The 54,624-nt window shown below is 72.5% G+C and carries 56 protein-coding genes and 2 tRNA genes (1 of these 58 cut by a window edge); 26 read left to right on the plus strand and 32 right to left on the minus strand.

The features are described from left to right. Positions 1-101 precede the first annotated feature (101 nt). From ACIBCT_RS05970 to ACIBCT_RS05980, 3 genes are all read right to left on the minus strand, one after another. The gene (locus ACIBCT_RS05970; RefSeq protein ID WP_399186270.1) at positions 102-1,097 is read right to left on the minus strand and encodes a hydroxyacid dehydrogenase; all 996 of its coding nucleotides are present in this window, start codon (positions 1,095-1,097) and stop codon (positions 102-104) included. Positions 1,098-1,194: 97 nt separating this feature from the next. After that, complete coding sequence (locus ACIBCT_RS05975; protein ID WP_399186271.1) at positions 1,195-2,229, minus strand: LacI family DNA-binding transcriptional regulator; 1,035 nt, start codon at positions 2,227-2,229, stop codon at positions 1,195-1,197. Continuing rightward, positions 2,226-4,130 carry a DUF2264 domain-containing protein gene (locus ACIBCT_RS05980; protein ID WP_399186272.1) on the minus strand — a complete coding sequence of 635 codons (1,905 nt, stop codon included), beginning with the start codon at positions 4,128-4,130 and terminating at the stop codon, positions 2,226-2,228. Before ACIBCT_RS05980 ends, ACIBCT_RS05975 begins: the two co-directional genes overlap by 4 nt. 293 nt (positions 4,131-4,423) lie before the next feature. Here ACIBCT_RS05980 and ACIBCT_RS05985 point away from each other — a divergent pair, with 293 nt between their 5' ends. From ACIBCT_RS05985 to ACIBCT_RS06005, 5 genes are all read left to right on the plus strand, one after another. Next, positions 4,424-5,710, plus strand: coding sequence for an ABC transporter substrate-binding protein (locus ACIBCT_RS05985; protein ID WP_399186273.1), 1,287 nt, complete (start codon positions 4,424-4,426; stop codon positions 5,708-5,710). Further along, a complete protein-coding gene (locus tag ACIBCT_RS05990) occupies positions 5,707-6,747 on the plus strand; it encodes a carbohydrate ABC transporter permease (protein ID WP_399186274.1) in 1,041 nt (346 codons plus the stop codon). The genes ACIBCT_RS05985 and ACIBCT_RS05990 overlap by 4 nt, the downstream gene beginning before the upstream one ends. Further along, complete coding sequence (locus ACIBCT_RS05995) at positions 6,744-7,709, plus strand: carbohydrate ABC transporter permease (RefSeq protein WP_399186275.1); 966 nt, start codon at positions 6,744-6,746, stop codon at positions 7,707-7,709. The genes ACIBCT_RS05990 and ACIBCT_RS05995 overlap by 4 nt, the downstream gene beginning before the upstream one ends. A 25-nt stretch (positions 7,710-7,734) precedes the next feature. Continuing rightward, complete coding sequence (locus tag ACIBCT_RS06000) at positions 7,735-9,270, plus strand: RICIN domain-containing protein (protein WP_399186276.1); 1,536 nt, start codon at positions 7,735-7,737, stop codon at positions 9,268-9,270. A 177-nt stretch (positions 9,271-9,447) separates the two neighbouring features. Beyond that, complete coding sequence (locus ACIBCT_RS06005; protein ID WP_399186277.1) at positions 9,448-10,263, plus strand: hypothetical protein; 816 nt, start codon at positions 9,448-9,450, stop codon at positions 10,261-10,263. 83 nt (positions 10,264-10,346) lie between these two features. Here ACIBCT_RS06005 and ACIBCT_RS06010 read toward each other — a convergent pair. Together ACIBCT_RS06010 and ACIBCT_RS06015 are read right to left on the minus strand one after the other, a co-directional pair. After that, positions 10,347-10,423 (minus strand) — tRNA-Lys (locus ACIBCT_RS06010). Positions 10,424-10,695: 272 nt separating this feature from the next. Next, complete coding sequence (locus tag ACIBCT_RS06015; protein ID WP_399186278.1) at positions 10,696-11,280, minus strand: hypothetical protein; 585 nt, start codon at positions 11,278-11,280, stop codon at positions 10,696-10,698. Between the two features lie 414 nt (positions 11,281-11,694). Between ACIBCT_RS06015 and ACIBCT_RS06020 the strand changes: the two genes are divergently transcribed. Beyond that, positions 11,695-12,066, plus strand: coding sequence for a PRC-barrel domain containing protein (locus ACIBCT_RS06020; RefSeq protein WP_399186279.1), 372 nt, complete (start codon positions 11,695-11,697; stop codon positions 12,064-12,066). A gap of 365 nt (positions 12,067-12,431) precedes the next feature. Here the strand turns inward: ACIBCT_RS06020 and ACIBCT_RS06025 are convergent, their stop codons facing one another. Further along, positions 12,432-13,025 (minus strand): nucleotidyltransferase family protein, encoded by a 594-nt coding sequence (locus ACIBCT_RS06025; RefSeq protein WP_399186280.1) that lies wholly within the window; start codon positions 13,023-13,025, stop codon positions 12,432-12,434. A 67-nt stretch (positions 13,026-13,092) separates the two neighbouring features. On the opposite strand from ACIBCT_RS06025, the gene ACIBCT_RS06030 reads away from it, so the two are divergent. Both ACIBCT_RS06030 and ACIBCT_RS06035 read left to right on the plus strand, forming a co-directional pair. Further along, entirely contained in the window at positions 13,093-13,605 is a 513-nt protein-coding gene (locus ACIBCT_RS06030) for a DUF6328 family protein (RefSeq protein WP_399186281.1), read from the plus strand. 22 nt (positions 13,606-13,627) lie between these two features. Next, positions 13,628-13,777, plus strand: coding sequence for a GPGG-motif small membrane protein (locus ACIBCT_RS06035; RefSeq protein WP_184719841.1), 150 nt, complete (start codon positions 13,628-13,630; stop codon positions 13,775-13,777). A 236-nt stretch (positions 13,778-14,013) separates the two neighbouring features. Here the strand turns inward: ACIBCT_RS06035 and ACIBCT_RS06040 are convergent, their stop codons facing one another. Together ACIBCT_RS06040 and ACIBCT_RS06045 are read right to left on the minus strand one after the other, a co-directional pair. After that, a complete protein-coding gene (locus tag ACIBCT_RS06040) occupies positions 14,014-14,727 on the minus strand; it encodes a metallophosphoesterase (protein ID WP_399186282.1) in 714 nt (237 codons plus the stop codon). Continuing rightward, positions 14,724-14,969, minus strand: a complete 246-nt coding sequence (locus tag ACIBCT_RS06045; protein WP_344894681.1) for a BON domain-containing protein — start codon at positions 14,967-14,969, stop codon at positions 14,724-14,726. The genes ACIBCT_RS06040 and ACIBCT_RS06045 overlap by 4 nt, the downstream gene beginning before the upstream one ends. Before the next feature lie 145 nt (positions 14,970-15,114). Here ACIBCT_RS06045 and ACIBCT_RS06050 point away from each other — a divergent pair, with 145 nt between their 5' ends. Beyond that, positions 15,115-16,386 carry a glycosyltransferase gene (locus ACIBCT_RS06050; RefSeq protein ID WP_399186283.1) on the plus strand — a complete coding sequence of 424 codons (1,272 nt, stop codon included), beginning with the start codon at positions 15,115-15,117 and terminating at the stop codon, positions 16,384-16,386. 252 nt (positions 16,387-16,638) lie between these two features. On the opposite strand, the gene ACIBCT_RS06055 is transcribed toward ACIBCT_RS06050, so the two are convergent. From ACIBCT_RS06055 to ACIBCT_RS06095, 9 genes are all read right to left on the minus strand, one after another. Beyond that, entirely contained in the window at positions 16,639-16,890 is a 252-nt protein-coding gene (locus ACIBCT_RS06055) for a DUF4235 domain-containing protein (protein ID WP_399186284.1), read from the minus strand. Between the two features lie 121 nt (positions 16,891-17,011). Beyond that, positions 17,012-17,278, minus strand: a complete 267-nt coding sequence (locus tag ACIBCT_RS06060) for a DUF6458 family protein (protein WP_399186285.1) — start codon at positions 17,276-17,278, stop codon at positions 17,012-17,014. A 154-nt stretch (positions 17,279-17,432) separates the two neighbouring features. After that, a complete protein-coding gene (locus tag ACIBCT_RS06065) occupies positions 17,433-18,206 on the minus strand; it encodes a DUF305 domain-containing protein (protein WP_399186286.1) in 774 nt (257 codons plus the stop codon). Positions 18,207-18,296: 90 nt separating this feature from the next. Beyond that, the gene (locus ACIBCT_RS06070; protein ID WP_399186287.1) at positions 18,297-19,166 is read right to left on the minus strand and encodes a lytic polysaccharide monooxygenase; all 870 of its coding nucleotides are present in this window, start codon (positions 19,164-19,166) and stop codon (positions 18,297-18,299) included. Positions 19,167-19,470: 304 nt separating this feature from the next. Then, the gene (locus ACIBCT_RS06075; protein ID WP_399186288.1) at positions 19,471-20,328 is read right to left on the minus strand and encodes a 3-methyladenine DNA glycosylase; all 858 of its coding nucleotides are present in this window, start codon (positions 20,326-20,328) and stop codon (positions 19,471-19,473) included. Positions 20,329-20,448: 120 nt separating this feature from the next. Further along, positions 20,449-20,525: transfer RNA gene (locus ACIBCT_RS06080), tRNA-Lys, on the minus strand. 655 nt (positions 20,526-21,180) lie between these two features. Then, the gene (locus tag ACIBCT_RS06085; RefSeq protein ID WP_399186289.1) at positions 21,181-21,576 is read right to left on the minus strand and encodes an OsmC family protein; all 396 of its coding nucleotides are present in this window, start codon (positions 21,574-21,576) and stop codon (positions 21,181-21,183) included. A 98-nt stretch (positions 21,577-21,674) separates the two neighbouring features. Then, positions 21,675-21,959, minus strand: a complete 285-nt coding sequence (locus ACIBCT_RS06090) for a hypothetical protein (RefSeq protein ID WP_399186290.1) — start codon at positions 21,957-21,959, stop codon at positions 21,675-21,677. 35 nt (positions 21,960-21,994) lie between these two features. After that, positions 21,995-23,056, minus strand: coding sequence for an NADP-dependent oxidoreductase (locus tag ACIBCT_RS06095; RefSeq protein WP_399186291.1), 1,062 nt, complete (start codon positions 23,054-23,056; stop codon positions 21,995-21,997). A gap of 322 nt (positions 23,057-23,378) precedes the next feature. On the opposite strand from ACIBCT_RS06095, the gene ACIBCT_RS06100 reads away from it, so the two are divergent. Together ACIBCT_RS06100 and ACIBCT_RS06105 are read left to right on the plus strand one after the other, a co-directional pair. Then, complete coding sequence (locus tag ACIBCT_RS06100) at positions 23,379-23,747, plus strand: phage holin family protein (protein WP_399186292.1); 369 nt, start codon at positions 23,379-23,381, stop codon at positions 23,745-23,747. A gap of 49 nt (positions 23,748-23,796) precedes the next feature. Continuing rightward, complete coding sequence (locus ACIBCT_RS06105; protein ID WP_399186293.1) at positions 23,797-25,203, plus strand: aromatic amino acid lyase; 1,407 nt, start codon at positions 23,797-23,799, stop codon at positions 25,201-25,203. Positions 25,204-25,282: 79 nt separating this feature from the next. On the opposite strand, the gene ACIBCT_RS06110 is transcribed toward ACIBCT_RS06105, so the two are convergent. After that, positions 25,283-26,236: a LacI family DNA-binding transcriptional regulator gene (locus ACIBCT_RS06110; protein ID WP_344894644.1), complete on the minus strand. Its 954-nt coding sequence runs from the start codon at positions 26,234-26,236 to the stop codon at positions 25,283-25,285. A 239-nt stretch (positions 26,237-26,475) separates the two neighbouring features. Between ACIBCT_RS06110 and ACIBCT_RS06115 the strand changes: the two genes are divergently transcribed. From ACIBCT_RS06115 to ACIBCT_RS06125, 3 genes are all read left to right on the plus strand, one after another. After that, complete coding sequence (locus ACIBCT_RS06115) at positions 26,476-27,465, plus strand: amidohydrolase (protein WP_399186294.1); 990 nt, start codon at positions 26,476-26,478, stop codon at positions 27,463-27,465. A gap of 145 nt (positions 27,466-27,610) precedes the next feature. Further along, positions 27,611-28,129, plus strand: coding sequence for a cysteine dioxygenase family protein (locus ACIBCT_RS06120; protein WP_344894638.1), 519 nt, complete (start codon positions 27,611-27,613; stop codon positions 28,127-28,129). A gap of 121 nt (positions 28,130-28,250) precedes the next feature. Then, complete coding sequence (locus ACIBCT_RS06125) at positions 28,251-28,673, plus strand: nuclear transport factor 2 family protein (protein ID WP_399186295.1); 423 nt, start codon at positions 28,251-28,253, stop codon at positions 28,671-28,673. Positions 28,674-28,713: 40 nt separating this feature from the next. Here the strand turns inward: ACIBCT_RS06125 and ACIBCT_RS06130 are convergent, their stop codons facing one another. Further along, the gene (locus ACIBCT_RS06130; RefSeq protein ID WP_399186296.1) at positions 28,714-29,124 is read right to left on the minus strand and encodes a MerR family transcriptional regulator; all 411 of its coding nucleotides are present in this window, start codon (positions 29,122-29,124) and stop codon (positions 28,714-28,716) included. Between the two features lie 50 nt (positions 29,125-29,174). Between ACIBCT_RS06130 and ACIBCT_RS06135 the strand changes: the two genes are divergently transcribed. Together ACIBCT_RS06135 and ACIBCT_RS06140 are read left to right on the plus strand one after the other, a co-directional pair. Beyond that, entirely contained in the window at positions 29,175-30,107 is a 933-nt protein-coding gene (locus ACIBCT_RS06135) for an NAD(P)-dependent oxidoreductase (RefSeq protein WP_399186297.1), read from the plus strand. Between the two features lie 181 nt (positions 30,108-30,288). Further along, positions 30,289-30,720, plus strand: coding sequence for a PPOX class F420-dependent oxidoreductase (locus ACIBCT_RS06140; protein WP_399186298.1), 432 nt, complete (start codon positions 30,289-30,291; stop codon positions 30,718-30,720). 124 nt (positions 30,721-30,844) lie between these two features. Here ACIBCT_RS06140 and ACIBCT_RS06145 read toward each other — a convergent pair whose 3' ends face one another. Next, a complete protein-coding gene (locus tag ACIBCT_RS06145; protein WP_399186299.1) occupies positions 30,845-31,510 on the minus strand; it encodes a response regulator in 666 nt (221 codons plus the stop codon). Then, on the minus strand, positions 31,507-32,658 hold the full coding sequence (locus ACIBCT_RS06150; protein ID WP_399186300.1) for a sensor histidine kinase: 1,152 nt from the start codon (positions 32,656-32,658) through the stop codon (positions 31,507-31,509). The genes ACIBCT_RS06145 and ACIBCT_RS06150 overlap by 4 nt, the downstream gene beginning before the upstream one ends. A 124-nt stretch (positions 32,659-32,782) precedes the next feature. Here ACIBCT_RS06150 and ACIBCT_RS06155 point away from each other — a divergent pair, with 124 nt between their 5' ends. Continuing rightward, the gene (locus ACIBCT_RS06155) at positions 32,783-33,589 is read left to right on the plus strand and encodes a lysostaphin resistance A-like protein (RefSeq protein ID WP_399186301.1); all 807 of its coding nucleotides are present in this window, start codon (positions 32,783-32,785) and stop codon (positions 33,587-33,589) included. A gap of 145 nt (positions 33,590-33,734) precedes the next feature. Here the strand turns inward: ACIBCT_RS06155 and ACIBCT_RS06160 are convergent, their stop codons facing one another. The 3 genes from ACIBCT_RS06160 to ACIBCT_RS06170 form a co-directional block, all read right to left on the minus strand. Continuing rightward, positions 33,735-34,832 (minus strand): glycerophosphodiester phosphodiesterase, encoded by a 1,098-nt coding sequence (locus ACIBCT_RS06160; RefSeq protein ID WP_399186302.1) that lies wholly within the window; start codon positions 34,830-34,832, stop codon positions 33,735-33,737. Positions 34,833-34,851: 19 nt separating this feature from the next. After that, positions 34,852-36,045: a CynX/NimT family MFS transporter gene (locus tag ACIBCT_RS06165; protein WP_399186661.1), complete on the minus strand. Its 1,194-nt coding sequence runs from the start codon at positions 36,043-36,045 to the stop codon at positions 34,852-34,854. A 212-nt stretch (positions 36,046-36,257) separates the two neighbouring features. Next, positions 36,258-37,364: an epoxide hydrolase family protein gene (locus tag ACIBCT_RS06170; RefSeq protein WP_399186303.1), complete on the minus strand. Its 1,107-nt coding sequence runs from the start codon at positions 37,362-37,364 to the stop codon at positions 36,258-36,260. A gap of 321 nt (positions 37,365-37,685) precedes the next feature. Here ACIBCT_RS06170 and ACIBCT_RS06175 point away from each other — a divergent pair, with 321 nt between their 5' ends. From ACIBCT_RS06175 to ACIBCT_RS06210, 8 genes are all read left to right on the plus strand, one after another. Further along, positions 37,686-38,486, plus strand: coding sequence for a CoA transferase subunit A (locus tag ACIBCT_RS06175; protein WP_399186304.1), 801 nt, complete (start codon positions 37,686-37,688; stop codon positions 38,484-38,486). Positions 38,487-38,521: 35 nt separating this feature from the next. Then, positions 38,522-39,271: a CoA-transferase subunit beta gene (locus ACIBCT_RS06180; RefSeq protein WP_399186662.1), complete on the plus strand. Its 750-nt coding sequence runs from the start codon at positions 38,522-38,524 to the stop codon at positions 39,269-39,271. Beyond that, positions 39,268-40,449: a thiolase family protein gene (locus ACIBCT_RS06185; RefSeq protein ID WP_399186305.1), complete on the plus strand. Its 1,182-nt coding sequence runs from the start codon at positions 39,268-39,270 to the stop codon at positions 40,447-40,449. The genes ACIBCT_RS06180 and ACIBCT_RS06185 overlap by 4 nt, the downstream gene beginning before the upstream one ends. 187 nt (positions 40,450-40,636) lie before the next feature. Then, positions 40,637-42,007, plus strand: a complete 1,371-nt coding sequence (gene pcaB, locus ACIBCT_RS06190) for a 3-carboxy-cis,cis-muconate cycloisomerase (RefSeq protein WP_399186306.1) — start codon at positions 40,637-40,639, stop codon at positions 42,005-42,007. Beyond that, positions 42,004-42,489: a 4-carboxymuconolactone decarboxylase gene (gene pcaC / locus ACIBCT_RS06195; RefSeq protein WP_399186307.1), complete on the plus strand. Its 486-nt coding sequence runs from the start codon at positions 42,004-42,006 to the stop codon at positions 42,487-42,489. The genes pcaB and pcaC overlap by 4 nt, the downstream gene beginning before the upstream one ends. Beyond that, positions 42,473-43,279 (plus strand): IclR family transcriptional regulator C-terminal domain-containing protein, encoded by an 807-nt coding sequence (locus ACIBCT_RS06200; RefSeq protein ID WP_399186308.1) that lies wholly within the window; start codon positions 42,473-42,475, stop codon positions 43,277-43,279. The genes pcaC and ACIBCT_RS06200 overlap by 17 nt, the downstream gene beginning before the upstream one ends. 55 nt (positions 43,280-43,334) lie before the next feature. Then, entirely contained in the window at positions 43,335-44,438 is a 1,104-nt protein-coding gene (locus ACIBCT_RS06205) for a LacI family DNA-binding transcriptional regulator (RefSeq protein WP_399186309.1), read from the plus strand. 183 nt (positions 44,439-44,621) lie between these two features. Further along, positions 44,622-45,257, plus strand: a complete 636-nt coding sequence (locus ACIBCT_RS06210) for an MBL fold metallo-hydrolase (RefSeq protein WP_399186310.1) — start codon at positions 44,622-44,624, stop codon at positions 45,255-45,257. A gap of 87 nt (positions 45,258-45,344) precedes the next feature. Here the strand turns inward: ACIBCT_RS06210 and ACIBCT_RS06215 are convergent, their stop codons facing one another. The 4 genes from ACIBCT_RS06215 to ACIBCT_RS06230 form a co-directional block, all read right to left on the minus strand. Next, positions 45,345-45,977 carry a maleylpyruvate isomerase family mycothiol-dependent enzyme gene (locus ACIBCT_RS06215; protein WP_399186311.1) on the minus strand — a complete coding sequence of 211 codons (633 nt, stop codon included), beginning with the start codon at positions 45,975-45,977 and terminating at the stop codon, positions 45,345-45,347. Between the two features lie 65 nt (positions 45,978-46,042). After that, positions 46,043-47,329, minus strand: coding sequence for an RNA polymerase sigma factor (locus ACIBCT_RS06220; RefSeq protein WP_399186312.1), 1,287 nt, complete (start codon positions 47,327-47,329; stop codon positions 46,043-46,045). A 13-nt stretch (positions 47,330-47,342) separates the two neighbouring features. Continuing rightward, the gene (locus ACIBCT_RS06225; RefSeq protein WP_399186313.1) at positions 47,343-47,693 is read right to left on the minus strand and encodes a YciI family protein; all 351 of its coding nucleotides are present in this window, start codon (positions 47,691-47,693) and stop codon (positions 47,343-47,345) included. A 246-nt stretch (positions 47,694-47,939) separates the two neighbouring features. Beyond that, on the minus strand, positions 47,940-49,337 hold the full coding sequence (locus tag ACIBCT_RS06230) for an MFS transporter (RefSeq protein WP_399186314.1): 1,398 nt from the start codon (positions 49,335-49,337) through the stop codon (positions 47,940-47,942). Positions 49,338-49,402: 65 nt separating this feature from the next. Between ACIBCT_RS06230 and ACIBCT_RS06235 the strand changes: the two genes are divergently transcribed. Beyond that, positions 49,403-50,386: an ArsR/SmtB family transcription factor gene (locus ACIBCT_RS06235; RefSeq protein ID WP_399186315.1), complete on the plus strand. Its 984-nt coding sequence runs from the start codon at positions 49,403-49,405 to the stop codon at positions 50,384-50,386. 27 nt (positions 50,387-50,413) lie between these two features. Here ACIBCT_RS06235 and ACIBCT_RS06240 read toward each other — a convergent pair whose 3' ends face one another. From ACIBCT_RS06240 to ACIBCT_RS06255, 4 genes are all read right to left on the minus strand, one after another. Beyond that, positions 50,414-51,346 carry a carbohydrate ABC transporter permease gene (locus tag ACIBCT_RS06240; RefSeq protein WP_399186316.1) on the minus strand — a complete coding sequence of 311 codons (933 nt, stop codon included), beginning with the start codon at positions 51,344-51,346 and terminating at the stop codon, positions 50,414-50,416. Positions 51,347-51,392: 46 nt separating this feature from the next. Further along, complete coding sequence (locus tag ACIBCT_RS06245) at positions 51,393-52,280, minus strand: carbohydrate ABC transporter permease (protein ID WP_399186663.1); 888 nt, start codon at positions 52,278-52,280, stop codon at positions 51,393-51,395. Positions 52,281-52,423: 143 nt separating this feature from the next. Next, positions 52,424-53,713 (minus strand): ABC transporter substrate-binding protein, encoded by a 1,290-nt coding sequence (locus ACIBCT_RS06250; RefSeq protein WP_399186317.1) that lies wholly within the window; start codon positions 53,711-53,713, stop codon positions 52,424-52,426. Between the two features lie 319 nt (positions 53,714-54,032). Next, positions 54,033-54,624, minus strand: the 3' portion of a protein-coding gene (locus ACIBCT_RS06255; protein ID WP_399186318.1) for an AMP-binding protein. Its footprint extends 185 nt past the window's final position; 592 of the gene's 777 nt are visible here — the last part of the coding sequence; its start codon lies beyond the right edge, outside the window — the gene reads right to left on this strand; it ends in the stop codon at positions 54,033-54,035.

Raw genomic sequence — 54,624 nt, forward strand, 5'->3', positions numbered from 1 at the left:
CGGCCCCCCCCCCCCCCCCCGGGGCCCCCCCCCCCCCCCCCCCCCCCCCCGGGGGGCCCGCGCGGGTGGGCGTCGCGGAGCCGGGGACGCCGGGGCGGCGCTCAGGCGATCCGGCCCAGGTCCGCCGGACGGACGGCGCCGCGCAGCGGGACACCGGCCGCCAGCCGCTCGACCTCGGCGACCGCGAACTCGCCCAGGCGGCGCAGTTCCCTGCCCCTGGCCCCGCTCAGGTGCGGGGTGACCAGGACGTTCGGCAGGCCGAGCAGCGCGTGCCCGGGAGGCAACGGCTCGGGGTCGGTCACGTCGAGGACCGCGCCGATGCGGCCCCCGGCGCAGTGCCGCACCAGGGCCCCGGTGTCGACGATGGAGCCGCGGGCGGTGTTGACCAGTACCGCGCCGTCGCGGAGCAGCGCCAGGCGCCGCTCGTCCAGCAGCCCGCGTGTCTCCGGCAGGGCCGGCGCGTGCACGGTCACCAGGTCGGCCCGGCCGCAGAGCTCGTCGAGCGTCACCGCCTCGGCCCCCAGGGCGGTCGCCTCGGCCGGGCCGACGTAGGGGTCGCTGAGCAGGATGCGCGCGCCGTGACCGCGCAGCCGCTCCATCACCAGCCGCCCCACCCGGGAGGCGCCGATGACGCCGACGACCGCCCCGTTCAGGCCGCCGCCCTCGCCCGGCGTCGCCACGCCGGGCAGCGCGTCGCCCGACCAGCCGTCCGCCGAGTACGCCCGCGCCTTGACGAACACCTGCTTGGCGGCCAGCACCAGCATCGCCAGGGTGAACTCGGCAACCGGCAGCGCGTTGGCCTCGGCCGCCGAGGAGACCGCGACGCCCCGCTCGAACACCGCGGGGGTCACGTGCCCCTTGACGCTCCCGGCCGCGTGCACGATCGCGCGCAACCGGGGGGCGCGCTCCAGCACGTCCTCGCCGATCGGCGGGCAGCCCCAGCCGGTGATCAGGATCTCCACGTCGGGCGGCGGGTCGAAGGAGGAGAGCACCCCCTCGCGTACCCGCGCCACCCGTGACAGCCGGAGCAGCAGGTCGGCGGGGAAGAGTTCGGGCAGCAGGCCGGGCTGCATGGCGAACGCCGCGGACGGGGTCATCGGACGGTGAGGGGTCGAAGCGGCGTCGGGCGGTGAAGGGCCGGGCGGTGAGGGGCCGGGCTGTGAGGGGCTGGAGCGGCGAACGCCGCGGACCCGGTCATCGGACGACGAGGGGTCGGACGGAGTCGCGGACCACGATGTGGGTGCCGAGGACCGTCGGGCCGGTGACGTCTCGGCCCAGCGCCAGCCGTACCGCGGTCCTGCCGAGCTCGTCGTGCGGCAGGTGCACGGTGGTCAGGCCGAGGTCGACCGCGGGCGGCACGTCGTCGTAGCCGACGATCGACATGTCGTCGGGCACCCGCAGCCCGTGCTCGCGCAGCGCCTGGATCGCTCCCGCGGCCACCAGGTCGTTGCACGCGAAGATCGCGGTGAAGTCGGGCGGCCCCAGCGACAGCCGCGCGGTCAGCGCGGCGTACCCGGCCTCCCGGGAGAACTCCCCCTCGACCTCCAGCGCGGGGTCGGCGGGGACCCCGTGGGCGGCCAGCGCGTCGCGGTAGCCCGCGACCCTGCTGTCGGAGGTGGAGTGCCCGGGACGCAGCCCCAGGTAGAGGATCCTGCGGTGACCGGCCGAGAGCAGGTGGGCGGTCACCGCGCGGGCGCCGCCGGCGTTGTCGAACCCGACGACCAGGGCCGGCCCGCCCTCCTCCAGCGGCGGGCGCCCGCACAGCACCAGGCGCGAGCCCGCCGCGGCCAGCGAGCGCGCGTACTCGGTCATCCGCTTGCGGTACTCCTCGTCCACCACGACGCTGCCCACCAGGATGACGGCCTCGGCCCGCTGCTCGCGCAGCAGCTGCACGATCGACAGCTCCCGGCCGGGGTCGCCGCCGGTGGTGCAGATCAGCGAGAGCCTGCCCTCGCGCGCCGCCTGCTCCTCCACCCCCTGGGCGATGTAGGCGTAGTACGGCACCGACACGGTGTTGACCACGATGGCGACGGCCCCGGGCCGGGCCGCGGACAGCGCCCTGGCGTGCGCGTTGGGCACGTAGTCCAGCTCGCGGACCGCCCGCATCACCCGGTTGCGGGTGGCGGCCAGCACCGGGTAGTCACCGGCGAGGACGCGGGAGACCGTGGCCACCGAGACGCCGGCGCGACCGGCCACGTCCCTGATGGTGACGCGCTTCACCGTGCTCACTCCGCCTCCCAGGTGACGACGTCTCCGTCCGGGCCGCGCCGGCGGTAGCGGGGCCGGTCGCCGAGCCCGACCTCCACCAGCTCCCCGCCGGGCAGGGCGATCTCCAGGGCGTCCCCGCGTACCCGCAGGTCCAGCGTAGTGGCCTCGCCGTCGTGCGCGGCCGGGGCGCCGAGGGTCACCAGGGAGGCGAACAGTGCGGTGCCGCCGGGGTGGACCGCCTCCAGGTACGGCGTGCACGCGTCCGGTCCGAAGGCGGTGCCGGCGGGCGAGCGGGACACGCCCCGGCGCCGCCAGCCGTGCAGGGGGACGATCGAGCTCTCCGGCCCGCCGGGGGGCACGGCGTGTCCCCCGTCCCGGACGACGTGGCCTGCCGGCGCGGTGACCCGGTGCACCCTGATCTCGGAGGGGCCGTGCACGACCGAGGCGGTCTCCACGGTGACGGGACCACCGGGCAGCGTGTCGTCGGTGTACCGCGAGGCGGCGAAGCGGTCGGCCACCCCGATCCGCTCGATGCGCCGGCGCCGGCTCGCGGCGCCGTCCGGCGCGACGACGGCCAGGTGGTTGTCGACGACCACGGCGCGGCCGTCCTCGTCGGCGCCTCCGGTGCCGCCGTCTCGAGTGCCGCCGTCCACGGTCCCGCCGTCCACGGTGGGGGCGGGTGCGGCATAGGTGGGCCCGGCGTGCGTGGAGTAGGCGAGCCTGGCGTAGTGCGGGTCGTCGACGGCCCGCGCCGGTGCGGGCGCGTTGTGGTCGCTGCCGTGGTTGAGCAGCCGGACGATCCCGTCGCGCCGGGTGGAGTGCAGCAGCCAGCCGGGCGCGGGCAGCGCCACCACCCGGTCGGCCGTCTCCACCGGGGCGGGCTCCTCGGTCGCCGTCCAGGCCGGATGGCTCGCGGGCAGCAGCAGGCCGATGAAGCCCTTGCTCGCCCAGTACGGCGAGCCGGGACCGGAGTAGGGCTGGGTGACCGGCAGGAACGGACCGTGCCAGCCCAGGCTGAGCAGGCCGTCGTCGCCCACGGCGCCGCGGTCCAGGAAGTGCCGCAGGGTGCCGCCGGCCAGCCGCCGGGTGGTGCCCGGGGAGAGCGGGGTGGCGTCGAAGAGCTCGCCGAGCCACAGCGGCGCCGCCGCCGCGAACCGGTAGGTCAGCGAGCGGCCCTGGTGCACCGGGGCGCCGTCGGCGGCGAAGAAGTGCGCGTACCCCTCCAGGAAGAGCCGGAGCCGGTCGCGGTAGACGTCCGGGGAAGCGCCCGACATGCGCGTCCACCAGAGCGTGTACAGGTGCATGGCCCAGCCGCAGTAGTAGTCGTAGTTCTGGCCGTCGCCGTCGGTGTACCACCCGTCGCCGACGTACCAGCTCTCGACCTGTTCCAGCGCCTCGGCGATCTCCGCGGGCTCGTGCGGGGCGCCGACGTTGGCCAGGAACTGCTGGATGACCACCTTGAACAGCACCCAGTTGCACGGCCAGGTCCGGGTGCCGACGATGCCGCCCAGCCAGGCGGCCAGCCGCTCGCGGACGTCCGGGGCAAGGGTGTCGTACAGGCCGCTCTCGTGCAGCGCCAGGGCGATCGACGCGGCCTCGACGATCTGCTGGGAGTTGTCGGTCAGCTCCGGCCAGGCGTACGGGCAGGACGGGTCGGTGCCGCTCGCCAGCCCCTCGGCGTAGCGCTCCAGCACGGTGGCGTCGCCCCGGAACGCGGCGAGCAGGAAGGTGCGGGCGAACCCCTCCAGGCCGTCCGAGTCCGGGCCGGCCCAGCTCTGCCTGCCGGGCAGCCGGATCTGCGCGAACCCGGGCACCGCGTACGGCACGACGGCCTCCAGCAGGCCGTCGGCCGCGGCGAGCCAGTGCTCGCGGGTGTAGCCGGTGTACGGGGAGAGGATCCGGTCGTCGGGCGGCAGTCTCATGACACTCCCGGGAAGGTAACCGGTTACTAGGCGGTGCCCCGACGCTAGAAGATCCCTCGTGGGGGCGTCAAGGGACTCCCGGGGCCTTTGTAACGAAAAGTTAACAGTCGGCGAATGCGTTCTGACAGAGATCCAGGTCAGCACCTGACAACCGGGTACAGGGCGTTGTGCGGTGTTCGTCCGAACCTTGACGGCACCCGATTCCCGCGTCTAGCGTCCGCCTCATGACGTCGAAGTAACCGGTTACCTGACATCGGCACCGTTCCGTCCCCCCACGCGAGAGGTGACACCCGATGGACAGCCCTCCCACCCGCCGCGGATTCCTGAAGGGGTCCGTGCTCTTCGTCGCCGGCGCCGCCGTCTCCGCCTGTTCCGGCGGCGACCCCATGGCCAAGGCGAGAGGCGCCTCCCCCGCGGGCGCCCCCAAGATCACGTTGAACCACTGGTACCACGAGTACGGTGAGGCGGGCACCCAGCAGGCGGCCATGCGCTACGCCGCCGACTTCACCAAGGCCAACCCGGACATCGCCGTCAAGGTGTCCTGGATCCCCGGCAACTACGCGACCAAGTGGACGGCCGCGGTGCTCACGCCGGGCGGCCCGGACGTCTACGAGGTCAACGACGTCAGCCCGAACATGGTCAAGGCGAACCAGGTCGCCCCGCTCGACGACGTCCTCGGCGCCGAGAAGGCCGACTTCAACCCCACGGTGCTGGAGCCGTACACCTGGGGCGGCAAGGTCTACGCCGTTCCCATGGTCGTCGACCTGATGCTGCTCTTCTACCGTCCGTCCCTGTTCCAGAAGGCCGGGTTGCCCGTCCCGACCACCTTCGACGAGCTGGCCGGGGCGGCGAAGAAGCTCACCGCGGGCAAGCAGAAGGGCCTGTTCGCCGGGAACGACGGGATCGGCCCGCTGGCCACGGTCGTCCCGTGGTCCAACGGCAACCCGCTGGTCCGGGACCGGAAGATCGTCTATGATGACCCGGCGGTGGTCGAGGTGCTGACCGCGCTGAAGGGTCTCTACGACGCCAAGGCCACCCTGCAGGGCTACTCCACCGACTGGTGGGACCCGGGCGCGCTCGTCACCGGCGCCGCCGCCATGCAGTGGGGCGGCCTGTGGGCCGTGCCCGGCATGACCGAGGCGCTCGGCGACGACGTCGGCGCCTTCCCGCTGCCCGCGTTCAAGGCCGGCGGCAAGCCGGTGGTCAACATGGGCGGCTGGGTGCAGGTCGTCAACGGCAAGAGCGCCAACCTGGAGGCCGCCAAGCGCTACGTCCGCTGGCTGTGGGTGGAGAACACGGCCGCGCAGACCGACTGGAACCTCGCCTACGGCTTCCACCTCCCGCCGCGCACCAGCATCGCCGCCCAGGCCGACAAGTTGCGGACCGGGCTCGCCAAGACCGTGATGGACGCCACCGCCGCCAACGGCGTCAAGCAGCCCGCGCTGTGGACGCCCGAGGTGCGCCAGCCGTACACCGACGCGGTGACCGCGATCGTCAAGAAGGACGCCGACCCGGCCAGGACGCTCGCCGAGGCGGCCGAACGCTCCCAGGACATCCTCGACCGGATGCCCGCGCTGTGAGCCCGCCCTCCGCGACCGGGACGCCCTCCGGCGGGGCGGTCACCGGGCCCGCGCCGCGGCGGCCGGGGCGGGCGGGGCGGGCGGGGCCGGACGGACGGGCGGCGGGCCGGGCGGCAGGGGCGCGGCGCTGGCCCGCCTGGCGCGCGTTCCTCCTCCTCACGCTGCCGATGGTGGCCGGGCTGTTCGTGTTCAAGTACGTGGCCATCGGCTGGGGGCTGCTGCTCAGCTTCAACGAGGCGCGCGGCACGATCAGCCTGGGCGCCTGGAACGGCCTGGAGAACTACCGGCGCCTGCTGGCCGATCCCGCGTTCACCAGGTCCCTGGTCACGATCGTGGTGTTCACGCTGCTCATCGTGCCGGTGACGTTCGCGTTCGCGCTGGGCCTGGCCGTGCTGGTGAACCGCCTGCGCGGGGGGCGGGCGTTCTTCCGGACGACCTTCTTCATCCCGGCGGCCGTCTCGTACGTGGTCGGCGCCCTGGTGTGGAAGATGAGCCTGTTCAGCGGCACGCCCTCGGGGGTGGCCAACAGCCTGGCCTACCTGCTGGGGTACGAGGAGTCGATCGGCTGGGTGGCCACCGTGGACCCGCCGCTGTACTGGATCGTGCTGGTCACCGTGCGGCTCTGGCTGCAGACCGGCTTCTACATGATCCTCTTCCTGGCCGGGATCCAGCAGATCCCCGCCCAGCTGTACGAGGCCGCGCGGGTCGACGGGGCCGAGTCGGGGTGGCGGCTGTTCCGCCACATCACCTGGCCCATGCTGCGCAACACCTCGGTCGCGGTCACCCTGCTGCTGATCATCAACGCCTTCCAGGCATTCGACGAGTTCTACAACATCCTCGCCTCCAACCTGTCGGGGCTGGGCGGCGCGGACGGCAGGACCCCGCTGATCTACCTGTTCCAGACCGCGCTCGGCGAGCAGAACTACGGCGCGGGCTCGGCCGGCGCGTTCGTCGTCACCCTGCTCATCGTGGCCTTCACCCTGCTGCAGGGCCGCTTCGCCGGCTTCGGCAGGACGGCCGAGGAGGAGGCCCGATGACGTCCACGACCCCGGCGGGCCCGGCAGGCCCGGCCAGCGCGGCAGGCCCGACGAGCGCAGCGGGCCCGGCGAGGCCCGCGAACAACGCGAGACCCGCGCACGAGACGGGCACGGCGAGCACGGCGAGGCCCGCGAGGCCGGTGAGAAGGCGCAACCTGGGCACCTACCTGGCGGCCGTGGTGCTCGCGGTGCCGTTCCTGCTCCCGTTCTACCTGCTGGTCCGCAACGCGCTGATGAGCAGGCGGGAACTCGGCTCGCTGGACTGGCACTGGTGGCCCGAGACGGTCAGCCTGCAGGGGTTCGCCGACGCCTTCGGCAACGAGGCCGTGCCGCTCGTCCATGCGCTGTGGAACTCCACGCTGATCTCCGCGATCTCCGCCCCGGTCGCGACGCTGCTGGCCTCCATGGCCGGGTACGGTCTGGCCAGGATCCCGGTTCCCGCCTCCCGGCCGGTGTTCTTCTTCATCATCGCCACGATGATGGTGCCGGGCGCCGCGACGTTCATCCCCACGTTCGTCGTGGTGGGCTCGATGGGCGGGGTGAACACGCTGTGGGGGCTCATCGTGCCCGGCCTGTTCAGCGCGTTCGCGGTGCTGCTGTTCCGCGGGTTCTACCTGCGCTTCCCGCGCGAGCTGGAGGACGCGGGCCGGGTGGACGGCCTGGGCCACCTGGGCCTGTACCTGCGGCTGGCGCTGCCCAACTCGGGCGCGCTGTTCGCCTCGCTCGGCATCCTGTCCTTCATCGAGCACTGGAACGCCTTCCTGTGGCCGCTGGTCATCGGCCAGGACCCGGCGTACTGGACCGTGCAGGTGGCGCTCTCCACCAACCTCAACCAGCAGGCGGTCAACCTGCCGGCGCTCTTCGCCGGGGCGCTGGTGGCCATCCTGCCCCTGGTCGCCCTGTTCCTCGTCGCCCAGCGCTACATCGTCAGGGGCGTCCTGCTCAGCGGCATCAAAGGCTGAACCCCCCTTCGAGAGGAGTCCTCTCATGTCCCGTCCCCGCCTCCTGCCCCTGCTGTCCGTGCTGTCCGTGCTCTGCCTCGTCCTGGCCGGCGCGCCGATCGGCGCCGCGCCCGCCCAGGCCGCGACCGTTCAGGACGCATCGCTTCAGGACGCATCGCTTCAGGACGCATCGCTTCAGGCCGCGACCGCGCCGGCCGTGACCGCGTCCGTCCGGGCCGCGCCGGTCACGGTGCCGGTCGGCGCGCCGTTCACCGACACCTCCGGCAACGCGCTGCACGCCCACGGCGGCGGCGTGCTCAAGGTCGGCTCGTACTACTACTGGTTCGGGGAGAACCGCAACGCCAACGGCACGTTCCGCTACGTCTCGGCCTACCGGTCGGCCGACCTGCGGAACTGGGAGTTCCGCAACCACGTGCTGACCCAGTCCAGCGCGGCCGAGCTGCAGGTCGCCAACATCGAGCGGCCGAAGGTCGTCTTCAACGCGAGCACCGGCCAGTACGTCATGTGGATGCACAAGGAGAACGGCAGCGACTACGGCGAGGCGCGGGCGGCCGTGGCGGTCTCCTCCACGGTGGACGGGAACTACACCTACCTGCGCAGCTTCCGGCCGCTCGGGCACATGTCCCGGGACATCACGACATTCGTGGACACCGACGGCACCGGCTACATGATCTCGGCCGCCGACGAGAACTACGACCTGCACGTCTACCGGCTGACCGCGAACTACACCGACGTCGCGGCCCTGGTGCGCGTCTGGGACGGCGACCACCGGGAGGCACCGGCCCTGTTCAAGCGGAACGGCGTCTACTTCATGCTGACCTCCGGCGCGACCGGCTGGAGCCCCAACCAGGCCAAGTACGCCACCGCGACCAGCATCACCGGCACCTGGAGCGCCTGGCAGAACGTGGGCGACGGCCTCACCCACGGCTCCCAGCCGGCCTACGTCCTACCGGTCCAGGGCAGCCAGGGCACCTCGTACCTCTACCTGGGCGACCGGTGGGCCGGGGCCTGGGGCGGGCCGGTCAACGACTCCCGGTACGTGTGGCTGCCGGTGCAGTTCTCCGGCAACACCACGATGAGCCTGTCCAACGCCCGGCAGCTGACCATCGACGCGGCGGCCGGCACGATCACCCCGGTCGGATCGGGCTACGACCGGCTCACCGTACGCCACTCCGGCAAGTGCGCCGACGTCAAGGACCAGTCCACCGCCAACAACGCCGCCGTGATCCAGTACACCTGCGGCGGAGGCACCAACCAGCAGTGGCGCATCCAGACGATCGGCGGCGGCCACGTCCAGATCATCGCCCGCCACTCGGGCAGGTGCCTGGACGTCAGCGACGTGAGCACCGCCGACGGCGCCGCGATCCACCAGTACGGCTGCGGCACTGGCACCAACCAGCAGTTCACCCTGGCCGACGCCGGGAGCGGTTACCTGCGGCTGGTCGCCCGCCACTCGGGCAAGTGCGTGGACCTGCCGAGCGGTTCCCAGGACAACATCCAGTTCAAGCAGTATCCCTGCGGCACCGGCACCCACCAGCAGTTCACCCGCACCGCGCTCTGACCCCGCGGCGGGCGATCCGTCCCGTCTCGCGTACCCGTTCCGGTGGTACGCGAGACGGGACTTACTAACGCACTTCACCGCTCAAGACAAGAAAATGTCCAAATGCGGACACGGGGACAACCGAACACCTTCGCGACTCGTCTCCCCCTTGTCCGACGTGTCGCCACAGGAGTCGCCGTGCGAGCCCCCTCAGTCCTCTCCGTCCTTCTCCTGGCCTGTGGTCCGGCCCTGCTCACGGCACCGGCTCACGCGGCCGTCCCCGAGACGCCGCGAAGCCGGGTGGCCGTCGCGCACACGGTCACCGACATCGTGGAGTACACGTGCACGACCGACGGTGAGTCCCAGCCGCAGAGCGTCAAGGTCCAGGTCGAGCTGACGGTGCCGACCGGTGCCGCGGCGGGTACGCAGATGACCATCGGCTGGCGCGGGACCTACGCGGGCGGCACCGGGCTGAAGGCGCCCGCAACGGGACTGGCGACCGGCGCCTCGCTGTACGCGTACGCGTCCATCAGCGGGATGCCCGGGCTGACCTCCGCCACCGGGACGGGCACGCTCGGCCAGGTCGGCGCGAGCCAGGTCATCCCGCTGCCCACGGCCACGGTGGACCTGAAGACCACCGCCCCCACCTCCGGGACGGCCACGGTGAAGCCGGCCGCCCTGAACTTCGGGACCGCGGCCAACGCTCCGGTGATCGAGTGCGACGTGGTCAACGCCGACCTCCTGACCGCCCGCGACCTCGTGGTCGGCGGGACGAGCGGCACGGGGACGGACACGGGCACCGACACCGGCACGGACACCGAGGCCGACACCGAGGCCAACACCGAGGCCGACACGGGGAGCGGCGAGGTGGAGGAGACGCCGGAGGGATCGGCGGCGACCGGGGGCGGCGGCGAGGCCGGGCCCGACGGCCGGCCCCTGGTACTGACCGGCTCCGTGCTCATCCTCACCGCCGTAGGCGGGCTCCTGCTGCGCCGCCGTCGCGTCCCGCGCTGACCCCGGCCGGCGCCCCGAGCCCGGAACGCCGAAAGGCCCGGGCCCGGCTCGATGATCATCGAACCGGGCCCGGGCCTTCGTGCTGGTGCGCCGCCAGGGACTCGAACCCCGGACCCGCTGATTAAGAGTCAGCTGCTCTAACCAACTGAGCTAGCGGCGCCCGACCTGGACAAGACTACCGGACCGGGCGTCATGGTCCGTACATGTGCCGACATGCCGCCATCACCCGGCCCGGCGGCCGCACGGTGGGGCGGGGTCCACCACCTGCGGATCGAGCCGCGACCCACCGGCCATCGCGTGGCCTCCGTGGGGCGTCTCGCATCGCACCCGTTCTGTAATCGCGAATATCCGGCGATATGGTCGCCTGAAATGCGTACGGCGCGCCCTGAACGGCTTTCGGCGCCCGGGAGGGAAGAACCCGCACCGCCCGCGTCATTCGGGGCAGAGTTCATATTCGTTCGGGTCCCGTGTCGAGAAACTCAATCCCCATGCGGCGTACAACGAGGTGGGGACGGGCGGCGCGCAGACCCGCGCGTCGTAATCACCTTTGAATCGCCACTCGCCGCGGCCCTCACGCACCCAGAAGTGCAGCCCGTCCAGAAATGCGATCACATAGTAGGTGTCGGTCTTCCGGCTCTCGCCGAAGACCATGCCGTAGTAGATGCCATCCCTGGTGGCCACCTCCGCGGACTTCGCGGAGGGGCCTGCGGCGGCGCGGCTCGCGGCGGCCAGCTTGTCACGGGTGGCCTGGGTTATCGCGAGGGGCACCGCCCTGCCGGCAGGCAGGCGCTCGAGCTCCTCCTCGTACTCGTCGGTGTCCTCGTCCGGGGGTGCCACGGCCGGGGGTTCCTCGGAGGCCGCCGCCGTGTCCGTGCTCGGGACCAAGGCCGGTGGCGAGGAGCGGGACCGCGCGACCTCCGGCGACGGGCCGGCCCCGAACACCATCACCGTGGCCACGACCGCGAGCGCGAGCAGTATTCCCGTGAGCAGCACTACGCCTATCAACGACTTGTGCATTCCCAATGTGTAGCACCGATGGATTCACGCGCCCAACAGGCGTCGGTTCCATTTTCATAAGAATCGCGTTGTTCACCCTCCGCGATCGCCATTCCGGATCCGGCCGGCGGGGATCGGGACGACCGGCTCACGGAAAAGCGCCGGAAGAACGACCCCGGCGTGAGGACGACGCTCCGAGGCGGAATCGGACGCCCGCGCGGCGTTCCCGGCCGCGACCGGGGTGGGGAGCGGTGCCCGTCCGGACGAGAGGCTCACGGCCACCCGGCCGGTGTCGCCGGTCCGCGCCGGCACGTCCGTACCGGGGGTGAGGCACGGTGTTGTATCCCCTCCGACATGGGCAGACGTCGTTTAGGGCCCCTGCCCCGGGTACTGAAGCGGAGCCCAGAGAGTCACGTTCAAGGGAGATGTTCGACCATGCAGCCTGAACTCTGGAACTACCGAGCCGACGTCTACGGCCAGGACAGGACGCTCGACGTCGCCGGCTACCACGTCGAGGCCACCGACGGGAAGATCGGCTCCGTCGACGAGGCGACCTACGAGGTCGGCCAGAGCTACCTGGTCGTCGACACGGGGCCCTGGATCTTCGGCAAGAAGGTCCTCCTGCCGGCGAGCACGGTGACGCAGATCGACCCTCAGGAGCAGAAGATCTACGTCGCGCGGACCAAGCAGGAGATCAAGGACGCCCCCGAGTTCGACGAGGCCAACTTCAAGGAGCCCGCGTACCGCGACCGGGTCGGCGAGTACTACGGCCGCTTCCCCTTCGGCGGTGGACCGGGCACGTTCTGACGAGGACGACCCGGCCGGGAACGCCCTGACGAGGGCGAACCGAACGGGCACGTTCTGACGAGGACGTGCGGCCGGAGAGGTCCCGACCGGGCATGACGATCGACGAGGGCCCCGCCACGGCGGGGCCCTTCCCGTTCCCCGGCCCGTCCCGCTTCCCGTCCTTCTCTTCACGGAGCCGTCCCGCTCCTCCCGAAGGCGGCGCGGGCCCCCTCCCGGAGACGGTTCGGAACTCCCCCTGGAGACGGTACGCGCCCCCTCCCGGAGACGGTGCGAGGTCGTTCATGAAGACGGCGCCGCGGGGGGCGGCGCCGGTCGTTCGATTTCTTCTTCCGAGGGGCCGGAAATTCACACGCGGTTCACACTGTTCAGGGCCAGCTCGGGTCTCCCGAGGAGTCGAGGGGGCCGGGCAGGACGTCGAGGCGTTCGAGAAGGACGAGGAAGGTCGAGGCGTAGGGAGAGTGCTGCACGACGGAGGCGACGCGGTTCCAGTCGACCTGCTCGCGCAGGGCCCGTACCTGCGGAAGCAGCGAGCTGTAGTTGCAGCTGTGCTCCGAGAGCGGCAAAAGCCATGAGATGACCAGGTCGGTCGCCTCCAGGACCGGCAGGATCACCGCCGACGCCTTCATCGGCTCGGCTCGTTTCAGCAGCTCCGGGGTCACCGGATGGTCGCAGATGGAGAAGATCAGATCCACCAGCCTGCCCTCGTCGTAGGCCTTGACGAGCCAGTCCTCGGGCGGCTTGGCCGTCTCGAAGCCCAGCTTGCTCAGCGCCTCCAGGGCGGTCGGCACGTCCTCCTGGGGGAGGACGAAATCAACGTCGTGCAGTGAAGGGGCGGCTCCGCGCGCGTACGCGGCACAGCCTCCCGCGAGCGCGAACCTGACGTCGGCGTCCTTCAGACCGCTGCTGGCCCGCTTCAGCGTCTCCAGGATCGCGTCGGTGACCTCGTGACTGTGTCCCATGGGCACTCGCGTACCCCATAACTTCGCAGCTAGGCATGGCAAACCCGATGCTGGGTAAACGCTGTTCATGATTCAGCCCGAACACGTACAAAAACACGACCCGCATCCGGGAGAGAGTCGTAAGGAACGGGTCGACCGGGAGCTCGGAGAACTTTTGCAGGGGCTGCGTGTCGCGGTCACCGGTGTGCAGGTGCTGTTCGCGTTCCTGCTCACCGTCCCCTTCGCCCCCGGGTTCCAGAGGGTGGACGTCCTGGGACGCTGGCTGTTCTTCATCGCCCTGCTGAGCGCCGCCCTCGCCTCCGTCTGCTTCATCACCCCCGCCGCCCAGCACCGCCTGCTGTTCCGCACCGGGTTGAAGGAGAGGATGCTGCACCGCTCCAACGCGATCGGCATCGCGGGCGCAGGCTGGCTGCTGGTCGCGATGACGAGCGCGGTCGCGCTGGTCGCCGAGACCGTCATCAACGCCTGGCCCGCCGCGCTGTTCGGCGGCGTCGTGGCGCTGACCAGCCTTTGGTTGTGGTTCATCCAACCGATTATTGATCTGTACCGAACCGAGGATGATGAAGATGTTAAGTCGTGAATTGTGAGGGCAGAGGGCGGTTATGGCTACCTTGCTTTGGATCATCGCAGTCGTCCTCGTCATCTCCGGGATCTATGTCATCCTGGCCCGTCGCGACCTCCTGTGGGGGATCGTCCTCATCGTCCTCGGTTTCCTCGTGGGCCCCGGGGGTGTGAGCATCTTCAATGTCTGACGCGGGCCTCGCGCTCGCCGAACGCCAGGTGCGGACGTGGCGTCCGTACCCCGTCCCGTGTCGGCCTGACGCCGGCACACGAGTGAAGACCGGGCCTCGCGGCCCGTGAAAGAGCAGAACCGAAGTCGCCCCGAATTCCCATAGAAGCTTCGCGGGCCGGGTATCCCCCGGCCCGCTTCTTCTTGTCCGGATCCTTCGCCCGCCGAGGCGCGGAAAGCGCCCCGGCGGACGGGGTCCTACAGGCAGTAGACGGCGTACGCCTGGCCGAGCACCGGCAGGGCGACGTTGCGCACCCGGATGCCGCCCGGCGTCACGCCCCTCTCCGTACCGGCGTGCGCGTGACCGTGAACGATCAGGTCGGCACCCTCGGCGTCGACCGCCTCGGCCAGCAGGTAGCTGCCGAGGAAGGGGTAGATCTCCAGCGGCTCGCCCGCCAGCGTGTCCTTGACCGGCGAGTAGTGGGAGAGCACGACCGTGCGGTCGGCCTCCAGTTCCTTCAGGGCCACCCGCCAGCGCTCCGCGATCCGCTTGGTGTGACCCACGAACGCCTTGATCTCGGGCTCGCCGAAGTCACTGGCGCACTTGCCGGCGTACCCTCCGCCGAACCCCTTGCCGCCGACCACGCCGAGCCGCACCCCGTGGATGTCGAGCACCGTGGCGTCGTCGTGCAGGACGTGGATGCCGGCGTCCCGCAGCAGGGCGGCGATCTCGGCGGGCAGGTCGGAGTGGTGGTCGTGGTTGCCCAGCACGGCGACCACCGGGATCGGCAGGTCGCGGAACTCGTCGGCCACCACCCGCCCCTCCTCCAGCGTGCCGTGCCGGGTCAGGTCACCGGCGAGCAGCAGGACGTCGGCGCGCTCCTCGATACCCTCGAGCCGCTTGCGGTACTGCCCCCGCAGGCTCTCGTCCAGGTGCACGTCCCCGACGGCGGCGATGCGCAGCTCTCTCACAGCTTCTCCTCCTTCCCCGGTTCCCGTACGTCCACGACGTCGATCTCGTTGTGGACGACCAGGCCGGGGGCCGCCTCACCGGCCACCTCGGCGATCAGGTCACGGCGTTCGGCAGCGGTGACCTGACCGCGCAGGTAGAGCTGGTCGCCCCGGACGTCCGCCCGGATGCCGAGTTCCGTGGTCCTCTCGTCCTCGGCGAGCGCGCTCTGCACGCGCGCCGCGATGTACTGCGGAGCCTCCATCGTCGAACTCCTCTCCGTCCGAAGCAGTTCGCCTTCCCACGTATGCCGAGGTCAAACACGTTTAAAACCCTCGGCAGGGGCAGCTGGGACGCGTGTGCCTAGGACGCAGGCACGGCTACCTCGTACCCCAGGAGGAGACGTGCCCATGCGGATCGCCATCGTGTCCGAACACGCCAGCCCCCTCGCGACCGTCGGCGGCGCCGACGCCGGGGGCCAGAACGTCCACGTCGCCGCCCTCTCGCGGGCGCTCGCCGGACGCGGGCACGAGGTGACCGTCTACACCCGCCGGGAGTCGCCCCTCCAGCGGGAGGAGATCGCCCTGGCCCCCGGGGTGACCGTGGTCCACGTCCCGGCCGGGCCCGCCGTGGTCCTGGCCAAGGACGACCTGCTCCCCTGGATCCCGGACTTCGGCCGCTGGCTCGCCCGGCGCTGGAGGTCGCGCGCGTCGGCACCGCCCGACATGGTGCACAGCCACTTCTGGATGAGCGGCCTGGCCGCCCTGGCCGCCGCGCGGGACGCCGGAGTCCCGGTCGCGCACACCTTCCACGCCCTCGGCACGGTCAAGCGGCGCCACCAGGGCGCGGCCGACACCAGCCCGCCCGAGCGCGTCGGGATCGAGACCACGGTCGCCTGCCACGCGGACGTGACCATCGCGACCTGCTCCGACGAGGTGGAGGAACTGCGCCGGATGGGCGTGCCCGGCCACCGGACGAGGGTGGTGCCGTGCGGCGTCGACGTGCGCGCCTTCACCCCCGAGGGCCCCCGGATGGACCTGGGCGCCGGGCCCGTCCTGCTCTCCATCGGCCGCCCGGTGCCCCGCAAGGGCGTGGACACCGCGATCCGGGCCCTCGCCGGCGTCCCGGAGGCCACCCTGGTGATCGCCGGCGGTCATCCGGACGACCCGGAGACCGAAAGGCTCGCGCGGGTCGCGTCCGGCTGCGGGGTGGGCGACCGCGTCAGGTTCCTCGGCAGGGTGGACAGGGAGGACGTCCCGGCCCTGATGCGCTCGGCGGACGTCGTGGTGACCGTGCCCTGGTACGAGCCGTTCGGGATCGTGCCGCTGGAGGCCATGGCCTGCGGCGTGCCGGTGGTCGCCTCGGCCGTTGGCGGGCACCTGGACACCGTGCTGCCCGGCGTCACCGGCCTGCTGGTCCCGCCGCGCGAGCCGCACGCCCTGGGCGGCGCGCTGCGCCGGCTGCTCGCCGCACCTGACCTGCTGTCCGCGTACGGTGCCGCCGCGGCCGCCCACGCGCGGGCGCACTACGACTGGGAGGGCGTCGCCGCCCGTACCTGCGCCGTCTACGCGGAGGTGCTCTCCCGCCGGGCCCCCGACCGGCGGACCGGCGGCACCCGGCGAGGCCACGATCTCCCCGCGCGGCGGACCGGCCGCAGGCGGCCGTGCACCGGGGTCGCCTGACCCGGCCTCCGTCCGCGCCTCCGTTCCCGCCGCCCGGCCGCCCCTGCGTCGTCCCGACGCTCCCCTCGCCCTCCGCCGTCCCCGGCCCTCCGGCTCGTACGGGACCGTTTCCGTCCTCGGTTCGTGCGGGACGCGGAAAGGCCGTCCGGACGCGCGAGAGCCCCGGCCCTCCGTGGAGGGCCGGGGCTCCTGGCGCCGGACCGGTGTCACCGGCTCGACCGGTCTCAGCCGCCGGTGGTGGCTCTCATGGGATCACTTGCCGGTGGCCCTGTGAATGCTCCGTGAGGCGGACCGGTCGATCGCGGCCTTGACCACGCCGAAGATCGCCCCCTGGATGGCGGCGGCGACCAGGACCTCGCGCCAGCCGTACTCCTCGTTCGTCGCCTGAGGCGCGTCGTCCTTACCCGAGGCGAACTTCCAGACCTGCTTGAAGATGGCGCCGGCGATGGCACCACCGAGCATTCCGCTCGCGGCACTCGCGCCGCGGGATACGACCCTGCTCAACGTCCTGTCCTCCGTTCGCTTCTACCGAGAAAGGACGGTTACCCGCCCGGAGAGGTTCTTAACGGATCCGACCCGATCAAGGACCGGCGGATCTCCGCCCTGCCGTGGCTCCCCCGGGGGATCACACCACCGGCGGGTCGTTGTAGCGGCGCTCCTCGTAGACGCGGCGCTGGACGACCGGGTCGTCGATGACCGCGGTCGCCGTGGAGTCCGCCACCGCCCGGCGGGCGAGGCTGAGCCGGTAGACGGCGAACAGCAGCCAGGCGAGGCCACCGATCATGAGGATGACACCGACGACGTTGATGTCGAATCCGGCGATGTCGAACTCGACCGCCCACGTGAGGATGGCGCCGAGCATGATGAGAATGATGCCGCCTGCGATGGTCATGGGATCTCCTCCTTCGAGCCAACATCTGACCATCTATCCCCCACACGGATCTCAAACGTCACCGGCGGAGGCATGTCCCTGTCGGCGCCTTCCCGCGGCCGTCAGGCGGCCCGTCGTCCCGCGGGGATCCTCCCGCCGTACGGGCGGCGGATCCCTACCGGCCGCGCAGGGCCAGCATCTGCGCGACCTGCGCGGTACGCGAGACGTCGACCCGCCTGGCCATCCCGGTGACCTGGGAGTGCAACCCGGTCGCCACCTCCACCTTGGCCATCTGGGAGGCGTCGTCCTGCTGGGCGATCATCATGTCCAGGAACCTCCTCTCGAACTCGGCCGGTGGGGCGGAGGTGAGCGCCTCGATCTCCTCCTGGCTCACCCCGGGCATCCCGCCGTGGGCGGCGTGCTCGTCGTCCTCCGCGGTCGCGGGCTGCCCCCAGGCGGCCAGCAGGGCGGCCATCGAGGCGGCCTCGCGCTCCTGGGTCACCCCGATCGCCTCGGCCAGCTCCCGCACCTCGGGACGGACCTCCCGCCCGCGGACCAGCCGCACCAGTCCGACCACCTGGGTGTTGTGCGGGACCATCATCTGCAGGAACATCACGTCCGGGGCGTTGAAGGCGACTCCCGCGGCGGTCCCGACCGGTGGCGCCGGAGAGGGGCTGGGCACTCCCCCGCCGGCCCCGGTCCCGTCGTGGCCGCCGTGCTCCCCGTGCGTCCCGTGCCCGGACGCGCCGGACGGGGAGGTGCCCGGCGTACCGGACGCGGGGGCACCGGGCGTGCCGGACGCCGGGGCGCCCGTGGTGACCGTGGTGGCCGGGGCCGAGGCGCCGTGCGCTCCGTGACCCGAGGCGCCGCGGAGCTGCTGGACGTCGTGGGCGCCGCAGCCGGACAGCAGCAGGACGCCGAACACGACCGCCGGTACCGCACTCCTCATCGGAACTCCTTCGAAGGACGACGGACCCGGCCGGGACGGGCCGCGGGTCGCGGTCCGTCCCGGCCGGGTCTCACCGGGGCACGGACCGGATCAGAGACGCTGCCACAGGGCCGGGACGTTCGGCGGCTCCCAGCCGTCCAGCGCGGTGTGCGCCTGCAGGCACCGGTAGGTCGCGCCGCCGTAGGTCACCTGGGTGCCCGCCGTGTAGGCGGTGCCCGCCCTCCAGCTGCCACCCGGCTGGCTCGTCGGCGTCGGGGTCGGGGTCGGGGTCGGCTTCACCGTGGGGGTCACGGTCGGGGTGGGGGTCGGCGAGGGGCCGGGGCCACCGCCGCCGAACTCCACGTCGGAGCAGGTGTAGAAGGCCTCGGTGCTGCCCACGACGCGCTGCCAGATCGAGAAGAGGATGTGGCGGCCGCTCCGCTGCGGGAGGTTGATCGTCCAGTTGGTGAACTGGGTGGGGTTCTGGTTGTTGAAGGTCCTGATGTGCTCCAGGTCCGACCAGCGCAGCGGCTGGGACGGGTCATAGCCCTGCCGGGTGATGTAGAACTCGAAGTTGCTGTTCGCGTGCGGCGCGGTCGCGTGGTAGGTGACGGTCAGCGGGCCCGTGGAGACCCGGGTGGCGGGCCAGTCGGTCCTGGCCAGGTTGAGCCCGCGGTACTTGTCACGTCCCGCGCCGCAGAGCTGGCCGTCGGGGATGATCTGACGGTGGTTGCCGCCGGCCTCTAGGCGGGACACCTCGTGCCAATCGTAGAACGCCTGGGTGCCTCCTGCCGCGACGGCCGCCTTGCACGCCGCGGACTTGGCGGTCTCGGGACCCTCGGTCTTGCAGACGTAGGCCCGGCTGGGCGGGTTCGACATGGATCCGTGGGCGACGGCCGGGGCGGACGGCAGCAGGACGAGCAGTGATCCCGCGCTGACCACGGCGGTACCGGCAGTGATGATCTTGTTGCGCAAACGCACGTCGACTCCTCCAGAAAGGGGGAAATGGGAGGCGGAACATGTCCAACGGCCGACGGATAGCACGTTATTAACAAGAAACCTTACTAACAGTCCCCTTCCGGACGCCAGCCGTTCGGGAAGATTCCCTACGCGCGGGGGCCGCGCGCCACGCACAGCGACGCCCGGCCCCGTGATGCGACCGGCCCACCGGCGCAGACCGGTGGGCCGGTCACCCGATCGGTTGCTTCATGATCTTCTTCATGACCGCGACGCGCTCGGCCGGGTCTTCCGGAACGACGGCGGCATGCTCGGCGGGACGGGCCGTTCAGGTCAGGGCGAGCAGCCGGTCGCACTCCCGCAGCAGCCGCTCGCGCAGCGGGGCGGCCCGCTCGGTGAAGCCGCGCTGGGCGGTCACGTACTCCGCGCGCCCGTCGGTGGTCTCCACCTGGATGGGCCGGTACCCCAGGGCGCTCAGGTCGTACGGGCTGGCCCGCATGTCCACGGTCCGGATGTCGCGGGCCAGCGCGAAGCAGTCCGCGACCAGCTCGCTGCCGACCAGGGGCGACAGCTTGTAGGCCCACTTGTACAGGTCCATGTTGGCGTGCAGGCAGCCCGGCTGCTCCAGCTCCCGCTGGAGCTCGCGGGTCGGCTGGATCGTGTTGAGCGGGCGGGCCGGGGCGGTGAAGAAACGGAACGCGTCGAAGTGGCCGCACCGCACCCCGCGCCGGTCGACGATCTCCTCGATCCGCTCGGGAGAGAGCCTGAGCGGGAAGGAGGAGTGCCGGATCTCCTCCTCGGGCGTCCGGTAGACCATCGCCCACTCGTGCATCCCGAAACAGCCCAGGTGCGGCGGCCGGCTCGCGGTGGCGGCCAGCAGGTCCCGGATCCAGCCGATCACGGCCGTGCGCCGGGGCAGGACCTCGTCGAGATCCAGTACGGCGCCCTCGGCGCAGTCGCGGTAATGGGTCCCGAAGGAGCGGGCCCCGGCCAGGACCACACCGGCCCCGGGATGCCACTGCAGCAGGCGTCCGGGCCGGAAGCTGTAGTAGGTGAACAGGAAGTCCTCGACCGGATGGGCGACCCGCTCGCGGCCACGGCGCAGATGCGGCCCGATCCAGGCCCCGACCCGGTCCCGGTGCGCCAGATCCCGGCGCCGCCACTCCTGCTCGCTCAGCACTTCCATACCGGCATCGTAGGAAGCCCCGGCCGGCGAGCGGTAAACGGAGCCCGCCCGCTCTCGCCGGGGAGCGCGCGGGAACGGGGAAAGCCCAGGCCGGACGTGCCGGCCTGGGCTTTCTGATCGTGGTGCGCCGCCAGGGACTCGAACCCCGGACCCGCTGATTAAGAGTCAGCTGCTCTAACCAACTGAGCTAGCGGCGCCCGCAACGGAGGTAACTCTAGCAGCAGCCTCGACGCGCCCGCACCCCGGTTGATCTCGGATCGATCTCCCTCGCAACGCGCCGTCCGGCCGGTGCCTCGATCATCGTTCCGGCCCCGGACAAGACTCGGGGCCGGACAGTCCCCCAACTGTCCGACCCCGATCTCTTTGCGGGCTGTGCCTTCGTCTCCCCCAAGACTCCGGCGGCTCCGCTAGGAACGCGATCCCCCTCGCGCCCTTTATCCGGTGAAAGGCTCTTGCGGTTCCGGAGGCTTCCCAACCCCCTCGACCTGCAACCACACTACCTGGCCAAATGTAACGTGCGCGTCATCCAAAGGTTGATTTTGCGCCTACACCCAACCTTGACCCGGTATCACCGAAGGGCCGCCATCTCCGCCTGACACGCGAAAATCGGCCTCCGGAGCGTCGATCCCATTGGTTCGGGTTTCGATTTCATTGGTTCGGCGGCTATCGCCTGTCTCGTCCCGGTCGACAGCCCCGGCCGGTCGCCCGCCCCGGCCCAGAACCCCGGAACCGGAGCCCTGGACCCGGAGCCTTCGGCCGAGAGCCCCGGCCCAGAACCCTGAACCCAGAACCCTGGACCTGCAGCCTCCGGCCGGGAACCGGCCCGGAGCCCCGGGACCGCCCGGCGCCCCCTCAGGGGAGTTCGAGGCGGACCTCGGTGGTCTCCCTCAGGGCCCGGCTCACCGTGCAGTACTTCTCCTCGACCCGGCGGGCCACCGCGTCGAGGACCTCCCCGGCCTTCTCGTCGCCCTCGGGCAGTTCCACGTCGTAGGTGATGGTGATCGGCCCCAGCCGGGTGGCCTCGACCTTCTCGGCGTGCACGGTCATCGCCAGGCGGACCATGCGGTGACCGCGCTGGGCGGTCAGCGGCTCCACGGTGACGATGTTGCAGCCGCCGAGCGCCGCGAGCAGCAGCTCGACGGGCGTGAACGCCCCCTGCTCGTCACCACCGCCCATGGCGACCTCGGCCCCGCGGTCGTTGCGCGCCACGAAACCGTCCTCGGTCCGCTCCACACTCACCCGCGCCATGGCGTCCTCCCTCGGCCTGTCCCGGATGCTCGGACTGCCCCGGATCCGCCGATCACCCTACAGAGGGCCGGACATCGGGATGACCCGCGGGAAAGGGCTCAAGCCTCCGGATGTTTGGACAGGTAGTCGATGTAGAACGGCCGCAGCGCCTCGCCCAGCTCCCCGTGGCCCGAGGCCATGGCGTCGCTGAGCAGCGCCGAGACCCGGCTGAGGTCGTTGGTCGTCTGATCCTCGTTCCCCGAGGACGCCTCCGCCGCCGGGATCAGCGTGAGCAGCTCCCACAGGAAGCCGAGATCTCCGTGGTGCACGGCGTAGTGGACCGCGCGGTCATGCAGTTCCTGGGCCGACAGCGCCTCAAGCTCGTCCGTCTCCAACAGACCCACCCCCTCACGCCCCTTCTGCCCCCAGAATGCGGACGTCATGCGCGATCTCGGTACGTGCCTCGGTTGCCCAGCCGGACCACCATTTTTCCGGTGTTGGCGCCACCCAGCATGTCGATGAAGGCCGTAGGGGCGTTCTCCAGGCCGTCCACCACGGTCTCGGTGAAGACCAGCCTGCCCTCGCGGATCCAGGCGCCCACCTCGGCGACCATGTCGGGCATCCGGTCCAGGTGGTCGGAGACGATGAACCCGCGCAGGGTGAGCCGCTTCCCCACGGCCAGGCCCAGGTTGTCCGGACCCGGTACGGGACCGGTGGCGTTGTAGGCGGAGATCGCCCCGCACATCGCGACCCTGCCGTACGTCCTCAGCGCGCCGATGGCCGCCCGCAGGTGGTCACCGCCGACGTTGTCGAAGTAGAGGTCGATCCCGTCGGGGGCGGCCCCGGCGAGCCGCTCGTCGATCGCGCCGTCGTGGTAGTCGAAGGCCGCGTCGAAGCCGAGGTCGTCGAGCAGGTGGACGATCTTCTCCGGTGATCCGGCGCTGCCCACCACCCGCGAGGCCCCCTTCAGGCGGGCGATCTGCCCGGCCAGGCTGCCCACCGCCCCGGCCGCGCCGGACACGAACACCACGTCCCCCTCCTTCAGGCCCGCGATGTCGAGCAGTCCCACGTACGCGGTCAGGCCGGTCGCGCCCAGGGCGCCGAGATGGACCGAGAGCGGGACGCCGGGCGTCTCCTCGACCGGGCGGGCCCGCCCGGCGTCGAGGACGGCGTACTCGCGCCAGCCGTACCCGTGGTAGACCACGTCCCCGGGCGACAGTCCGGGCGCGCGGGAGACGACGACCTCGCCGAGGGCGCCCCCGTCGAGCGGTTCGCCGATCCGGAAGGGCGGGACGTAGGACTCGCCCTCGTTCATGCGCCCCCTCATGTAGGGGTCGACGCTCATGAAGAGGTTGCGGACGAGGATCTCACCGTCCGCGGGGGCGGGCAGGTCGGTCTCGGCGAGCTCGAAGTTCTCCGGGACCGGCGGACCGGAGGGGCGCGACACGAGCCGTACCTCCCGGGAGACCGTACGGCCGGTGGACGATCTGTTCTCGGACATGTCCGCCCCTTCGCTGCCCCACCCCGTGATCCGGGCTTCTCACCTGGGCCTTCCCATCTCCGGACGGTTCTCCCCGTCCGCGGGCGGACGGTTCCTGCCGGGACTCGCCGCTTTCGCGACCACGTACGGTCACGGATGCGACACTCTCCACGGAACCGGGTTCCGGTCCAGCGGGCCGGTCACCGCGCTCGCGGCCTCCGCGGTGCCCGCCGAGGTCCGGCGGCTGCGCGGCGGTCCGGAAAACTCACCAGTATTTGTATATGTCCACCTTTGGAGTACGGATTCATCGTCCGTTTGATCATCCATGCGAGGATGCCGAAACGTGAAAATTCTCATCAAGATCCTGGCCGTGGCGGCCGCCCTGTGGGCGGCGACCCAGCTCGTGGACGGCATCGCGGTCTCCGCGAGAACCCCGCTGAGGGAGATCGGCACGCTCGTCGCCGTCGCCTTCGTCTTCGGGATCGTCAACGCGGTCCTCAAGCCGATCATCAAACTGCTCGGCTGCGCCTTCTACGTCCTCACGCTCGGCCTGTTCGCCCTGGTGGTCAACGCGGGGCTGCTGCTGCTGACCAGCTGGATCGCCGAGCAGCTCCGCCTGCCCTTCCACGTGTCGGGGTTCTGGCCCGCGTTCTGGGGCGCGATCCTCATCGGCCTGATCAGCTGGGTGCTCGACCTGATCCTCGGCGACTGAGACGGCCGAGGCGATCGAGGACACCGAGACGACCCGGAGGACCGAGAAGATGACCTTCGTCCTTGACGGCGCCCACCTGACCTGCGAACAGGTCGACCGGGCGGCGAACGGCTCCGGGATCGAGCTGGGCTCCACCGCCGCCGCGGAGGCGGCCTGGCGGACGGCCGCCCTGCTCGACGGGCCGGTGTACGGCCGGACCACCGGCGTGGGCGCCAACAAGGACGTGGAGACCGACGGCTCCGGCCTGGACCTGCTCCGCAGCCACGCGGGCGGCGCCGGGCCGCCGATCGGCGAGACCCGCGCCCGCGCCACCCTCGTCGTCCGGCTCAACCAGCTCCTCGCCGGTGGCTCGGGGGTCGATCCCGCCCTGCTGCCCGTCCTGGCCACCGCCGTCAACCAGGGCCTGACGCCACCGATCCGCGGGTACGGCGCCATCGGCACCGGCGACCTGACCGCGCTGGCCACCACCGCGCTCTGCCTGCTGGGGGAGATCGCCTGGACGCCGCCGTCGGCGGGCCTGCCCTCGGCGGGCACCGGGCCCGGCGGCGGCCCGGCCCCGGGACGCAGCGGGGAGGCCGTGCCGCGTTTCGCGCTCGCCTCCTCCGACGCGCTGCCCTTCATCAGCTCGGGCGCGGCGACGCTGGCGGACGCGGCGCTGGCCTGTCACCGCCTGCGGCTCCTGCTGGCCGCGGCCACCGCGGTCGCGGCCCGTTCCTTCCGTGCCGTCGAGGGCTCGCTGGAGCCGCTCTCGCCCCAGGTGCAGCGCGGCCCCGAGCAGACCTCGGTCGCCGCCGACCTGCGGGCCCTGGTCGGGCTCACCACCCCGCGCCGCGTCCAGGACCCGTACGGGTACCGCGCCTTCCCGCAGGTGCACGGGGCGGCGCTGGACGCTCTGGGGCGGGCGGAGCGGACCGTCACCGAGGAGATGAACGCGTCCCCGGAGAACCCGCTGATCGCCGGAGGGCGGGCCTGGCACAACGGCAACTTCCACTCGGCGCGGGTGGCGCTGGCCCTGGACGCCCTGCGGGCCGCGCTCGTGCAGACCGCGACGCTCAGCGCCGCCAGGCTCGCCACCCTGAACGACCCCGCGCACACCGGACTCCTGCCCTTCCTCGCCGAACGCCCCGGGCTGTCCGGGGTGATGATCCTGGAGTACGTCGCGCACTCGGCCCTGGGCGAGCTGCGCCACCTGGCCGCCCCGGTCACCCTGGGGGGCGCCGTGCTCTCGCTGGGGACCGAGGACCACGCGAGCTTCACCCCGCAGGCGGCCCGCTCCTCGCTCGCCGCCGTCGAACCGCTGGAGATCGTCCTGGCGTGCGAGCTGGTCGCCTCGGTACGGGCGCTGCGGCTGCGCGGGATCCCCTGCGACGTGCCGCTCGACCCGGCGACGGGCGACCGCCCGCTCGACGGCGACCTCGACGCGGCCCGCGCGCTGCTGCCCTCCCTGGCCCCCTGACCTCCCCGTCCCGATCACCGGCAGTCCGGGAGGGGTCTCGGGACGGTCGGCCGGACCCGCTGCCGGCCGGTCCGGCGCGTCAGCCCACCGAGCCGCGTTCGCGGAGCTGGGGCGACTGCACGATGCGACGGCGGCGGGTGTTGCCGTCGGCGGCGGCGACCACGATCCGGACGGCGGCGCGGACGATGCCGTCGATGTCCCAGTCGACCGTGGTCAGGCCGGGAGTGAGCAGGCCCGACATGGGGTGGTCGTCGTAGCCCATCACGGACACGTCCGACGGGATGCCCAGCTTCCGCTCGGCCGCGGCCGCGTAGACGCCGTAGGCGATCGAGTCCGCGAAGCAGAAGAACGCCCGGTGCCCGGCGTCGAGCATCTCACCGGCGACCCGGGTGGCCGCCGCCAGCGACTGCGGGGCGGTGACCGTCCCGATCTCCAGGCCCAGCCGTTCGGCCTCGGCCATGACGTGCACGTCGGCGGGCCGGTCGGGGGTGCTGGCCCGGGTGGAGGTGAGGACGGCCATGCGCCGGTGGCCCCGGCCGCGCAGGTGCTCCAGCGCGAGCGTGACCCCGGCCCGGTTGTCGAAGACGACCTCGCCCGCCGACCGTCCCCCGGCCAGCGCGTCGCCGATCGACACCACCGGCAGCCCGTCGCACAGATCGGCCCAGAGCGGCGCCGCCGGGTCGACCGGCTGCACGATCAGCGCGTCCACCCGCTGGTCGCGGAGCTGCCTGGCGAGCGTGTGCTCCCTGGCCGGGTCCCCCGCGGCGTCCAGGATCAGGGCGTAGCGGTCGTTGTCCTTGAGCGCGCGGCCGATGCCGACGGCCAGCGCCTGCTGCCAGAGGTCCTCCAGCGAGCCGCAGAGCAGGCCGATCATCCCGGTCCTGCCGCTGGCCAGCGCGCGGGCGATGGGGTCGGCCTCGTACCCGAGCTCGGCCGCGGCCCGGCGTACCCGCTCGATGGTCTCCTCCGAGACCTGCATGCCACGCAGGGCGTACGACACGGCGGCGGGTGACAGACCGGTGGCCTTCGCCACCTCGCGTATGGTCGCTCGTTTCCGAGGCTGAGGCATCGGTCCAGCCTATTGCCAGGGGCCTGCGGAAGCGTGCCGGAACACGATCACGGCTCTCGCGGGGATTGACAGCGCTTTGGGTGAAGCGGTTCACTGAAACGGTTCACTGAAACGCATCACATGGATGTGTGGTGCGGCGGGAGGGGTTACCTATATTCTAGGTAGGTAATACCTCGAAACACCGGAGAGGAGGGGATCGACCCATGCCCGTCGACGTTCACCAGCACCTGTGGACGCCCGCGTTCGTGGACGCGCTCAGGCGCCGCACGACCGCGCCCTTCCTCGACGGCTGGACCCTCCACCTGGAGGGCGAGCCCCCCTACCGGGTCGATCCCGCCGCCCACGACCTCACCCGCAGGCTGGCGCTGGACGCGGACCTCGACCTGGCCCTGGTCTCCCTGTCCAGCCCGCTCGGCGTCGAGTCGCTGCCGCCCGAGGAGTCCTGGCCCGTCATCGACGCCTACCACGAGGACGCCCTCGCCCTGCCCGCGCCGTTCGGCGCCTGGGCGGCGACCTGCCTCGGCGAGATCGACCCGGCGAGGCTGGCCAAGACCCTCGACACGGCCGGCGCCGGTCAGGACGGCGCGCGAGGTGCCGTCCAGGGGTTCACCGGACGAGGGTTCGCCGGCCTCCAGCTCCCCGCGACCGCGGTGTCCGACGCCGAGGGCCTGGACCGGGTCGCCCCGCTGCTCGACGTGCTCACCGAACGCGACCTGCCGCTCTTCGTGCACCCCGGCCCCGCCCCTGTCGCCCCCGTCGCCCCCGTCGCCCGGGCCGCCCGGGCCGCTTCCGGGCCCGGGGAGCCCGGCTGGTGGCCCGCGGTCGTGCCGTACGTGCAGCAGATGCACGCCGCCTGGTACGCCTTCACCGCCTTCGGCCGCGCCCGCCACCCCCGCCTGCGGGTCTGCTTCGCGCTGCTCGCCGGGCTGGCCCCGCTGCACTCGGAGCGCCTGGCCAACCGGGGAGGCGAGGGCCGCGGACGGGTCGACACCGACCTGTTCCTGGAGACCTCCTCCTACGGCCCGCGCGCCGTCGACGCGATCGTCCGCGAACTCGGCGTCGACGTCGTGGTCAGCGGTTCCGACCGCCCCTACGCCACCGCACCGGACCCCGCGCTCGGCGACGCCGCCTGGCACGCCATCGCGGTCACCAATCCCGGCCGTCTACTGAACGGAAAGGAGTCGCGCACATGAAGCAAACGAACCGGTCCCGGGGCCGCGAGAGCTGTGCGCCCCGGGCGACGTTCACCCGCGAGGGGCGAGCACGGGCCGGCGGGCCCGGTCCGCACGCCGGGACGCCCGGCTCCGGTCCGTCCCGTCGGGCCGCCGGGGGAACCCGATGAGCTACGAGTCGCTGCCCGCCCGCGCCCTCGACCGGCGTGAACTCCTCGACCTGGTCAACGAGCTGGCCGCCGACCCGTCCCGGTGGCGGGACCAGGTGGAGTTCCCCGAGGAGGGCGGACGCCATTTCGCCTCCCTCTACCGCGACTCGCACGTGGACGTCTGGCTGCTGTGCTGGCGCCCCGAGGACGACACCGGCTGGCACGACCACGACACCTCCTCCGGCGCGGTCCGGGTGGTGGCCGGGACGCTGCTGGAGTGCAACCCGCGCATCGGCGGCGAGCACCTGGAGACCGTGGTCTCCGAGGGCGAGTCGTTCTCCTTCGGACCCGACCACATCCACCGGCTGACCGGCGCGGTGCACGGCAGCGTCTCGATCCACGCCTACTCGCCACCGCTCTGGCGGCTGGGGCAGTACTCGATCAGCGACAGCGGCGTGATGCGCCGCGTCTCGGTCAGCTACGCCGACGAGCTGCGCCCCATGGACGACGCCGAGCAGATGGCGGGGGTCGCCTGAGGTCCACGCGACGAGGAGCGACCCGTCCCGGTCCCGGACGGGTCCTCACCGCCCGGGACCCCGAAGCCGCCTTACCCTGGCGGTAATCGACGGGCCGGGCCCGGTCCGAAAGGCTGGGCGTATGAGCAGCGAGACCCGCAGCACCGTGGAAGAACTGATGCGCCGGATGACCGAGGGGGATCACGACCGTACGGCGGAGTTGTTCGCCGAGCCGGTCGACTGGCTGCTGAGCTGGCCCGACGAGGGGCACCCCGAGGTGCCGTGGATCCGTCCCCGGTCCGGCAGGACCGACGTGGCGGACCACTTCCGGTCGCTGGAGGCCCACCACGTGCCCGAGCTGAACGGCACGTCGGTGTCGCACGTCCTGGTCGACGGGGCGGACGCCGTCGTGCTCGGCGAGATCGTGCAGACGGTACGGAGCACCGGGGTCGCGTACACCTCCCCGTTCGCCCTGCACCTCACCGTCGCCGACGGGCTCGTCACCCGTTACCACATCTACGAGGACAGCCTCACGGTCGCGCGGGCCCTCGGCGCCCGGCCGTGATCGGGAAGCGAGCGGCTCATCATGCCGGTACCGGCTCCGGTCATCGTGCCGGTACCGGCTCCGGCGCGGTGGCGTCGCACGGCGGGTAGTGCGGTGACACCCGCCGCTCGGTGACGTCGATGTAGTCGCGCAGGGCGTCGCGGGAGCGGCTGAGCGCGTCGATCTGCTCGTCCAGCCCGTACAGGCGGGCTCGCAGGGTGTCCAGGAGCTCGGGACAGGGCTCCAGATCGGGGGCAGGGCCGGTGACGCAGGGCAGCAGGTACGCGATCTGCCGGCTCGACAGGCCGGCCTGGAGCAGCTTCCTGATCTGGATCACCGTCAGGACGGCGTCGTCGCCGTACTCGCGGTAACCGCTGGCGGCGCGGTCGGGCTCCAGCAGCCCCTGGGCCTCGTAGTAGCGCAGCTGGTGCGTGTGGACGCCGGTCCGCCGGCTCAGCTCCCCGATCAGCATGCCCGCTCCCCCTTGACCTTCATACCGGTATGAACGTTGAGGATTCTGCCATGAGCACCGATTCTCCTAAGAAGGAGCACATGATGCAGGATCGCGACACCGGCCCCGCTCCCGTGGCGGTCCTCGGCCTGGGGCTGATGGGACGGGCGCTGGCCGAGGCGTTCCTGTGCGCGGGACACCCCACGACCGTGTGGAACCGCACCGCGGCGAAGGCCGAGCCCCTCGTCGCCCAGGGCGCGAAGCTCGCCGGTTCACCCGGCGACGCCGTCACGGCCGCTCCGCTCGTGATCGTCTGCGTCGCGGACCACGACGCCGTACGGGAACTCCTCGACTCCTTCGGTGACGTCCTCGACGGCCGGGTCCTGGTGAACCTGACGTCCGGCACGTCGCGGACGGCCCGCGAGACCGCGGAGCGGGTGGAGCAGAAGGGCGGCGCCTATCTCGACGGCGCGATCCTGGCCGCCCCTCCGGGCATCGGCACCGAGGCCGTCATCCTCTACAGCGGGCCGCGATCGGCCTTCGACCCGCACGAGCCGGCCCTGAGGGTTCTCGGCGCGGGCACGACGTACCTCGGTGAGGACCATGCCCTGTCGTCGCTGTACGACGTGGCCGTGCTGGGACTGATGTGGGGCATCCTCAACGGTTTCCTGCAGGGTGCCGCCCTGCTCGGCGCCGCGGGTGTGAAGGCCACGGCGTTCACCCCGGTCGCGACGACCGGGATCGCCACCGTGGCCGGCTGGGTGGCCGGTTACGCGCAGCAGATCGACGACGGCGCGTACCCGGCCCCCGACGCCACCATCGGCACCCACCTGGCCGCGATGGAGCACCTCGTCCACGAGAGCGAGTCCCTCGGCGTCAGCACCGAGTTCCCCCGGCTGGTCAAGGCCCTGGCCGAGCGGGCCGTGGCCGACGGGCGGGGCGGTGACGGCTACGCGGCGATGATCGAGCAGTTCCGCACGTCCGCCGCGGGAGCGCGGGCGTGACCGGCCACCGGCCCGGAACCTCCGCGAACGGCCGGTGGCCGGTCACGTACGCCCGTCGCGGGGGCGCGGGCGCGGCCGGCCACCGGCCCGGGACCTCCGGGACCGCCGGAACCTCCGGGACCCCCGGGACCTCCGGGACCTCCGGGATCGGGCGGCGTCCGGTCAGCACCCGGTCCCGGACATGACCGCCGCTCCGTTCAGCCCGCGCGCGCTGCTCGCGGAGAGCCGGCTCGGTGTCCTCGCGACGATCAAGCCCGACGGCCGTCCCCAGCTCTCCCCCGTCATGCCCTTCTACGACCGCAAGACCGAGCTCGTCCACGTCTCGATGAACGAGGGAAAGGCCAAGACGGCGAACCTGCGCCGGGACCCGCGTGCCACGCTGGAGGTCACCGGCCCCGACGGCCTGTCCTGGGCCACCGCCGAGGGGATCGCGACGCTCACCGGCCCGGGAACCGACCCCCACGGCCCCGAGGTCGAGGCACTGGTGAACTACTACCGCCTCGCCGCCGGGGAGCACCCGGACTGGGAGGAGTACCGGTCGGTGGTGGTGGCCGACCGCAGGGTGCTCATGGTGATGACGGTCGACCACGTGTACGGCGCCGAGATCCGCTGACGGCACCGGGCACGACCTGCAACGTCCACCATGCCCCGTCCCCGGCACGCGGCCCCTTCCCGGGGGCGGGAAGGACCGGTCACCGTCACTCCTTCAGGTGCAGGGCGGGAAGGACCGGTCACCGTCACTCCTTGAGGTGCAGGGCGAGCTGGATCCGGTCGCGCAGGCCCAGCTTGCGCAGCACGCTGGAGACGTGGTTCTTGACCGTGCCCTCGGTGATGAACAGCCTGGCCGCGATCTCCCGGTTGGCGGCTCCCTGGGCGACCATCCTGGCCACCTCGACCTCGCGGGTGGAGAGCAGTTCCTGTCCGCGGAAGCGGGCGGCGAGCAGGTTCTCCGCCCGCGACCCCCCGCCCGCCGCGGGTGCGTGCCGGAGCTCGGCGACCAGCCTGGCGGCCACCGGGGCGCCGAGCACGGTCTCCCCCCGGCCGACCCGGTGGACGGCCGAGACCAGTTCCTCGGGGGAGCAGTCCTTGAGCAGGTAGCCGAGGGCACCGCCGCGCAGCGCGCCGAAGATGTAGTCGTCCTCGTCGAAGGTGCTGAGCACGATCGCGGCCACCCGCGGGTGCTCGGCGGAGAGCCGGACGATCAGCTCCACCCCGTCCATCCCGGGCATCCGCGCGTCCACCAGGGCCACGTCCGGGTCGGTCGCCGCCACCACCCGCAGGGCCTCCACCCCGTCGGCCGCCTCCCCCACCACCTCGATCCCGGGCTCGACCTCCAGCAGCTTGCGCAGCCCCTGGCGCATCAGCACCTGGTCGTCGACCAGGATGATCCTGATCGGGCTCATGACCGCCTCCCCACCCCGGCCGGCGCGACCGGCAGCTCGGCCCGTAACGCGAACCCGCCCTCGGGGGCGTTGCCGCCGGTCAGCGTACCTCCGAGGGCCCGGGCCCGCTCGGTCAGCGACGTCAGCCCGAAGCCCCGCCTGGAGCGCTCGTCGGCGCCCTTGCCGTCGTCGGTGACCACGAGCACGGTCCTCGCCTCGCCGAAGACGAGCCTGACGGTCACGTGCAGTGCCCGGGAGTGCCGCAGCGCGTTGGTCAGCCCCTCCTGCAGCACCCGGTACAGCACCAGCTCGACGTCGGCCTCCAGCCGGTGCTCCGTGCCCTCGACCTCGAAGGTGACCGTGATGCCGGTGCCGTCGAACGAGGCGGCCAGCCGTTCCAGCGCCGCGCTGCCGACCCGTCCGTCCAGGGCGAGCGGGCGCAGCGCGCGCACCCAGCGCCGGGCGTCGGTCAGCGCCTCGACGGTCAGCTCCTTGGCATGGCGCACCTCGTCCCAGGCGGCCTCCGGGCGGCGCTCGCGGAAGCGTTCGGCGTTCTCCAGGTCCATCTTGATCACGGTCAGGTGGTGCCCGATCGAGTCGTGCATCTCCGCGGCCATCCTCGCCCGTTCCTCCGCGACCGCGAGCTCCCTGATCCGTCCCAGCAGGCGCCGTGTCTCCTCGCGGCTGCGGCGCGCCGCCAGCGTGGAGGAGGCCATCCCCAGCACGAACACGGAGAACATCGCCATCTTGCCGACCTGGGCCAGCCCGTCGAGGACGGGCTTGCCGAAGAGCAGCGGGACGGCCGCGAACAGGCACACCCCCAGTGACGTCAGGATGACCGACGCGGCGCGCATGCCGTACAGGAAGGCGAGGTTGGCGACGGCGATGAGGGGGAGCAGCGTGTGGGTGCCGTTGGAACCGGTGGCCCCCAGCAGCAGGGTGGCCACCAGGAACATCGGGGCCACGAAGTGGCGGCCCCGTGACAGGTCCCACGGCAGCACCAGCCACAGGCCCGCGACCAGCGCGAGGTTCAGCCCGGTCAGCACGCGGGCGAGCGGGACGCTGGGAGAGAGCGCGTGCGCGACGGCGGTGGCGACGAGCACGCTCCAGAACACGACGGTGAACAGGAAGGGCCGGTCGTCGTCGCGGAGCCAGTCCAAACGCGGCATGTCACGACCTTAGGCCGCCGGACTCCCGCGGGTGATCCCCCCACGGTCACCATGACCGAGGTCATGGTCGTCTCTATCCGCCGCTCGATGTGCCGGACGGTGTCCGTTCCTAGGGTTGCCGTCCATGAGAGCCACTCGCCCCGTCTGGGCCGTACCGATAACGATGGCCGCCATGTTCGTCCAGGTCCTGGCCGGCACGTTGCCCGTCACATTGCTGATGGACCGGGCGAATCCGCTCTACAGACCGCTGGGCATGCTCGGCATCACGGTCGCCTCGATCGCCCTGGTGTACGCGATCCGCCGTTACCTGGGCCGTCAGAGCTGGTCGGGGGTGCGGCTGACACGGTCCTGGTCGGCCGCGTGGCACCTGCCGGCCGGCATCCTCATCGGCGTCGTGCCGATGGTCGCCGGGAACGCGCTCTCGGTGGCGCTGGGCGTGGCCACCTGGGCGTCGTGGGAGCAGGGGGTGGCGCCCACGCCGCCCTACATCGCGCTCGCGGTCGCGTTCGTCGTTCTCGGCCAGGCGTTCCCCGAGGAGTTGCTCTGGAGGGGGCACCTGTTCGACACGCTCTCGGGCCGCCTCTCGCCGCGCATGGTCCTGTTCGTCGTGTCGGCGGGCTTCGGTGTCCTGCACATCGTCTCTCAGAGCCCGGCCGACAGCGTCGCCGAGAAACTGCTCTACGTCGTGCAGGCGACCGCCCTGGGCTTCGCCTGCACGGCGGCACGGGCCCGCAGTGGCGCGGTCTGGATGGCGGTCGGCGTGCACACCGGCTTCCACATCGGCAACATGCTGACGCCCACCAAGGACCTCCGCTACGACGTGCAGCTCATCCTGCTGACCTGCGCCCTGTTCCTGGCCGGGCTGGCCGTCCTGCCCCGGTCCCGCAGAGGCCCGCGCCCGGCCGACGCGGCTCTCCACTCCCGCGTATGACCTCTCCCCCACCCGTAGGAGGGCGGGGGATTCCAGGCCGTCGCCCACCACCCCGGTCCCGCCGCCATCGGCGAGACCGAGGAACAGCGGGACCGGGAGTGGTGAGCAGCGGGACCGAGGTAGGGAGGGGAACGAAAGGGGAGGGTCAGCTCACCCGTTCCCGGACCGCCCTGGCCACCCCCGGGTCGTCGGCGAAGACGCCGTCCAGGCCGAGGCCGTAGAGCTTCTCCAGCCAGCCCATCACGTCTCCGGTGGCGCGCGGGTAGGCCGGGCTGGCCGGGTTGCCGAGTCGGAAGTCCACCGGGAGCTGGGCGTTCTCGTTCCTGACCGTCCAGGTGTGGACCTTCAGGCCGGCCCGGTGGGCGTCCCTGACGAGGGTGGTGGGCTGCAGGAGCCTGCCGTCGGGGCCGACGGGCACGAGACGCCGGGTGTCGACGCCGATACCGGCCGCGTAGCCCGCGACCTCGCGCAGTCCGGCGGGGGTGACCATGGTGTCGTAGGTGCGCGGGTCACCGGCCGCGATCCAGTCGTACGGGGAACCGGTGGCGGTGATCAGCTGGATCAGCGGCACCCTGGTCTTCCTGCTCAGCTCGCGCAGGTTGGCGGTCTCGAACGACTGGATGAAGACCGGGGCGCGCCGCCCGTTCCAGCCGTGCCGGCCGAGCACCTCCAGCAGCGGCTCCTCCAGGGAGAGGCCGATGGAGTCGAAGTAGCTCGGGTGCTTGGTCTCGGGGTAGACGCCCACGCCGTGGCGCCGCGCGAGCTGGACGACCTCGTCGAAGGTGGGGATCTGCGCGAGACCGTTGAAGGCGGTGTTGTCGGGGCGCAGGTCGGGGATGCGCTCCTCGGCCCGGAGGGTCCTCAGCTCGGCGAGCGTGAAGTCCTCGGTGAACCAGCCGGTGACCGGGGTGCCGTCGATGGTCTTGGTCGTACGGCGACCGGCGAACTCGGGGTGGTTCTCGACGTCCGTGGTGCCGCCGATCTCGTTCTCGTGCCTGGCGACGAGCACGTGGTCCTTGGTCGAGACCAGGTCGGGTTCGATGTAGTCGGCGCCGAGCGCGATGGCGGCCTCGTACGAGAGCAGCGTGTGCTCGGGCCGGTGCGCGCTGGCGCCGCGGTGGCCGATGACGAGGGGGGCGCGTCCGCGGAGGTCGGCGGAGGCGGGTTCGGGTCGTTGCAGCACAACGGCGACGGTACCGGTCGCGAGGACCGCCAGCGCCGCGGCCAGAAGCCTACGGATCATGCCCAGGACGGTAGAAGACTCAGGTGGCCGGAGGAACAACGATGCGCGAAGAAAGCGGGACGGACGCCACGATCGGGCGGCCCGCCAGGAAACCGGCCACCAGTTGCAGGCCGCACGCGCCCAGCCCGGCCAGCAGCGGCAGCGTCCAGCCGCCCGAGCTCTCGCGCAGCGCGCCGACCAGGAGCGGGCCGAGGGCGGCCAGCACGTACCCGAAGGACTGGGCGACGGCCGACAGCGCGGTCACCGAGACCGGGTCGGGGGCGCGCAGCGTGATGATGAGCAGGGCCAGCGCGATCGAGGCGCCCTGTCCCACCCCCAGGACGACCATCCACAGCCACGGCAGGGTGGCCGGGGCGAGGAGCACGCCGAGGTATCCGGCCACGGTCAGCACGGTCGCGGCCGTGACGTAGGTCACCTGCGAGCGCGCCCGGCCCGCCAGGACGGGGACGGTGAGGGTGGCCGCCACCTGGGCCAGGTTGGTGAGGCTGAGCATGTACCCGGCCTGGTCGGCGGGCAGGCCCGCGTCCTGGAAGATCGTCGGCAGCCAGGCCAGCATGATGTAGAAGGTCAGCGACTGCAGGCCCATGTAGACGGTGACGTACCAGGTCACCCGGGTGCGCAGCAGCAGGGCGAACGGCCGGGGCGCGGCCTCGGAGCGGGCGGGGCGGCGCAACGCCTGGGGCAGCCAGAGCGCCGCGGCCGCCAGCGCCGGGATCGCGGCCATGGCGGTCACCTCGCGCCAGCCGTACCCGGTGGCGCGCTCCAGCGGGACCGCCAGCCCGGACGCGGCGGCTGCTCCCAGCACCAGGCCGGAGACGTAGACCGCGGTGAACGGCCCGACCCGGCCGGGGAAGTGCTGCTTGACCACGCCGGGCATCACGACGTTCATGACGGCGATGGCCGTACCGGCGACGGCCGCGCCCGCGTACAGGGCGGGGACGCCTCCGGCAGCGCGCAGGACCACCCCGGCGGCGACGAGCAGCAGCCCGGCCAGGAGCGTGCGGTCCAGGCCGAAGCGGCGCGCGAGCAGCGGTGCGAGCGGGCCGAGCACGCCCAGGCAGGCCACCATGACCGTGGTGATCGCCCCTCCCCCGGCGGCGCTCAGCCCGAGGTCGTCCATGATCTCGTCCAGCACCGGGGAGACCCCCGCCAGCGCGGGCCGCAGGTTGAGCGAGGCCAGCACGAATCCCGCGACGAGCACCGCCCACGACATTCGCGACAAACGCGACACATGCACCTCTTTTGACACCGCCCCACCTTCCCACAGCGCTCCCGGCCGGCCGGGTGAAGGGTCGGTACGACGCGTTCCGGCCGCGGGGGCCGGGGGTGACCGGGATCGGTTCAAGGGTGGACACGACGTGACCCGGTCACAGGGACCGCGGCGTGACCGGGGCCGGTTCTCCGCACGACGGTCCCGCCGGCCCGTCAGCGGGTGGCGATCGGGAGGCCGGACGTGACAAGGGCGAGGAAGAAGGCCCGGACGTCCTCGGCGAGCAGCTCCGGCACCTCCATCGCGGCGAAGTGGCCGCCGCGCTCGAACTCCGACCAGTGCCTGACGTCGTACAGCCGCTCGGCCAGCGGCCGTACCGACTGCGTGATGTCGTACGCGAACACCGCCACGCCGACCGGCACCGGGCACGGCTCGATCCGCCTCGGGGCCTCGCGGTGCAGCCGGGCCGAGGAGGCCGCGGTGGCGGTCAGCCAGTACAGCGAGATGTCGGTGAGCATCCGCTCGTCGTCCATCGGCGATCGAGGGTCGGTCCACTGCGCGAAGCGCTCGGCGATCCAGGCCAGCTGGCCCACCGGCGAGTCGGTCAGCGCGTAGCCGATGGTCTGCGGGGTGGTGGCCTGCAGGGCCTGGTACGGCGGACGGCTCGCCATCAGCTGCCTGACCTTGTCCAGCCGCGCCTCGTCCGTTTCGGACAGCTCGATGCCGGCGTCCAGGACCGGCCGGGTCGGCAGGTAGTTGACGTGCACCCCGACGACCCGCTCGGGTGCCACGGCGCCGAGCGCCATCGAGATGCCCGAGCCGAAGTCGCCCCCCTGCGCGCCGTAGCGCTCGTACCCGAGACGGCCCATCAGCTCGGCCCAGGCCCGCGCGACCCGGACGATGTCCCAGCCGCGCTCGTGGGTCGGCCCGGAGAAGCCGTACCCGGGGATGGAGGGGATCACCAGGTGGAAGTCGCGCGAGAGCGGTTCGATCACGTCGAGGAACTCCAGGAACGAACCGGGCCAGCCGTGGGTGAGGACCAGCGCGAGCGCGTCCGGGTTCGAGGACCGGACGTGGACGAAGTGGATGTTCTGGCCGTCGATCTCGGTGGTGAAGTGCGGAAGCTCGTTGAGCCTGGCCTCGTGCCCGCGCCAGTCGTAGCCGGTGCGCCAGTACTCGGCCAGTGCTCGCAGGCGCGCCAGCGGGAACCCGTAGTCCCATCCGGCGTCGGCGACCTCGTTGGGCCAGCGGGTGCGGGAGAGCCGGTCGGCCAGGTCGTCGAGGTCGGCCTGGGGGATGTCGATGCGGAACGGCTTGATCATGGTCGTGGCTCCAGGGGAACGCGTTCGATGCCCAAACGTTGGTGCTACCAACGTTTGATGTTCGGACGATACCATAACCGTTGGTAGCACCAACAATTTGCTCGGACTCGTCCCCGGAGACCCCGCCGGGAAAGGCGCCCACCGCCCGAGAGAACCCGCCCGGCCACCGAGCACCGGCCACCGGCCACCGGCGATCCCGCACCGGCCGAGCCCGTATCCCCGTCGCCCGCACGTCCCCGGCCGGGTTGACCGTCCGAAGGCGTGACGGATATGTTCGATGGAAGAACATCCGTTCGCATGGCGAACATCGGGAGGGGATCGATGGCCACGGTGGTTCCGCTCGCCGAGGCGGTGGCCGACCTCGTGCACGACGGCGACAGCGTGGCGATGGAGGGGTTCACCCACCTCATCCCCTACGCGGCCGGTCACGAGATCATCAGGCAGGGGCGCCGCGACCTGACGCTGATCAGGATGACCCCGGACCTGATCTACGACCAGCTCATCGGGATGGGCTGCGCCCGCAGGCTGGTCTTCTCCTGGGGCGGCAACCCCGGGGTGGGGTCGCTGCACCGCTTCCGCGACGCCGTGCAGAACCGCTGGCCCGGTCCGCTGGAGATCGAGGAGCACAGCCACGCGGGCATCGCCAACGCCTACGTCGCCGGGGCCTCCGGGCTCCCCTTCGCGGTGCTGCGCGGCTACCGGGGCACCGACCTGCCCGGCAGGACCGCGAACATCAAGCCCATCACCTGCCCGTTCACCGGCGAGGAGCTGACCGCCGTCCCCGCGATCAACCCCGACGTGGCGGTGGTGCACGCCCAGCGCGCCGACCGTCAGGGCAACGTGCAGCTGTGGGGCATCACCGGCGTGCAGAAGGAGGCCGTCCTGGCCGCCCGCCGCTCGCTGGTCACCGTGGAGGAGATCGTCGAGGAGCTGGAGCCGCGGCCGGGCGCGATCGTGCTGCCGGGCTGGGCGATCACCCGTGTCTGCGAGGTCCCCGGCGGCTCGCACCCGTCCTACAGCGCCGGGTACTCCGGCCGAGACAACGACTTCTACCTCGCCTGGGACGAGATCAGCCGCGACCGGGAGACGTTCGCGGCCTGGATGAGGGAGCACGTGCTGTGACATCCTCCACCGCCGGCGCGTACACCTCGGACGAGATGATGACCGTGGCCGCGGCCCGGCGCCTGGACGACGGCGCGTGCTGCTTCGTCGGCATCGGCCTGCCCAGCACCGCCGCCAACCTCGCCCGCCGCACGCACGCCCCCGGCCTGGTCCTGATCTACGAGTCCGGCACCATCGGCGCCAAGCCGGACCGGCCTCCGCTGTCCATCGGGGACGGCGTGCTGGCCGAGACCGCGGACGCCGTCGTCAGCGTGCCGGAGATCTTCAACTACTGGCTCCAGCCGGGCCGCATCGACGTCGGCTTCCTGGGCGCCGCCCAGATCGACCGGTTCGCCAACATCAACACGACCGTGATCGGCCCGTACGACGACCCCAAGGTCCGCCTTCCCGGCGCGGGCGGGGCCCCGGAGATCGCCGCGTCCTGCCGCGAGGTGACGGTGATCGTGCGGCAGAGCCGGCGCGCGTTCGTCGAACGGGTGGACTTCGTCACCTCGGTGGGCTTCGGCTCGGGGCCGGGTGACCGCGAGCGCCTGGGCCTGCGCGGCAGCGGCCCGCGTACGGTCATCACCGACCTGGGCATCCTGGAGCCCGACCCGGACACCTGCGAGCTGGTCCTCACCCACCTGCACCCCGGCGTCACCCTGGAGGACGCCCGCGCCGCCACCGGCTGGGACCTCAAGGCCGCCCCGGGCCTGCGCGAGACCGCGGCCCCGTCCGGCGCGGAACTCGACGCCCTGCGCGCGCTCACCGGACGGCATCCCTCGGACAGGAGTGACCGATCATGAACGACGTCCACATCCTCGACGCGGTCCGCACCCCGATCGGCCGGCACGGCGGCGCGCTGTCCGGCGTACGCCCCGACGACCTGGCCGCGCACGTCGTCCGGGCGCTCACCGACCGCTCCCCCGCCCTGGACCCCGCCGCGATCGAGGACGTGTTCTTCGGCGCGGCCAACGGCGCGGGCGAGGACAACCGCGACGTCGCGCGGATGGCGGTGCTGCTCGCCGGGCTGCCGGTGACCGTGCCCGGCACCACCCTCAACCGGCTCTGCGGCTCCGGCATGGAGGCGGCCGTCGCGGCCTGCCGCGCGGTGGCCGTGGGCGACGCGTCCCTGGTGGTCGCCGGGGGTTCGGAGTCGATGAGCCGGGCGCCGTGGGTGATGCCCAAGCCGGCCCGCGCCTTCGACCGGGGACCGGCGACCCTGCACGACACGTCCCTGGGCTGGCGCATGGTCAACCCCCGGATGCCCGAGGAGTGGACGGTCGCGCTGGGCGAGGGCGCCGAGATCCTCGCCGACCGCTACGGCATCGGCCGCGAGGCCCAGGACCGGTTCGCGCTGCGCAGCCACCGGCGCGCGGCCGCGGCCCGGGAGCGTGGCGTCTTCGCCGGTGAGCTCGCCCCGCTCGACGTCCTCGACCACGACGAGTCGATCAGGGCCGACTCGACCGAGGAGTCGCTCGCCCGGCTCAAGCCGGTCTTCCGCGCGGGCGGCACCGTCACCGCGGGCAACTCCTCCCCGCTGAACGACGGCGCCACCGCGCTGCTGCTGGGCGACGAGGCCGGGGCGGCGCGGGCGGGACGGACCCCGCTGGCCAGGATCGTCTCGCGCGCGGTGGTCGGCGTGGAGCCGCAGCTGTTCGGCATCGGCCCGGTCGAGGCCGCCCGCACGGCGCTCGAGCGGGCCGGTATCGGCTGGGGCGACCTGAGCGTGGTGGAGCTCAACGAGGCGTTCGCCTCCCAGTCGCTGGCGTGCCTGGCCGAGTGGCCCGACCTCGATCCGGAGATCGTCAACGTCAACGGCGGCGCGATCGCGCTCGGTCACCCGCTGGGCTCCTCGGGCGCGCGCATCCTGGGCACCCTCGCCCACGAGCTGCACCGCAGGGGCGGCGGGTACGGGCTGGCGGCCATCTGCATCGGCGTCGGCCAGGGACTGGCCGTGGTCCTGGAGGGGAACGGGTCCTGAACGGCCACGGCACGCCGCGCACGGCCACGGCCCGCCGCACGGCGACGGCCGCGGACCGCTCCGGAACGACGGCCGTGACCGGCTCCGGGACGGTGGCCGTGGCCGGTACGCGGCGATCGGGTACACGGGCGGCAGGCGCACGACCGGCTCCGGAGACACCGGCGCCGCAGAGCAGGCGGAGGTGGACATGAGGGCTCCGGCGAACGACGGCCCGTCCCCTCCGGCGTCCCCGGGGGGCGGGCTGTTCTCCGGGACGACCGCCAGGGGCGGGGCCGCGGAGCAGGTGTCGGACGCCGCCTGGCTGGCCGCCATGCTGGACGTCGAGGCCGCGCTGGCCGCCGCGCAGGCGCGGATCGGCCTGGTCCCCGCCGAGGTGCCCGCGGCACTGGCCGCCGTCTGCCGTCCCGAGCTCTACGACCCGGCCGAGCTGGGGCGCGCGGCCGCGTGGACCGGCAACCCGGTCATCCCGCTGGTCGCCGCCCTGCGCGAGCGGGTCGATCCCGGCCTGCGGCGGTTCGTCCACTACGGCGCCACCAGCCAGGACGTCAACGACACCGCGGCGATGCTCCTCGCCCGCCGTGCCCTGGCACCGATCCTGGAGGACCTGTCCGCCTGCGCCGGCGCGTGCGCGCGCCTGGCCGCCGGGCACCGCGGCACCGTCATGATCGGGCGGACCGTGCTGCAGCACGCCGTACCGATCACGTTCGGGCTGAAGGCGGCGCTCTGGCTGAGCGCGCTGGACGGCGCCCGGGCCGGTCTGGCCCGGGTGCCGCTGCCGGTCCAGTACGGCGGCGCGGCCGGCACCCTGTCGGTGCTGGGCGACCGGGGTCACGAGGTGCCGCCGCTGCTCGCGGCCGAGCTGGGGCTGGCCGAGACGGTCGTTCCCTGGCACACCGACCGGGGTCCGGTGGCCCGGCTGGCCTGCGCGCTCGGCGTCTCCGCCGGGACCCTCGCCAAGATCGCGAACGATGTGAAACTGCTCGCCCAGACCGAGGTGGCGGAGGTGGCGGAGCCCACCGGGCCGGGACGGGGCACCTCCAGCGCGATGCCGCACAAGCGCAACCCGGTGGGCTCGATGTCGGTGCTCGCCTGCGTGCAGCGGATCCCGGGGCTGGTCGCCTCGATCCTCGGCGGCATGGTGGCCGAGCACGAGCGCGCGGCCGGTCCCTGGCAGGCCGAGTGGGAGACGCTGGGCGAGCTGCTCCGGCTCACCGGCAGCGCCGCCGCCTGGCTCCGCGAGGTGCTGGAGGGGCTGACCGTGGACGCGGGCCGGATGCGCGCCAACCTCGACCTGACCCGGGGGCTGCCCATGGCCGAGCGGGTCGTGGCCGGGCTCGGCGGCACCCCGCGGGCCCGGGAGGCGGTGGACGCAGCCTGCGCGCGCGCCGTGGACGAGGGCCTGTCACTGCGCGAGGCGCTGCTCGCCGACCCCGGCATCCCGCTGAGCGCCGAGGAGATCGACGCGGCCCTCGACCCGGCGGGCGCCCTGGGGTCCGCCGCCACCTTCGTCGACCGGGCGCTCGCCGCCCACCACAACGGCACGGGAGCAGGACCATGAACGCGAGACGGGCCGCCACGGGCACGGGTGCGGACACGAACACGGACACGAGCACGGGCACGGACATCGGCATCGGCACCGGCCGGGACCGGTGGGAGGCCGGGGACGCGACGCGCCGGGCCGTCCTGGGCGACGAGCACGTGGACCGCGCCGTCGCGGAGAGCACACCGTTCACCGCGGACTTCCAGGAGTTCATCACCACCTACGCGTGGGGGGAGATCTGGACCCGTCCCGGCCTGGACCGGCGTACCCGGAGCTGCGTCACGCTGGCCATGCTCGCCGCGCTCGGGCACGAGCACGAGCTGGGCATGCACGTACGGGCGGCGCTGCGGATCGGCCTGACCGAGGAGGAGATCAAGGAGGTGCTGCTGCAGACCGCGATCTACGCGGGCGTGCCCGCGGCCAACAGGGCGTTCGCGGTCGCGCGGGCGGCGCTGGAGTCCGGCCGGGACGAGGAGGACGGCAATGATCGAACCGGTTGACCGCGGCTCCGACCACGTGCAGTCGCTGGCCCGCGGTCTCTCCGTGATCAAGGCGTTCAGCGCCACGAGCCCCGAGCTGACGCTCAGCGAGGTCGCCCGTGCCACCGACCTGACCAGGGCGGCGGCCCGGCGCTTCCTGCTGACGCTCGTCGACCTCGGCTACGTCAGGACCGACGGGCGGCTGTTCGCGCTCTCCCCCCGCGTCCTGGACCTCGGGTACGCCTACCTGTCCAGCCTCTCGCTGCCCGAGGTGGCCGAGCCGCATCTGGAACGGCTCGTCGCCGAGGTGCACGAGTCGGCGTCGGTGGCGGTGCTCGACGGCGAGGACGTCGTCTACGTGGCCCGGGTGGCGACGAGCAGGATCATGCGGGTGACCATCAGCATCGGCACCCGCTTCCCGGCGTACTGCACCTCGATGGGCAGGGTGCTGCTGGCCGGGCTGTCCCCGGACGACCTCGACGCCTACCTCGACCGCGTCGAGCTGCGCAGGATCACCGCCAGGACGGTCACCTCGACCGCCGCGCTCCGGGCGGAGCTGGAGCGGGTCCGCGCCCACGGCTGGGCCATGGTCGACCAGGAGCTGGAGGAGGGCCTGCGCTCGATCGCGGCGCCGGTCAGGGAGCGGTCGGGGCGGGTGACCGCCGCGATCAACATCTCCTCGCACGCCAGCCGTACGACCACCGACTCGGCCCGCCGCCACCTGCTGCCCCCGCTGCTGGCCACCGTCGCGCGGGTGGAGGCCGACCTGCACGCCACCGGTGCCGGTGGCGGCGTCTCCTCGCACCGCTGACCGGCGACCCGGTGACAACGTTGTCGGTACGGCGAACCTGGGTGATGATCGAGACGTGACAGAGAGTGCGCGGGGACGTCCCACCATGAAGGACGTCGCGGAGGCGGCCGGGGTGGCGCTGAAGACCGTCTCCCGGGTCGTCAACGACGAACCGGGGGTCACCCCGGCCACCGCGGAACGGGTCTCCGCCGCCATCGAGCGGCTCGGTTACCGGCGCAACGAGAGCGCCCGCGTCCTGCGCCGGGGCAGCACGTCGAGCATCGGCCTGGTGATCGAGGACGTGGCGGACCCGTTCTACTCGGTGTTCGGCCGCGCGGTCGAGGAGGTGGCGCTGCGGCACGGCTCGCTGGTGCTGAGCGGCTCCTCCGGGGAGGATCCGCTGCGCGAGCGGGAGCTGATCCTCACCTTCTGCTCCCGCCGGGTGGACGGCCTGATCATCGTGCCCTCCGGGACCGACCACGACTACCTCCGTCCCGAGCTGGACGCGGGCATCGCCGCGGTCTTCGCCGACCGTCCGGGAGGGCCGGGCGCCGGTACGGCCCGCGGCACCGCCCCGTACGGCACCACGTACGGCTCCGGCTCCGCCCACGACACCTCGGGCACCTCGGGCGCCTCGGATGGCGCCGTCTCGTGCGACACCGTCCTGTGCGACAACGCCGGGGGCGCGTACGCCGGGGTGAGCCACCTGATCCGGCACGGCCACCGGCGCGTCGCCTTCGTCGGCGACAGGGCGTCCATCTTCACCTCGGGCGAACGGCTGCGGGGCTACCGCCGTGCCCTTGAGGAGGCCGGCCTGCCCTTCGAGGAGTCGCTGGTCTCGACCGGCCCCGCCGAGCAGGCGGGTGCCGCCCTGACCCGGATGCTCTCCGGTGGCGACCCGCCCACGGCGGTCTTCACCGGCAACGGCCGGATCACCGTGGCGGTGCTGCGCGCCGGGCACCGCCAGGCCCTGGTGGGCTTCGACGACTTCGAGCTGGCCGACCTGCTGGTCCCCGGCGTGACCGTGGTGGCCCAGGATCCGGCCGGGCTCGGCAGGACCTCCGCCGAGCTGCTCTTCCGCCGCCTGTCCGGCGACCGCGGCGCCCCCGAGCGGATCGAGCTGCCGACCCGGCTCATCCCCCGCGGATCCGGAGAGCTCCCCCCTGACCGGCCCCGGTGACTCCGGACCTGCCCTGACCGGCCCTGCCCCAGGCTCCGGTGGAGTCCGGGATCGCCCTGACCGGTCCCGGTGAGGCCAGACCTGCCCCGACCGCCCCTGACCCGCCGTTCCCGGCCGGCAGGGGACGTTCGCCCGTGGCGGATCCGGCCGGGGGGTCACCCCGCGGCGACCAGTATGAGACGCATGAAAATCACCAAATTCGGACACGCCTGCGTACGGCTAGAGAAGGACGGGCGGGCCCTGGTCATCGACCCCGGCGCGATGACCCCGGAGGCCGACGCCCTGACCGGCGTGGAGGCCGTGCTCATCACGCACGAGCACTTCGACCACTTCGAGCCCGATCGCCTGCGCGCGGCCGCCACCGCCGATCCGGGCCTGGTCGTGTACACCTGCCCCGGCGTGGCCCGGCACCTGGAGTGGCTCGGTGACCGCGTGCACGTGGCCCAGGAGGGGGACGTGCTGTCGATCGCGGGCTTCGAGGTGTCGGTCGTGGGGGACAAGCACCACTTCAGCCATCCCGACGTGCCACCGGTCGACAACATCGGGTTCGTCCTCGACGGCGAGGTCCTCCATCCCGGTGACGCGCTGACCGCGATCGAGGTGCCGACGCTGCTGCTGCCCGGCCAGGCTCCCTGGATGACCGTGCCGGACATGATCGCCTATCTGCGGGCGATCGCCCCCCGGCGCGCGTACGCGATCCATGACGGGCTGATCAACGAGTGGGGTGTCCAGGTGCTGGAGAGCGTGCTCGCCGCCGAGGCCGAACGCCTGGGCGCCGACGTCCGGCGGCTGGTTCCCGGCGAGAGCGTCGAGATCTGACCGCCGGGATCCGGCCGGACCGGCCCGATGTCCCACGCGAGCGCGGGACCGCACGCGCGGGTACGAGGCCGCCCTCGCGGTACGGGCCTACAGTGCCGCCGCGATCCGCTCGGCCCCCGGCCCCGAGACCCCGGCGAGGCCGGCCGGGCGGCCGGTCGCCAGGAGGAGCAGGTCGCACACCTTCCCCCGTACCTCGTCGGGCCCCTCGCCCGCGGACCACTCCAGGTCGGTGGCCACCAGCCTCGTGCCGGCGAGGCGCTTGCGGGCACCGTAGAACATGCTGGCCATGACGTGCTCGATCGCCGTGACCGCGGGACGGAGGGGCATATCCCGCGCGCGTCCGAGGGGGCGCGCGATGTCCTGCCCGTGGACCAGCGCGTCGACGAGCGGGTCCACCGGACTGGACAGAGGGGCGCGGCGGGCCGAGCCGGCCGTCTCGCGGATCTGCGCGATGAGCTCCGCGGGCTCGAAGGCGAGTGCCCTCTCCCGTGCCTTGGTGTCCTCCATGCGGTCGAAGTCGCCGCGTGCCCGGATCGCGCTCCTGATCGTCCCGAGGAGGGTGGCGCGGGTGGACAGCGTCAGGTGCGCGGCCACCTCACGCACCGTCCAGCCGGCGCACAGGGAGGGAACCGCCCATTCGTGCTCGTCGAGGTCGTCGAGAAGGTCGGCGAAGCTGAGCCGTTCGGCCTTCACCCATGCGAGAACCTGGTCGCGGTCCATGTCTGTCGTTCTCCTCGTTCGGGTTCGGGTCCGGGTCCGGAGGCCGGGCGGCGCGACGCGTGCCGTCACGCGCCGGTCCCGGTGTCCGGGCCGGTCGGTTCGACCGCGCTCAGCCTGCGCCGCAGGTGGGCGCGTTCGGGTTCGGTACCGGCCAGGGCGAGCGCCTCCCGGTAGGCCGCGGCGGCCTCGGGAAGGCGGCCGAGCCGTTGCAGCAGGTCCGCCCGTGCCATCGGGTAGGGGTGGTGACCGCGCAACCGCTCCTCGCCGGCCAGGTTCTCCAGCAGTGCCAGACCGGCCTCCGGGCCGTCGCGCATCGCGACCGCCGCGGCGTGGTTCAGGGCGACGACCGGGGACGGCGCGAGGGCGAGCAGCACCCCGTAGAGCGCCACGATCTGCGGCCAGTCCGTGGTCCGCAGGTCCGCCGCCTCGTCGTGCAGGGCGGCGATCGCGGCCTGCACGCCGTACGGGCCGGGCGGGCCGCCGGTCAGCGCGACGGGCACCAGGGCCAGCCCCTCTTCGATCATCGTCCGGTCCCAGCGGCCGCGGTCCTGGTCCTCGAGCAGCACGAGCCCGCCGTCCGGGCCGGTGCGGGCGTCGCGCCGCGCGTGGACCAGCAGCATGAGCCCGAGCAGTCCGGCGACCTCCCGCTCGGCGGGCAGCAGCCGGCGCAGGATCCGCGCCAGCCGGAGGGCCTCCTCGGCCAGGTCGAGCCGCTGCAACCGGGGACCGGCGCTGGCCGCGTACCCTTCCGTGAAGATCGAGTAGAGGACCTGGAGCACACCGGGCAGGCGGGCGGGCAGCTCGTCGGCGCCCGGCACCCTGAAGGGGATCCGGGCCTCGCGGATCTTCTTCTTCGCCCGTACGATCCGCTGCGCCATCGTCGCCGGGGGGACGAGGAAGGCCCGCGCGACCTGGGGTGTGGTCAGTCCCGCCAGGCAGCGCAGCGTCAGCGCGCCGCGGACCTCGGCCGGCAGCGCGGGGTGGGCGCAGGTGAAGAACAGCTGCAGCCGCTCGTCCGGGAGGTCGGCGTCCTCGCCCGCGGGCGGGGCCGGGGGCGTCCGGTCGGCCTCCACCTGCAGGACGGCGAGCCGGGCGGCGTACGCCTGGTCCCGCCGCAGCCGGTCGACGGCCTTGCGCCGGGCCGTGGTCAGCAGCCAGGCGCCGGGCCTGTCCGGGACGCCCCGCTCCGGCCAGTGCACCAGCGCGGCCTCGATCGCCTCGGCGGCGACCTCCTCCGCCAGGTCGAGGTCCCCGAAACGGTGGACGAGGGAGGCGAGCAGCCGGCCGTGTTCCTCGCGGAAAACCGACTCCACGGCCCTGTCCGTACCGGTGCCGGTCGTCCGCTCCGTCATCCCCGTCACCCCGTCAGGCCCCGAAGTCGGCGACCGGCCGTACCACGACCGATCCGCTGCCGCCCGCGCCGGGACAGCGGGCCGCCCAGTCGAGCGCGGCGTCGAGGTCCGGCACGTCGATGACGTAGAAGCCGCCGAGCACCTCGCGGGTCTCGGCGAACGGCCCGTCGGTGACGGTCCGCTCGCCGCCGGCCCCGACCCGGACCGTCGTGGCGGTGACCAGGTCCGCCAGTGACTCCCCCGAGACGTAGATCCCCGCGTCCTGGACGGCCTTGTCGTAGGCCGTCCAGTCCTCGACGGTGCACTCCGCGGCCCCGCCGTCCGCGTCGGTCGCACCACTGTTGATCAGCAGCATGTACTTCATGGCCGGTTCCTCCGGATCCTCTCGCGCGGCGGGCCGCCGCACACCATGACGACGAACGGGACCCGGCCGCATCGACAGCGCCCGGGAGATTTCCTCGGACGGGCCCGGCCGCCGGGTCAGGGAAGACTACGCGGTCTCCGGGCGGTGCCCCTCCGGGAGCGCCGCACCGTGGGAGCGTGCTCGCGGGATCGGGCGGTCACAGGCCCGTGTCCCGTGGCCCCGTGCCCCTCTCCGGGCGGGGCGGTGTCACGCGGGCCGTCGCCCGCCGACCCTGAGCGACCGGTGCAGGGCGAGCGAGCAGGCGCAGGCGGCCGCCCCCGCGATGACGACGGCCATCGGCGGAGAGGTCAGCTCGGCGGCCACGCCGACCAGGGCGGCGCCCAGGGCCTGGCCGGTCATCATCCCCGCCGACGCCAGGCCGAAGGACTGCCCCCTGATCGTCTCCGGTACCGCCTCCACGAACCACCGCTGCAGCCCCAGCTCGAAGGCGGACAGCGCCGCCGTGGCGAGCAGCACGAGCAGGGCGGCCCCCACCAGACCCGGCCGGAGGGCGAACGCCAGGAGGGGAAGGCCCGTCACCAGCGCGAGGGGGAACGCCAGCCGCTCCCTGCCCGCGGGCGAGACCAGCCTGCCTGCGGCGAGACTCCCGAGCGCCATGCCCACCGAGGCGGCGGCGAGCGCGAACCCGGCCTCGTTCCCCAGGTAGGGGATCAGCATCGCCTCGGCACCGGCCACGATCGAGACCGGCAGCCACTGCGCGAGGAGCAGGCCGCGCACCCGCGCGTCCGCCAGCAGGAGCCGGTTGACCCGCAGCGTCTCCCGCACGGCGCCGCCCCTCGCGGACGCGCCCGCCTGCTCGCCGCCGCCCGCGGGCGTCCCCGCGCGCCGACGACCTTCCGGGCGCGCCTGCACGCGCCCGTCGCCGCCCGCCTCTCCCCCGGACGGGTCACCGCCCTCGGTCTCCCCGGCGGGCGGGGCGTCCTCGCGCGTACGCCTTCCCGCGGGACCGGCGGGACCGGCGTTCCGGGCGGGGAAGTCGGGCATGCCGTAGCGCAGCACCACGGCGGCCACGACGGACAGCGCGGCGGTGACGGCCAGCGCCCCGGCGGGTCCGGTGACGGCGAGGACGGCGCCGCCCACGGCCAGGCCGCCGATCTGGGCTCCGGCGGCCGTCACGTTCAGCACGGACCTGCCCAGCACGAACGCGTCACCGGGCAGCAGGTCCGGCAGCAGGGCCGTCCGCGCCGCCCCGAAGACCGGGGAGAACAGGCCGGTGACCAGGACCAGGGCCAGCATCGCCCAGACGGGCATCCCGGTGAAGGCGAGCAGCAGGCAGGTCACGGCCCTGACCCACTCACCGGCGACCATCAGGGCGCGTGGCCGGATCCGGTCGGCCAGCGAGAGCAGGAACGTCCCGCCGACGATGTAGGGCAGGAACCCCAGCATGTACGTCGCCGCCGACAGCCCCGGCGAGCCGGTCCGCGCGTAGACCAGCGCCGACAGGGCCAGCATCTTGATCTGGTCTCCCGCGACCAGCAGGGTGAAGCCTCCGAAGAGGATGCGGAACTCCCGGCTCGCGAAGACCTCCGTGTAGGTCGCGCCGCGTTCGTCCACCGCCTGCGTGTCACGTTCTTCCACCGTCATGGACACGATGGTGGAAGGCCCTCACCCGGCTGGCTAATCTTTCGGATATATCCGAAAGGTCAACCATGGTCTTCCGCATCGAGGTCACCCCACAGGACATCATGGCCAGCAGGTTCGCCATCTCCCCGCTCATCGTGACCAAGCACGCGCTCTGGATCCTGTCCGGCAGGCGGGAGGTCGGGCCGTGGCGGGCCTGGGTGGACCGGGTGCGGGAACCGTACGAGAGACTGCTGGTCACGCAGCCGGGGCTGGCCCTCATGGTGGCGTTGTTCCGCGAGCGGGCGTACAACGCCGACTTCCCCGCACCGCCGCCGACCGGGGTGAACACCCCCTTCGAGGCGGAGATCGCGGTGGTGCGCGCCACCCCGGTGGCGCGGGCGCACGCCGAGATCGCCAGGAACCTGGAGGGGATGCCGCGCCCTCCGCGGCACGTCGTGGACCTGCTGTTCTCCCCCGGCGTGGTGCGGCTGTTCGCCGACGCGCTCCAGGCGACCTGGGACGAGATCGTCGCCCCGGCCTGGCCGCGCTTCCACGCGATCATGGAGCGGGACGTGATCCAGCGGTCCGGCCGCCTGGCGACCTACGGCTGGGCCGCCGCGCTCGACGACCTCAGCCCCCGGGTCCGGTGGCATCCCGACGGTGTCATCGAGGTGCTCTCCGAGAGCGCGGACGAGAGCTACCGGCTCGACGGGCGCGGCCTGCTCTTCATCCCGAGCGTGATCCCCGTCGGGGTGGGCTCCTACCTGGAGACCCACTGGCCGTACGCGATCAGCTATCCGGCCCGGGGCACCGGCATCCCGCCCGAGGCGCCGGACGGCCTGGCCGGGCTGATCGGCGGCACCAGGACCCGGGTGCTGCTCGAACTGGCCGCCCCCGCGACGACCACGGCGCTCGTCGCCCTGCTGGGGCTGAGCCTGGGAACCGTGGGCGGCCACATCGCCGCCCTGCGCCGGGCGGGCCTGGTCACCGGCAGCCGCACCGGCCGCCGCGTCCTGTACCACCGCACCGCACTGGGCGACGCGCTGGTCAACCCCGGCCAGGCGACATGATCACCCGTCCGGGGCGGCCGCGCGGGTTCAGCCCTTGAGGGCTCCGGCCATGAGGCCGCGCATGAAGAAGCGGCCGAGGAGGATGTAGATGATCATTGTGGGGATGGAGGCGAGCAGGGCTGCGGCCATCTGCTGGCTGTAGGGGACGGTCTGGGCACCGGCGATGTTGTTGAGCATGACCGTGGTGGGCCAGCTCTGCGGGCCGGTGAGGAAGACGGCGAACAGGAAGTCGTTCCACATCGAGGTGAACTGCCAGATGATCACGACCGCGAAGGCCGGGCCGGAGACCGGCAGCACCACCGACCAGTAGGTCCGCAGCATTCCCGCCCCGTCCACCCGGGACGCCTCGATCAGCTCGTCCGGGATGGTGACGTAGTAGTTGCGGAAGATCAGCGTGCAGATCGGGATGCCGTAGACCACGTGGGCCAGCAGCAGGCCGGGGATCGCGCCGTAGAAGACCCCCGGCACCCCGGTGACCGCCAGCGTGACCTCGTTCAGCTTCACCAGGAGCTGGACCAGCGGGATCATGACGCCCTGGTACGGGATGAACATGCCGAACAGGAACAGGGTGAACAGCACGTCGGAGCCGGGGAAGCGCCACTTCGACAGCACGTAGCCGTTCATGGAGCCCAGGATCGCCGAGATCAGCGAGCCGGGGACCGCGAGCAGCACGCTGTTCCAGATGCCGGGGGCGAGCTTCTCCCAGGCCACCCGCCACGGCTCGGCCGTCCACACCTCGGGCAGTGCCCATGCCCGGCCCGGGTCGGCCTCGGTCAGCGGCTTGAAGCTGGTGACCAGCAGCACGTAGATCGGGATCAGGAAGACGAGCAGGAAGGCGACCAGCAGCACCAGCCTGACGCCGCGCGACAGCCGTGCCCGCCGCCTGGCCCGGTCACCGGGGTCGCCCGCGCCGCCGCCCCGCGCGGGGGCGACACCGGGACCGGTCACGGTGGTCGTCATCGGGTGCCTCCGGGGTGGGGGACCGTTCTCGGTGCCGGCGGGAGGGTCACGAGCGCCTCTCCTTGCGGAGCGTCCAGACCAGGTACGGGATGACGAAGACGCTGACCGCGAGCACGATGTAGGACGCGATGGTGGCGCCCTTGGCCGGGTCGTGGGAGTCGAAGACCGCGACCCACATGAACACGGCGGGCACGTCGGTGATGATCTGCTTGCCGGAGACCGCGACGATCAGGTCGAAGACCTTGAGCGAGATGTGCCCCAGGATGATCAGCGCGGACAGGGTGACCGGGCGGAGCAGCGGCAGCACGATGTGCCGGTAGACCTGCCACTCGCCACAGCCGTCGACCCGGGCAGCCTCCCTCAGGTCCTCGGGGACCCCGCGGAACCCCGCCAAGAACAATGCCATGACATATCCGGACATCTGCCAAATCGCAGGGATGGCCATGGCCGCCATCCCCCAGTCCGGGTCCCGGAACCACTGCCACTGCAGGAACTCCAGGCCCAGGGTGTCGAACAACCGGTTCAGCCCGACCGCCCGCTCGCCCTGGGAGGAGTTCATCAGCCAGCGCCAGACGACCCCGGTCGCGACGAAGGAGACCGCCATGGGGAACAGGTAGACCGCCCGGAAGGTCCCCTCACCCCTGATCCCCTTCTCCATCAGGAACGCCAGCAGCCAGCCGAGCACCAGCGCCCCGAACACGAAGACCACCGTGAAGACGATGGCGTGCTCGACCGAGATGCCCCAGCGCTTCTGGTCCCAGAGCGTGACGAAGTTCTCCAGGCCGACGAAGTTTCCCTCGGACACCTCGTCGTGCTTGTCGGTCATGGCCAGCCGGAAGTTCCAGCCGAGCATGCCGTACACGAAGACCGCGATCGCGACGATCGACGGCGTGACCAGCAGCAGGCCCGGAAGCCACCTGCGCATCCGCGACATCGTCCCCACGCGTGTCGTCCGTGTCGCCGGCGCTCTCGGCGCCGTCGGCGTCGTCGGTGTCGTCGGTGTCGGCCGCGTCATCGGTGTCACCGGCACCCCTTCCGCGAGGTACGGCCCGCGTCACCGCGGGCCGTACCGAAAGATCACTGTCCGGAGTTCTTGGCCGCCTCGGCCAGCGCCGTCTGGAACGCGGCCACGTCCTTGTCGCCGTGGAACACGCCGACCGCCTCGTTGATCGAGACGCGCCAGGCGTCGTTCACGACCACGCCGTGCTGGATGGAACCGGCGAGCTCGTCGGAACCCCAGTCCTTGAGCGCGTCCGCGAGGTAGTCGGTGTAGAGGGCGGTGTCGGCGTCCTTGCGGGCCGGGATGGAGCCCTTCTTGGGGTTGAAGGCGTCCTGGCCCTCCTTGCTGGCGGCCACCTTCAGCCAGGCCACGGCGCCGTCGCGGTTGGGCGCGCCCTTGGGCAGGGTGAAGCTGTCCGACAGCCACATGAACGTGCCCGCGGTGCCGGGCGAGGGCACCCAGTCGAAGTCGGTCTTGGACGTCTTGCCCAGGCCGCCGTCCGGCGGGTTGTGGAAGTAGCCGTACGCCCAGTCGCCCATGATGTTGAAGGCGGCCTCGCCGTCGGCGACCTGCTTGGCCGCGGGCTGCCAGTCGTCGGCCGGGTCACCGGCGTAGGACAGGATCGTCTTGAAGTCGTTCAGCGCCTTGGTCATCGCCGGGCCGGACCAGTCCGAGCCCGCGGTCCACAGCCTGTTGTACGCGTCGGTGCCCAGCGAGCCGAGCAGCACGCTCTCCAGCAGGTGGACCATGGTCCACTCCGAGCCGATCGAGAGCGGGATCTTGCCCTTCTGCTTGACCTTCTCCAGCGCCGTGACGAAGTCCGGGATCGTCTTCGGCACCTCGGCGACGCCCGCCTCCTTCAGGACGGCGGGGTTGAACCACATCACGTTGGAGCGGTGGACGTTGACCGGGACCGAGTAGATCTGGCCCTGGACGCTGATCTGGTCGACGAGCTGCTGCGGGAACGCCTCCTTGAGCTTGAGCTCGTCGTAGAGGAAGTTCAGCGGTTCGAGCTGACCGGCCTTGATGTATCCCTGCAGCTCGGCGCCCGCGTGACCCTGGAAGGTGTCGGGCGGGGTCTGGGCCTGCAGCTTGGTGGTCAGCAGGGCCCGCGCCTTGTCCCCGGAGCCGCCCGCCACGGCCGCGTCGAAGAACTCCAGCCCGGCGTTCTGCTTCTGGAAGATCTCCCTCATGGCCTTCAGCCCGTCGGCCTCGCCGGGGCCGGTCCACCAGGAGAAGACCTCGACCTTCTTCTTCGCGTCGGCCTGCGGGCTCTGCGGGGCACCGCCGCCGTCACCACCACAGGCGGTCAGGGCGAGCAGGCCCGCCATGGTGGCCGCGACGGCCGCCATCAACTGTCGTCGCACAGCTCTCCGTCCCTTCGGGGTCGAGGTTGCACAGGTGTTCCCCCGAGAACATGACAACGTTGTCAGCGTCGTCGACACGTGCAATCAAGCCACTCCGCACCGAGCGCCGTCAAGATTGCGGGGATAACAGCTCCGCATCCCGACATGTGAGAATCACCGGTGTCCGCGGGTGACGGCGAGCGCCCCGCGCGCCGGCACGCGTTCCTGTGCGCCGGTACGCGGCGCCCCGTGCGCGCAGGCCCCGCGCGTGACGTGCCCGGTGCCGCGCGCCCCGTCCCTGACCCGCCGGACGGCGCCGGACGGCGGGGCGCGGCCCGCCTCAGACGCGCTGGACGGCCCCGTCGGGGAGCGCCACGACGGTGACGCCGAAGTCCTGGATGGTCGCCGACAGCTCCCGGGACATCAGCCCCGGGGCCACCACGACCAGCGCGCCGCGCATCAGCGCCAGCCCGATCAGGATCGTCAGGGCCATGCTGCACCGCAGGGGCCAGGTGATCAGCAGCACGTCGGACTTGCCGAGGTCGGCTCCCCGGTCGAGCGCGTTCATCCGGGTGATCAGATCCTGGTGGGTCAGCACGCCCCCGTCCTCGACCAGCAGCGCGGGCTGCACCACCGGGTCGAGGAAGGGCAGCGGGACCGGTTCGAGCAGCAGCAGGTCGGCGAAGTCGACGGTGTCGCGGGCCTGGCCGAACGCGATCACCTGCCGGACCCGGGAGTCCTCCACCGCGCGCAGCGACGCGCCCGCCAGCCGCGGGGTGGTGATGAGCAGCCGCGCGTCCCACTCGGCCAGCAGGTCGGCCATCTCCTCGCACCCCGAGGTGATGGGCGCCGCCACCCCGCCGGCCGCGATGACCGTGTGCACCGCCAGCGTCTGGGCCACCGCGCTGTCCACGTGGATGCCGGCGACCTGA

The organism is Streptosporangium sp. NPDC050855, from assembly GCF_044456585.1.
GTDB lineage: Bacteria > Actinomycetota > Actinomycetes > Streptosporangiales > Streptosporangiaceae > Streptosporangium > Streptosporangium longisporum.

What these genes read in the sequence shown, in the direction of transcription:
- ACIBCT_RS06215 (WP_399186311.1), bottom strand. Translation starts at nt 45,977, where the DNA reads ATGGACCGCGACCAGGTTCTCGCATGGGTGAAGGCCGAACGGCTCAGC.
- ACIBCT_RS06140 (WP_399186298.1), top strand. Translation starts at nt 30,289, where the DNA reads ATGACCGCCGCTCCGTTCAGCCCGCGCGCGCTGCTCGCGGAGAGCCGG.
- ACIBCT_RS06020 (WP_399186279.1), top strand. Translation starts at nt 11,695, where the DNA reads ATGCAGCCTGAACTCTGGAACTACCGAGCCGACGTCTACGGCCAGGAC.
- ACIBCT_RS05995 (WP_399186275.1), top strand. Translation starts at nt 6,744, where the DNA reads ATGACGTCCACGACCCCGGCGGGCCCGGCAGGCCCGGCCAGCGCGGCA.
- ACIBCT_RS06225 (WP_399186313.1), bottom strand. Translation starts at nt 47,693, where the DNA reads ATGAAGTACATGCTGCTGATCAACAGTGGTGCGACCGACGCGGACGGC.
- ACIBCT_RS06125 (WP_399186295.1), top strand. Translation starts at nt 28,251, where the DNA reads ATGAGCAGCGAGACCCGCAGCACCGTGGAAGAACTGATGCGCCGGATG.
- pcaC (WP_399186307.1), top strand. Translation starts at nt 42,004, where the DNA reads ATGAACGCGAGACGGGCCGCCACGGGCACGGGTGCGGACACGAACACG.
- ACIBCT_RS06210 (WP_399186310.1), top strand. Translation starts at nt 44,622, where the DNA reads ATGAAAATCACCAAATTCGGACACGCCTGCGTACGGCTAGAGAAGGAC.
- ACIBCT_RS06000 (WP_399186276.1), top strand. Translation starts at nt 7,735, where the DNA reads ATGTCCCGTCCCCGCCTCCTGCCCCTGCTGTCCGTGCTGTCCGTGCTC.
- ACIBCT_RS06135 (WP_399186297.1), top strand. Translation starts at nt 29,175, where the DNA reads ATGAGCACCGATTCTCCTAAGAAGGAGCACATGATGCAGGATCGCGAC.
- ACIBCT_RS06245 (WP_399186663.1), bottom strand. Translation starts at nt 52,280, where the DNA reads ATGTCGCGGATGCGCAGGTGGCTTCCGGGCCTGCTGCTGGTCACGCCG.
- pcaB (WP_399186306.1), top strand. Translation starts at nt 40,637, where the DNA reads ATGAGGGCTCCGGCGAACGACGGCCCGTCCCCTCCGGCGTCCCCGGGG.
- ACIBCT_RS06170 (WP_399186303.1), bottom strand. Translation starts at nt 37,364, where the DNA reads ATGATCAAGCCGTTCCGCATCGACATCCCCCAGGCCGACCTCGACGAC.
- ACIBCT_RS06045 (WP_344894681.1), bottom strand. Translation starts at nt 14,969, where the DNA reads ATGGAGGCTCCGCAGTACATCGCGGCGCGCGTGCAGAGCGCGCTCGCC.
- ACIBCT_RS05985 (WP_399186273.1), top strand. Translation starts at nt 4,424, where the DNA reads ATGGACAGCCCTCCCACCCGCCGCGGATTCCTGAAGGGGTCCGTGCTC.
- ACIBCT_RS06075 (WP_399186288.1), bottom strand. Translation starts at nt 20,328, where the DNA reads ATGGAAGTGCTGAGCGAGCAGGAGTGGCGGCGCCGGGATCTGGCGCAC.
- ACIBCT_RS06165 (WP_399186661.1), bottom strand. Translation starts at nt 36,045, where the DNA reads ATGTCGTGGGCGGTGCTCGTCGCGGGATTCGTGCTGGCCTCGCTCAAC.
- ACIBCT_RS06130 (WP_399186296.1), bottom strand. Translation starts at nt 29,124, where the DNA reads ATGCTGATCGGGGAGCTGAGCCGGCGGACCGGCGTCCACACGCACCAG.
- ACIBCT_RS06150 (WP_399186300.1), bottom strand. Translation starts at nt 32,658, where the DNA reads ATGCCGCGTTTGGACTGGCTCCGCGACGACGACCGGCCCTTCCTGTTC.
- ACIBCT_RS06060 (WP_399186285.1), bottom strand. Translation starts at nt 17,278, where the DNA reads ATGACCATCGCAGGCGGCATCATTCTCATCATGCTCGGCGCCATCCTC.
- ACIBCT_RS06105 (WP_399186293.1), top strand. Translation starts at nt 23,797, where the DNA reads ATGACCTTCGTCCTTGACGGCGCCCACCTGACCTGCGAACAGGTCGAC.
- ACIBCT_RS06185 (WP_399186305.1), top strand. Translation starts at nt 39,268, where the DNA reads ATGAACGACGTCCACATCCTCGACGCGGTCCGCACCCCGATCGGCCGG.
- ACIBCT_RS06015 (WP_399186278.1), bottom strand. Translation starts at nt 11,280, where the DNA reads ATGCACAAGTCGTTGATAGGCGTAGTGCTGCTCACGGGAATACTGCTC.
- ACIBCT_RS06220 (WP_399186312.1), bottom strand. Translation starts at nt 47,329, where the DNA reads ATGACGGAGCGGACGACCGGCACCGGTACGGACAGGGCCGTGGAGTCG.
- ACIBCT_RS06175 (WP_399186304.1), top strand. Translation starts at nt 37,686, where the DNA reads ATGGCCACGGTGGTTCCGCTCGCCGAGGCGGTGGCCGACCTCGTGCAC.
- ACIBCT_RS06050 (WP_399186283.1), top strand. Translation starts at nt 15,115, where the DNA reads ATGCGGATCGCCATCGTGTCCGAACACGCCAGCCCCCTCGCGACCGTC.
- ACIBCT_RS06065 (WP_399186286.1), bottom strand. Translation starts at nt 18,206, where the DNA reads ATGAGGAGTGCGGTACCGGCGGTCGTGTTCGGCGTCCTGCTGCTGTCC.
- ACIBCT_RS06155 (WP_399186301.1), top strand. Translation starts at nt 32,783, where the DNA reads ATGAGAGCCACTCGCCCCGTCTGGGCCGTACCGATAACGATGGCCGCC.
- ACIBCT_RS05970 (WP_399186270.1), bottom strand. Translation starts at nt 1,097, where the DNA reads ATGACCCCGTCCGCGGCGTTCGCCATGCAGCCCGGCCTGCTGCCCGAA.
- ACIBCT_RS06025 (WP_399186280.1), bottom strand. Translation starts at nt 13,025, where the DNA reads ATGGGACACAGTCACGAGGTCACCGACGCGATCCTGGAGACGCTGAAG.
- ACIBCT_RS06095 (WP_399186291.1), bottom strand. Translation starts at nt 23,056, where the DNA reads ATGTCCGAGAACAGATCGTCCACCGGCCGTACGGTCTCCCGGGAGGTA.
- ACIBCT_RS06085 (WP_399186289.1), bottom strand. Translation starts at nt 21,576, where the DNA reads ATGGCGCGGGTGAGTGTGGAGCGGACCGAGGACGGTTTCGTGGCGCGC.
- ACIBCT_RS06160 (WP_399186302.1), bottom strand. Translation starts at nt 34,832, where the DNA reads ATGATCCGTAGGCTTCTGGCCGCGGCGCTGGCGGTCCTCGCGACCGGT.
- ACIBCT_RS06035 (WP_184719841.1), top strand. Translation starts at nt 13,628, where the DNA reads ATGGCTACCTTGCTTTGGATCATCGCAGTCGTCCTCGTCATCTCCGGG.
- ACIBCT_RS06235 (WP_399186315.1), top strand. Translation starts at nt 49,403, where the DNA reads ATGGTCTTCCGCATCGAGGTCACCCCACAGGACATCATGGCCAGCAGG.
- ACIBCT_RS06230 (WP_399186314.1), bottom strand. Translation starts at nt 49,337, where the DNA reads ATGACGGTGGAAGAACGTGACACGCAGGCGGTGGACGAACGCGGCGCG.
- ACIBCT_RS06240 (WP_399186316.1), bottom strand. Translation starts at nt 51,346, where the DNA reads ATGACGACCACCGTGACCGGTCCCGGTGTCGCCCCCGCGCGGGGCGGC.
- ACIBCT_RS06030 (WP_399186281.1), top strand. Translation starts at nt 13,093, where the DNA reads ATGATTCAGCCCGAACACGTACAAAAACACGACCCGCATCCGGGAGAG.
- ACIBCT_RS06180 (WP_399186662.1), top strand. Translation starts at nt 38,522, where the DNA reads ATGATGACCGTGGCCGCGGCCCGGCGCCTGGACGACGGCGCGTGCTGC.
- ACIBCT_RS06200 (WP_399186308.1), top strand. Translation starts at nt 42,473, where the DNA reads ATGATCGAACCGGTTGACCGCGGCTCCGACCACGTGCAGTCGCTGGCC.
- ACIBCT_RS06115 (WP_399186294.1), top strand. Translation starts at nt 26,476, where the DNA reads ATGCCCGTCGACGTTCACCAGCACCTGTGGACGCCCGCGTTCGTGGAC.
- ACIBCT_RS06120 (WP_344894638.1), top strand. Translation starts at nt 27,611, where the DNA reads ATGAGCTACGAGTCGCTGCCCGCCCGCGCCCTCGACCGGCGTGAACTC.
- ACIBCT_RS05980 (WP_399186272.1), bottom strand. Translation starts at nt 4,130, where the DNA reads ATGAGACTGCCGCCCGACGACCGGATCCTCTCCCCGTACACCGGCTAC.
- ACIBCT_RS06145 (WP_399186299.1), bottom strand. Translation starts at nt 31,510, where the DNA reads ATGAGCCCGATCAGGATCATCCTGGTCGACGACCAGGTGCTGATGCGC.